This is a genomic window from Celeribacter naphthalenivorans (genome assembly GCF_020524585.1).
Taxonomy (GTDB): Bacteria; Pseudomonadota; Alphaproteobacteria; order Rhodobacterales; family Rhodobacteraceae; genus Celeribacter; species Celeribacter naphthalenivorans.
The window spans coordinates 335,865-393,535 of sequence record NZ_JAIVLK010000001.1; the positions used below are offsets into that span (position 1 = coordinate 335,865).

Consider the following 57,671-nt stretch of genomic DNA (forward strand, 5'->3'; position numbering starts at 1 on the left):
CATCATCGCCGCCCTCGCTGGAGCGGCTGTGCCTTTTCAAGGCGGTGCCAACGCGGCTCTAGGCCGCGCGCTTGGTCATCCGCTCTGGGCGACACTTGCGTCGCTTGCGGTCAGCGCGCTGAGCATCCTGCCCGTCCTGCTGGTTTTGCGCGTGCCACTGCCGACACTTGGCGGTCTCGCGGGGCAACCGAAATGGATTTGGGTCGGCGGTCTCGCCGGTGTGGTCTACGTGACTGCAGCGATCCTTCTGATGCCAAAACTGGGGGCGGCCAGCTTCATGATCGCCGTGATCGCGGGGCAGGTGGTCGGGGCGCTGCTGATCGACTGGACGGGCGGTGTCGGACTGGCCGCGCGACCGGTGGATGCGGCGCGGCTGGTGGGGACGGCGATGGTCCTCTTGGGCGCGATCGTCGTCCAGTGGCCGGCCTTGTCGCGGTGACGCCCCGTGCTTTACACGTGGTTTGCGATCTGGAATACAGAGTGGGCACCGGCTTCGGTGCCGCGGAGGACCAATTTTGAAGTCAGCAGACCGAACGTCCTGAATACGGTCCCGGACAGTGTCCCGGGGCTGTCGCGCATCGCCATAGGCGACTGCGCAGGGTTCGCGCGTCTGCGCATATGTCACATGGCTTCAGAGATCTTCACATGGAAAACCACTTCGAAAGCCCGTTTCGCGGGGTGACGCTCGATCAGCAGGTCACCAATCCCAATATCACAGTCGGTCGCTTCAGCTACTATTCGGGCTATTATCACGGCCACAGTTTCGATGACTGCGCCCGCTACCTCGTGACCGAAGAAGGGGCCGACCGCCTTGTCATCGGCAGCTTCTGCTCCATCGGATCGGGGGCGTCCTTTATCATGGCTGGCAACCAGGGCCACCGGGCCGATTGGATCAGCACCTTTCCCTTCTACTGGATGCCCGAGGTTCCGGCCTTTGAAGGCGCGGCAAACGGATACCGGCCCGCAGGCGACACGGTGATCGGCAATGATGTCTGGATCGGCTCCGAGGCGATCATCATGTCCGGCGTCACCATCGGCGACGGCGCGGTGATCGGTACGCGGGCCGTGGTGACGCGCGACGTTCCGCCCTACGCCATCGTGGGAGGCAACCCCGCGCGCGTCATCCGTAGGCGCTTCGAGGACGCGCAGATCGCGCTCTTGCTCGAGATGCGGTGGTGGGACTGGACCGAGCCGCAACTGCGCCTCGCGATGCCGCTGCTGACAAGCGGCGATATCGAGGCGCTCCACGAGCATTGGTTGCGGGAGATCCACGTCGACTGAAGATCATGGACGCACGTCGCGTCATGCCAGCGTCTTGGCGGCAAGGGGCTCAAAGAGTGATGGCGACGCTGTGGCGCGCCATGCAGTCGGGCGAACCGGTTATCTGGCGACGGACCAAGAACAAGAAAGACACGCCTCTTCAGCGGGAGGGGGCTATCGCGTAAGTCACCATAAAACTTCTTGCCTTAACTGTCGTTGGCTCTGGGCGCAGCAAAAGTCCGCTCCCCACCTATTTTGCTTAAATGTCGCTACCGGCCCTAAGCAAATCTTGAGCTTTATCTTCAGGTGCTGCGATTGCAGTCTGCATTGCCGACTTTCGCTGCGGGGGCGATGGCAAGTGCGCGCGACTGGCCGACGTGGAAAATGGACGACTGGACTCGATGCACTAAACACCCACGCAGATTGCTTGGGCAGCACAGTGATGATACTCGAAAGCCTTAAGTTGTTTTTGTTTGTGAAATTTAGGTCATCTCAAATGACATTTTTGAATTCAATCGTTGTGAAGACCAGCCTTTCGAAGATCGCCTTCCTTGTGTGCTGTCTGTGCCTGCCTTTCAAACCCGCTTTAGCTTGTGCGCCACTCAACGAGCGATTGGGCATTTCGATATGTATCGAAGGCACTCCATGGGAGACGCGTAAAGACGAGGGGGATATGCATCTCTTCTACAACCGCCCGGAAGACTTTGCGGCTCGTGTCATATTTTATGACGGGGGAACAAATGACGGCTTAGACAGCGTGCGCAGCGCACGGATCATGTCCAATTTCGACAGAGAAGAAACTGACGACTTTGCTCTTTTGAAGATGGGGCAGGTCACATCCGGAAATGTCGTATATGCAACGCGCGTGTCTCGGGATGACATCTCTTTTATTCATGTGAATACGGTCTCCGTGGGTCCAACGAAAACCATGCGTATATCCACTTGGCGTCGAGGCGATAAGATGACTGAGAGAGATCAAGAGATGCATATGTCTTTTGGAAAGCTCCTGACGTCCGCGCCGTGACAGCAAAGGGTCAACACTTGGCCTGAACCAAATGCATCACAGCAAGAGGTATATTTTCAATGGGATTTTTTGCTGGCTTGGACGCAAATGATCATGACGGGCATTTCAATGCGCTCAGCCGCATGCTTGAGGCGAAACACAGGATTACGATCCCTGCAAGTCATAAGCGCGAAGAGTTTTGGCATGAGGCCGAAACCATTTTCAAAGCTCCGCTCGGACAAGAAGTGAAAGCGTTTTTGGGTTTCATCGCAGATGTCGCCGCGAGCGACGTTTTCGAAATACTGGCCGGTGAAAACGGGCAAATGAGTCCAGCGGATCCTTGCGAGTATTGCTTGAGGTTAAGGGATTTGCACGATCTCGACCCATCGTATGAAGGCCTTTCCTTCATCGAAACGCGAAGTTTTCGATCCTACTTTTCGGTTCTGACGTCAGAGCAAACTCATTCACCCTGTTCAACGGCGAACTATTCGCTTGAGAAGTACAAGGGAAAGTCCGAGCTCGTGCGTGAGCCCTATGGTGACGTCAACCTCATTTCCTTCGCCTTGCGTTTCTTCGGTGAAAATCTAACGAACGATGGGCGCTCCCTGTTGTCCGACACTTCTGATTTAGAGGCGTTTTTGGCCGAAGCACGCCGGTGTTTGGGCGAACCGGCAGAGTTGGGCGGTGAGGTCTATTTTTTTGAGGCTGAAAATGCCGAGATATTGGTCCGGCCAGTTGTCCATATTGGCATCAATCTTCATGTTTTTGACATAAGCAAGCCGTGGCCCGTTTCAGACACGCTTTTACGGATGTTGGATGGCGGGATAGAGACCTTCAGACGTTGACCGACCCGGGGCCAGAACTGGCCTGCGGCAAAACGAGCACTAGAGGCTCAAAGCGCTAAGTAAGCTGACGACCTCGGCTCAGAGCAGCCCTTCGCCCCAAGCGCGGCGAAAGCGCGCCCGCCCAACATCATCCGAAGCATCGATGCGAAACTGCCTTGGCTATCTCAGGCATAGGTCTCCTAACAATGCCGATTTGCGAGGCGCTTCGGAAACTCATCTAAAAAATTAAACATTTGCAATTCAATTATCCAATGTTAAAAAATGATTCTGGATGATGTCAGGCATCGAGCCCGCCGTGAGGAGGCGCATCCGCATCGCAGACTGTGCTTGAATGCATGATCGTGCGGCGAAGGTTTTTGGGAGGAGAGAGCATGAATCTTACTGACAAAGTTGTCTTGATCAGTGGTGCGGCGCGCGGGATGGGGGCAACCGAAGCGCGGGACTTCGCGGCTGCGGGAGCAAGGCTTGTGCTGGGAGACGTCCTGGAAGAGGAGGTGCAAGCTCTGGCCTCCGAGCTAGGGGAGAATGTCGCGATTGCGGTGCGCCTCGACGTCACGAAAGCTGAAGACTGGCGGGCCGCCGTCGCCGCCGCGCAGGCGCGTTTCGGCCGCATCGATGTGCTTGTGAACAATGCTGGAATTTTGCGGTTTTCCGACATAACCAGCTGCTCGGACGAAGAGTGGGAGCAGGTCATCGGGATCAATCTTAGCGGTACTTTCAAGGGGATACGTGCTGTCGTTCCGATTATGGAGGCCGGAGGCGGCGGGTCGATCGTCAACATCTCTTCGACGTCCGGGCTCAAGGGGTTCTCCGGCGTTCCGGCCTATATCGCCTCGAAGTTCGGAATCCGTGGCCTGACAAAAGCGGCCGCCGTCGAGCTCGCATCAAAGGGCATCCGCGTGAATTCGGTCCATCCCGGAAACATCAACACAGACATGGTCGATGGGCTCTACGCCGATTACCGGCATGTGCCAATGAACCGCGTGGGGGAGCCGGGCGAGATCAGCAAGTTGGTGATGTTTCTGGCCAGCGATGACAGTTCGTTCTCGACGGGCGCAGAGTTTGTCGCGGATGGCGGAGAAACCAGCGGGATGCCGAATTTGTTCTGAGCACTCAGGCGCAGAAATCACCTCAAATAGGTTTATCAATTACAAATCGATTTGAGATTTACCAATGATCACGTGTCGAAAGAGGAGCGGCACGGCGATCTTCAGTAGGGTGATCTTCACCAAGGGAGGAAAGAGAAATGCAGAAGACGTATCGGTTGGTCGGTTTCGGACTTGCGGCGACCACAGCTGCGAGCGTTTGGGCGCAAGGCGCGCTGGCGGAGGATTTTGTCTATGTGAATGAACATAGCGACATTGCGCCATTGTGTGGGGAAGGGCCGATCCGCGTCGCGCTCGTCGACGGCTATGGCGGCAATTCGTGGCGCCGGACGGCCTTTGCAGAGATCGAAGACGAGGCCTCGAAATGCGAGAATATCGTCGAGGTTACCTATGCCGAAGCCGGAGGAGATTTGCAGGCCTATAGTTCCGCAATCAATGGCTTTGTGGCACAAGGTTATGAAATCATTGTGTCCTACACCGACTTCGGAGATGCGGCGATCCCGGTCTATCGGTCCGCTCAGATGGCGGGGACGACGATGGTGCCGTATTTCTCTGATTTGAACGGTCAGATCGGGGTCGATTACGCCGCAAACCCCTATGAAGATGCGTTCCGTGCAGGCTCGATTTTTGGTGAATGGGTCGGGGAGACGATCGGCGAAGGCAAAACCGTTTTCTTGGGCGGTCTGGCTGGATCGGCCTCGTCCGTGACCTTTCTTGAGGGCTATAAAGAGGGCTTGAAAGCCTATCCCGCGGTTGAGCTTTTGGATGACAATTTCATTGCAACGAACTGGAACCCTGCAGATGCGCAAAAAGCGGTGGCCGGTCTGATTGCGAAATACCCCCAAATTGACGCGATTGCGACGGATTACGGGGTGACCAGTCTGGCTGCGGTCAAAGCCTTTCAAGGGGCAGGTTTGCCGGTGCCGGCAATGGCCTTCATCGCGACCAACAATGAATATAGCTGTAAATGGATGGAGGCGAAGGAGGCCGGCGAGGCTTGGCCACAGCTGGCGCTGAGTGGCACCACCGCTGACGTACGATTTGCTCTGCGTGCGGGACTTGCGGCGCGCAATGGTGTGGAGGCTCCGGAACCGAGAGCGCTGGTGGCCTTCCCCTTTGCCGACAGTGAAGCTGGTGTGGACCCGCTGTGTGATCCGAGCTTGCCGCCGGATGCGGACCTGTCCTCGTCCTTGCCTATGGACAAAATGGTCTCGCTTTTTGAGCGGTAATGCTGCATGAGCCAATATTCTGGCATTGCCGGATCGCCTTGCCTGGCGGTCCGGCTTTCGCTTTCTGTAGAAACGTGTACTTCGAACGGATATCTCCGAGCAATGTTTCCAGTCCGGACAATGTTGTTATGATGAGAGGCCTTGCGCGGATAGGGGGCTGTCGGTGCCGGGTATAGTCATAGATATGACGGAGTTGATGAGCTGGAACATGGGTGACGTGAAGAGATGACGAAGGAAAGCGGTGCAGGTCGGCGCATCAAATCTGTCGAAGTGTTTGGAGATATCCTCGCAGGGATGGTTCACGCCGGGGAGCAGACCTCTCTGGATGGTGTGGCCGACGCGACCGGGCTGTCGACGGCGAAAGTGCGCCCCTATCTGAACAGCCTTCAGCGCACGGGCCTGGGGATCTATGATCCAATGAAACGGCAATATGCCTTTGGCCCGCTTGCTGCCTTGCTTGGGCAGCGGCGCATCGAGGCGCTGGCGCGGCGATACGGATTCCTAGACGCGGCACGCAACATCGCGCGCGAGCGCGATCTCTTTGTGGGCATCGTGTTCTGGGCCGGGATCGGGCCGACCGTGGCCAGCGTTACCCCGTCGCGCATGGCCGCCGACAACAATGTGTTGCCGGGGACAGTTTACAGCGTCACCGGCACAGCCTCGGGCAGGGTGTTCATGGCATTCTCCTCTGATCCGCGCGTTGCGGCGCGTGCCGAAGCGGAACTGGCGGGCAAAGCTTACCCGCGCGGGGTCGGGGAAATGCGTGAGGATGAAAATCTATCGGACGTGATTGCGGAGGTGCGCCGAGACGGCTTTTGCTTTATCCGCGATGCCTATTTCCCGGGGTACAATGGGATGGCCATGCCGGTCATGGATGAGGACGGAGAGCTGGTCTGCGTGATCGTCGTATCGGGGACTTCGAAAGCTCTCCCAAAGGATTTCGCGCAGGGTCTGACGGAACGCATTCGCACGGAGCTCGCTGAGCGGCTCGCGGCCAACCCATCTATGCTTTCAGCACCGGAAGTGAGCCGTATCGACCCGATCCGCAGCGAGCATTTTGAACCCTCCGACGCGGCATTGGATGAGCGGCGCGGCGTTGGGTCGGCGGAGACCGCGGTGCAAATCTTGCGTGCAATGACAGGCCGGGCTGGGCCAATGAGGCTTAAGGAAATCTGCGACCAGGCCGGGCTCGCCGCGGGCAAGGCGCATAGCTACATGGTCAGCCTGCGCAATGCGGGTTTGGTCGAAAAGGCGCCCGGATCGACACAATATCGCCTTGGGCCGCTGACGGCGGAGATGCTGCTTGTGCGACTGCACGGCTATGATGTCTTTGCTGCGGCGCGCGCCCTTGTGCGGCGACTGTCGCGGCAAACGGGTTTGATGTGCTTCCTCACGACATGGGGGAGCTATGGCCCGGTCGTCGTGCATATTGAGCGCGGGCAGTTGACGCGCCATTCCAATATTTCTCTGGGCCGCGGCATGCCGCTCAGCAGTTCTGGCACCGGGCGATTGTTTCAAGCCAACGTCAGTCAACAGATTCTGGCCCCTGCGGTGGCGGCCGAAACGGCTGCTTATCCTCAGTTGCGCGCGCTTGCTCCCAGTCCGGAGGATCTTTCGGTGATGTTGGAAGACATTCGAAAGGCCGGATATGCGATCTTTGAGACTGGCCCTGTTGTGGGGCTTCGGTCGCTGGCCGCACCTGTGCGCAACCATGTGGGGGACATGTGGTTTGCGGTGACTTTGACGGGTGACATGGAGCGGGTGCGCGCTGAGGAGCAAGCGTTGCTAAAGCAGCTTCTGTCCGGCGTTGCGGCGATCTCTGCCGATCTGGGATATGCGCCGCCGCAGTAAGGTCTGCCAGAAGCAGCTCCGCATTTTTCACTCATTTCTCACCTCGTTCTCATCTGGCGCTTGTCGAGCGCGGGTTTTGGCTGCCTGAAACAGGTTTCCGCACCTGAAAGCCAAATTCCTGCGGTGAAGAAATTTGATTTAGGCAAGTCGATTCGCAAATGGCGCAAATCCTACATGCGGCTTGACCGCGCCTCACTTGACCTTTGTGGCTGTCAGGGCCGGACGCTTGGAATGCGCGTTTCTTGCAAAAGGGTGAGAGGGCATGACGGTAAGAGTTTTGGTGAGGCGCCGCTCTTAAGCGTTCTGAGCTTATGAGGGGGAGTTCACATATGATGACGAGATTTGGCCTGCTGAAGAAAAAGAAGGGGGTGTCCGCGTAGGGTTTCAACCAGAATTGGGGGAAGATTCACGGACCGATGGCCTCCAGATTCCCAGGCCTGCGCGGGTGCTGGCAACATGCTGTGACCTGCAAGGAGCAATTCGGCATTCGTCATGCAGGAGGGCCAAATTGGGGGTCGGATGGGTTTTTGAGCTGTATTTTGACGACGCGGATGCGATGAATGGGGCCGTGAGAGATGGCGCCTTTGCGCCAGCGCTGGCTGACGAAACGGATTTTTTTGCAAGACGTTAAGATTGTCGCCCGTGAAAAGCACAAAGTTGTCGAAATGAGACTGGATGATGGTCCGGTCGATGGGGGAATCGAGTTTTGGTTTAGGGATAAAGAGGCTACGGCAGAGCTATATGCGCAGGTCATTGCGACGGAGACGCAGGAGCACGCGAAGGTGTTTCTCGATACGATCACGCCTTACTTCGTGAGCAGCTGTCCGCCTGTTTGATGGGCGGCGCCTTTAAAATCGGCACCAGAGATCCGAGAAAAATGATTCGATATTGGTGAATTGATATTTTTGACGACCGAAACTTCCAGCCGCCAACTTTCATTATTGGGTGGCGCGGACAGGAGCTGGGTAAAAAATTAGTCATTAAGGCTCATTTTCTCTGATCGTAAATTATATTTTTAAACTGCATCTGAGGAGAAAAATCTCATTCTGCCTTGGCTTCAGTCATGGGGCTGAGCGCCCAGTCGAGAGCGCAAATTCATGACGACGCCAGTCGAGCGCCTCTTGGCTTGAATGATTTCAAGGTGCTGATTTATATGAAATAATTTAAAATTTTGCGCTGAATTTTGACGGGCCTCGCGTCATTTTTTGCCCCCCTGTCTCTGACGGTGATGTCGCGCGCCTTCTGACTTCTAAGCCTTTGTTTGGGTCGTGTTCTAGAACTGGAAAAATCCCAAAAATCCAAAAAATATACGTTAACAGCAAATAGATTTGCGCATTACAAATTATGTGCTAACCATAACCAAGAGGGGGTCGCACCCCTCAAAGGGAGGAATTTCAGACCATGGCGACAGACCGCCTGGCGTGGTCCGCGAGAGCGGGCTGTGCCCAGAATTCTGCTGGCTTGCGGCTGGTGGGCGGGTCAGCGGTCTGTGCGTGTATCTGAGGAGGACGCGTGATGAATACAGCAAACAACGCAACTTATGGCACAATGCCGCCTGGCCTGTTTGGCCGCTGCCGGCCGTCGTTCGAGCTTGGGACAGTTGTGCTGTCAACGCTGGCTCTGATCGTGCTCTGCATGATCTTTGCGCCTTCGAGCATCACGTCTGGCGCGCTTGCGGGAAGTCTGCCCTTCGCGGCTGTGGCGGTGATCGTCGGCCTTGGTCAGATGCTTGTGGTTCAGCAGGGGGGCTTCGATCTGTCCGTCCCCGGCGCGATCAGCCTCTCGGTTGTGATCTCCACACATTACCCCGCCGGAAATGACGCGGAACTTTTGCCCGCGATCTTGCTGGCACTCGCCTTCGCGCTCGGCGCGGGCCTTTTCAACGGCATCTTGATCGGCATCGTGCGCCTCAACGCCATCGTGGCCACCATTGGCACGAATGCGCTGCTGTACGGCGGTGTCATCGCGATTTCCGGCGGTGTGCCGCGCACGACTACGCCGCTTTTGTCGCGCATTGCAGGGGGCGAGTTTCTGGGCCTCGGCCACACGGTCTGGTATGCGCTTGTCATCGTCTTGGTGGTGGCGGTCGTCCTGAAAAAGACCGTCGCCGGACGCCGGTTCGAAGGCATCGGCGCCAATCCGGCCATGGCGCGCACGGTCGGCCTGCGCGTGCGTTCCTACGAGATGTCCGCCTATGTCAGCGCACAGCTGCTCTACTGCCTCGCCGGCATCCTGCTCGCCGGTCTGACCAGCCAACCCACCGCGTTTCTGGGCAACAGCTACCTGCTGCCTTCCGTGGCCATCGTCGTCCTTGGCGGGACATCCTTGATGGGCGGACGGGGCTTTCCCGTACCGACGGCGCTGGCAGCCTTCTTCCTGACCCAACTGGGCCAGTTCTCGATCACCATCGGCGTGCCGTTCTCGGCCCAGACCATCATTCAAGCGCTCGCGCTGGGTCTTGGGATCGCGATCTATTCGTTCCGCCGCAGCTGATCCCCGATCTCACCGAGATTTCGCCAAGATTTCACTGACACGGACTTTAGAGGAGGAGACACCGTGAAACTTACATCCAGAAAGATCGCTTTCGCCGCCACAACGGCCCTGAGCCTTGCCGCCACTGCGGCCTTTGCAGAGGACGTCCCGTCCTGGTGTGGACCGGACAACGCAACGCTGGCCTTACTTGACGGCAGCGGCGGCAACAGTTGGCGCCAAATCACCAGCGCCTCGGCCCGCGAAGAGGCTGAGAAGTGCCCGAGCATCACCGATTTCTTCTACGCCGACGGCCAGGGCGACACGCAGAAATCCATTTCCGACATCAAGAGCTTTGCGGCCCGTGGGGTCGATGCCATGGTGGTCTTCGGCGATGCCGGTCCCGCCGTGCTTCCGGCGCTCACCGCGGCGCATCGCGCAGGTGTGACGGTCGTGCCCTATCGTCAACAGGTCGGCGGCGAAGAGGGGGTGAACTACGCCAAATTCGTATCGGCCTCCTTCGTGAGCGATGGCGTGAATTTCGGCAACTTCATCAAGCGCGAATTCCCGGATGGCGCCAAAATGCTGTTCCTCAGCGGACCGGCGGGCAACAGCGTCGGGCTTGAGATGCTCGAAGGGCTGAATTCCGTGCTCGATGAGCGCTACGAATACCTCAACCCGGCGCCTTTCCATGTGACCAACTGGGACCCGGCGCTGACGCAACAGGTGCTGACCGCCGAGATCGCGAAACACCCGCAGATCGATGTGATCATCTCCGACTACGGCGCGTCTCTGATCGGTGGTCTGCCCGCCTTTGAGCGCAACGGGCGGTCTATCCCCGCGATCACCACGGAATCCGTCAATCTTCTGGGCTGCTTCTGGCAGGACAAACAGGCCAACAACCCGGACTTCAAACTGCTGACCCGGGGTGGTGGCAATGAAAACGGGCGCTTGGCCGCGCAATGGGCGATTGCCCTGGCGACCGGCGGCACGCCGCCCGAGACCAGCGTCTACACCTCCGAGATTTTCGAGGACTCCGTCACGGGTGAGCCCAGCGAGGTGCAATGCCGTCGCGATTTGCCCGGCGAGATTTACCTCTCGGCAAAACTGAGCCCGGAGAAACAGCTCGAGGCGATCAACCAATAAAACACGCAGGCTCCCGGTCGTTACGGCGGCCGGGGTCCGCGGACACAAACGCATTGTCCAACTGCTCTGGAGGAGGGGGTAGGTCATGTCTATCGCAAGCAATATCGACGCGGCAAACACAGGGTCGCATATGGAGACCAACGTGCATTCTTTGGCCGAGGCGCCCATCACCATCGGGATGGCGGGCATTACAAAATCCTTTTCCGGCGTCTACGCCCTGACCGATGTGACCGTCGCGTTTCGTGCCGGCGAGGTCCATGCCGTTTTAGGGGAGAATGGCGCGGGAAAATCGACGCTCATGAGCATTATCTCCGGCGTGCTTCAGCCGGATCGCGGCGAGATCACCTTTGAGGGACACGTCGCATCTCCCTTAACGCCGGAGAAGGCGGCAGATCTGGGAATTTCCATTTCTTATCAGCATCCTGCTATTGTTGAAGACCTGTCGGTTCTGGAAAACCTACAGGTGTCCTTGCCGCCTGAACTGTTCGAGGGGCGCAAGGCTCAAGATGTCGCGCGCGAGGTCATGTCCGCCGTGGGGTTGGACGTGCCGCTCAAGATGCGGGCAGAGGGGCTGAGCATCGGGCAAAAACTCCTGCTTGAGATCGCCAAAGCCTTGGCCACCAATCCGAAAGTTCTGATCCTTGACGAGCCGACGGCCTCTCTCGACAAAGACGCCTCGGACATGCTGTTCGAACGCGTGCGTGCGGCGGCGGCCCGAGGCACGGCGGTCATCTATATCACCCACCGTTTGGCCGAAATCCGGCAGATCGGGCATCGTGTCACCGTTTTGCGCGATGGCCATGTGGCGGGCACGGGTCTGGTGCGCGATCTGTCCGACAGCGAACTTTTGGACATGATCGTCGGGCGCAAGCTCGACTCCACCTTCCCGCCGAAGGCCAAGCCGATGCTGGGTCAGGCCAATCTGACCGTCAAAGGTTTGGGCGGACACGGGTTTTCCGATGTCTCCTTTGAGGCGCGACCGGGTGAGATCGTGGGGGTCGCAGGCGTCGCGGGCAACGGTCAGACCGAGTTGATGCGCGCGCTTGCGGGGCTTGATGCGGCGCGTGGCGAGGTGAAACTGGCCGGGCAACGTCTCAGCCATAAAGACCTGATCCACGCTGCGGCCTTCATGCCCGCCGACCGTTTGGTCGAAGGCGTCGCCAAGTCCTTTTCCGTGCGGGAAAACGCGGCTTTGGGCGCCTTGGAGAAATTCGCCTCTTTCGGGTTCATGAGCCGTCGCAAGGAACATGCCTCTGTTGTCGACACATTCCGCGAGCTGTCGGTGAAAACGCCGGGGCTTGAGGCCAAGATCACGGCGCTTTCGGGCGGTAACCAGCAGAAGGTCGTTCTGGCGCGGGCGCTTTTGGAACAGCCGGGGTTGATCGTCGCCGATGAGCCGACGCAGGGCGTCGATGTCGGCGCGCGTTTCGAAATGTATCGCATCCTGCGCGAAATCAGCGGCGCAGGGACGCCGGTGGTCGTCAATTCGTCGGATGCCGCCGAGCTTGAGGGGCTGTGCGACCGCGTGATCGTGCTGTCGAAGGGCAGGGTGGTTGCCACGCTGACCGGCGAGGATGTGGTCGAGGCCAAGATCGTCGCGGCAGCCGTCGGCGCGGACCATCATGCCGAGACCGGCGCGGATCGCCGGGCGGACAGATCGCGAGGTGGTGCGCTTCGGCATTTCCTGCAATCGGACAACGCGCCTGTCGTTCCGCTTTTGGCGATCATGGTCGGCCTTGCGCTCTATGGCTATAGCCAGAACGCCAACTTCCTGTCGTCATTCAATGTCTACAACACCCTGATGTTGGCCACGACGCTGTGCTTTATCTCGATGGGGCAAACCATCGTCTTGATGCTGCGCGGCGTGGATCTCTCCGTTGGGCCACTGGCCGGGTTGTCGGTGGTGATTGCGTCTTTCTTTGTCAATGACGGCGCCTCTTTGCCGACGATGCTGACGGGGTTCGGGCTTATGCTGGTCGTCGCGGTTGTCGTCGGGCTCGCCAACGGCAGTCTCGTGCGCTACGCCAAATTCACCCCAATCGCCGCGACGCTGGCCATGTATATGGGGCTTCAGGGCATCAGCTTTCTGATGCGCGAGGGGCCGGGCGGCTACATCAGCTACGATGTCACCGCAATCCTCGGCGCACAGATCGGGCCGCTGCCCTGGGCCTTTGTCGCGCTGATCGTCTGTGTGATCGTCGGGGAATATGTGCTGCGCAAAACCCGCATCGGCTGGCAAATCCGTGCCGTTGGCTCTGATGAAGAGGCCGCGCGCCGGATCGGGTTGAACGTCAATCGTCTCAATATTCTGGGCTATGTCGCCACGGCTCTGTTCGTCTTCGTCGGTGCACTGATGCTCATGGCGCAGATCGGCGTCGGCGATCCGCAACAAGGCACCAATTACACACTCGCCAGCATCACCGCAGTTGTGCTGGGCGGCACGTCCCTAAGCGGCGGACGCGGCACCTTTATCGGCACGGCGCTGGGTGCGGTTCTGTTGACGGAAATTTTCACGGCCATCGCCTTTTTGGGGCTCTCGCAGACCTATCAATACGTTTTCCAAGGCGCGCTGATCGTGTTCGCGGCGGTGATCTACACCACCCTGCGCGGACGGCCTCAGGCGTGATCGCGTGGCAGATTTAAAGAGGAGGAAAAATTTTGGAAACGCTCGAAGGAAAGAACATCGTGATCACCGGCGGCACCGGCGGGCTTGGCTTTGCCATCGCTGAACGGCTGATAACGTCGGGCGCGAATGTCGTGCTTGCGGACCTGCCGGGGGCCGATGGGGCGGGTGCCCTTGCCGCTTTGCCCCAAGATCCGGCCCAAGACAAGGGGCGCGCCATTTTCGTCGCGATGGATGTCTCTGACGCGGACGACGTGGAACGCGCCGCCGCCGAAGCCGAGGCGCGTCTGGGTCCCATTGACGGTGTCGTTGCGAACGCCGGCATCGCGCCGCCGACCGATGCGTTCGACTACGATGCGCAGTCCTGGCGGCGCACCATGGGCGTCAATGTCGATGGCGTTTTCTTCACCGCGCAGAGCTTTGCCAAGCGGATGAAGGCGGCTGGTCGGCCCGGCAGCATCGTGATGATTTCATCGATTGCCGGCTTTCGCGTCGTCAAGCCGGAGCGTCACGCTGCCTATGGCACAAGCAAAGCTGCGGTGGCGCATCTCGCCTCGCTTTTGGGGGTGGAATGGGCGCCGCACGGCATCCGTGTGAATGCATTGGCGCCCGGCTATACCGCCACGCAAATTCTGAAAAAGGCGCAAGAAAGCGATCCGGAGATGATGGCCAATTGGCTGTCGCAGGTTCCGATCGCGCGCCTGTTGGAGCCGGCGGAGATCGCCAACGGCGTTGCGTTTCTGCTGTCCGATCTGGCCAGCGGCGTGACCGCCACAACGCTTTCCGTGGATGGGGGCTATCGACCGGCCTGAGCGCCGTGTCCCCTTTCGCAATTTTTGAAATCCACAGTCAAAACAGGAGGAAACCATGACTGTTGCAGAAGCAAATCAAGAGACCAAGACAAGCACGCTGTTCGAACCCGCCAAGCTCGGCGCTTGGGACCTGACCAATCGCGTTGCCATGGCACCGATGTCGCGCTTTCGGGCCGATGCAAAAACCTGGGTCCCTGCGGATTACACCGCCGAATACTACGGTCAGCGCAACACCTGCGGCATGCTGATCACCGAAGCGACCCAGATGTCGCCGGACGCCGTCGGCTATCCGCGCTCGCCGGGGCTCTACAATGCCGAACAGACCGAGGTCTGGAAAGGGATCGTCGACGCGATCCACGCGGGCGGCGCCAAGGCGGTCGTTCAGCTTTGGCACACGGGGCGCATTTCGCACGCTTACAACCGTCCGACCGACAACCCGCATCCGATGGGGCCGTCGCCGATCAAACCCGTCACGGAGATGATCACCGACGAGCACGGCATGGTTGAGATTCCGACGCCGCGTGAAATGACCAAGGACGACATCCAGTATGTCGTGGACATGTATGCCGAGACCGCGCGCAATGCCAAAGCGGCCGGGTTTGACGGGATCGAGATTCACGCCGCCAACGGCTATCTGATCGACCAGTTCTGTGCTTCGAACATCAACAAGCGCACGGATGAATATGGTGGCTCCTACGAGAACCGTTTGCGTTTCCTGCGTGAGATCATCGAGGCGGTGGCCACGGTCTATGACAAGGGCAACATCGGCGTGCGCTTCTCGCCCTATGGCACCTTCAACGATGTGCATGAAGAGGACCCGCTCGCTCTCTTCACGGCTCAGGTGAAACAAGCTGAGGCCTCCGGCGTGGGCTATGTCCATGTCATCCGCCCCGAAGTCACGGGCGACAATGATGTGCAGGAGGCTTTCGATCATGCCGACGTGATCGGTGTGGCGCGCGATCTCTATTCCGGCCTCATCATCGCGGCGGGTCAATACACACGCGAAACCGCCGAGCAGGAAATCGCATCGGGACGTGCGGACATCGTGGCCTTCGGGCGGCCCTTCGTGTCGAACCCCGACCTGATTTCGCGGATGAAAGCGGGCACGGAACTGGCGCCGCTCAACCGCGACACGCTCTATATTCCGGGCCGCGCGGGCTACATCGACTATCCCGAAGCCTAAGCACCCCGGGCCGGCGCGCGGTCCTCGCGCGTCCGCCACAGAATTCCATAGAAATCGGAGGAGAAAATCATGGATATCGAACACCGCATTCAGCGTCTTGAGGACATTCAGGACATCGAGAAGCTGACATATCAATACGCAGCCTATTGCGACGACAACTATAACCCCGACGGTATCGCGAGCTGTTTCACGGAGGATGGCGTTTGGGTCGTTGACGGGGAAGGCGGCTCCAACAATGGCCGCGAGGAAATCCGCGAGCATTTCCGTCAACTGTCAAAGCACATTTCCTGGGCCATCCACATCGTGACCAACATGCGTGTCGATGTGCATGAGGACGGCAAAAGCGCCACCTCGCATTCCTATCTTTTGTGCTTCTGCACCATCGGAGAGGATGCTGTGGTGCTGACATTGAACTACACCAACCAATTCGTGAAGCAGGATGGCAAGTGGTTCTTCAAAGAGCTGCGCGGGAGCACCCATCAGGTCTCCAACTGGGATCAGGGCTGGGTAAAACAAAAGTTCCGCTAAGGGCGGGTCTGTTAAGGCAGGCGTCCTAGCCGCGAAACTCCGGATGTCTGTCTTGGCCCGCCGTCAGTGTCCTCCACGACGGCGGGCATCTTCGTTGAAGCGCTTCATACGAGACGGATCAACGCCACCCGACTATCGCAAGCGCAGCGGGGCCTCATGTGCACTTTCTGAGCACGGCCAAACTTGGTGTGTGGCGCAACATTTTGGCGCCAGCCTATGAGGAGACGAATTGTCGATTTTGCCAGTGTAAATGAATATTTTCGGGAGTAGAGAGGGTCCGCTTTCCACCCGTTTTACATAAATGTCGCGACCGGCCCTTACCCGACGTGCAATCCATACTGAGCGAATGTGTGCTCCAGAGCAGGTCATCACCAATATGCGCTGTGCATCATTTGGCTTTGTAAACATGATGAAAAATGCTTTGTTGACCCCATCAGCACCGATCTCTTTACTATGGGTCCACGTCCTATCGGCGGCTATGGCTTTGGATGAGCAGGTTCAATTGGTTGGGAAATCTGGCTCAGGACAGGAGGTCAGTCATGACAGATCTTTCAGGCGACGAACCCTGCTCAACACAAGATGAAACGGCGAACCCCGAGCGCTGCGAGGTTGAACCTGAGGATAGGTCTGACTGGTCGAAAGATGCGGACAGGGCGGATCTTGTCCATCGGATTTATGATACCGCCCTGGACAACTCGCTGTGGCCTGACATGATCCTGCGTGTCTTCGAGGTGATCGAAAAGACTCAGGCAGACCCGGTATCAAAAGAAGATTTGCTGGATATTCAGCGCCACTTTGCCAGGGCATTGTCGCTTTCCGAAAAAATGTTAGCTCTTGAAAACAGTGTCGAACTGAAAGATCGGCTGCTGGATCACCTTGGTATCTCCATGATTTTTCTGGGTGAACAGGGCGAGTTGATCTCGCAAAAGGACCGATCCGACAAACAGGCATATGTTCCAAACCCAAAATTTCTGCCCGACCGGCCTGAGGTTCAGGACATGATCTCCGCATCTCAACAGGCCGAAGGCCCGGTCATCCGTGCCGAACCCGGGGGGACAATGCCCGCGCAGATCCTTTTCTCACGCAGGCAAATGGTAAGTCGGTCTTTGCCACAGGGCGTCGCGTGGGTCCTGGTCTGTGTTGACAAAACCGCCGAACAGCTTGCCGACCATGTTGGGCAAAACTTTGCGCTCACTCCCGCAAAGACCCGCCTTCTGGCCGGGTTTCTGCGTCATGGCAACCTTCGCCGGGCGGCTGAGGACTGCGGCACGAGCTATGAAACGGGGCGCACGTATCTCAAGGATATATGCCAGAGCATGGGTGTCCGTGGGCAATCGGAATTGCTGCAATATATCCTGTTCAGCTCGCCGGTCATACCGAACGACAGCCCAGCGAACGCCGAGACCCTGAAGACGCGGCAGGTCTTGCAACATGACGATGGCAAAACTCTGGAAATTTTCACCCTTGGCGCACAATCCGGCTATCCTCTCATCATGTTCGATGCTCTGACCGGTGGCGCGCTGGATATCCTTGGCTATCCCGAGCGGTATCAACCATTGCTGGATCGGCTGGGGGCGCGGCTGATCATTCCGTGTCGGCCCGGCACCTTTCGGTCATCGTTTCGCGTCCAACATTCGGCCTCTGACTATGCCGAAGACGTTGCAATGATCAGCGAGCGTCTGGGCCTGTCGCGCTTTTCTCTGCTGGGCTATTCCTATGGTTCAGTTGCGGTGCTGGGTGCCGCCCATCACCTGCGCGACCGTGTGGACCGGATTACGCTGGCGTCTGTGTTCTACCCCAACTACGTCGCGCCGAATTGGAAGGAGATGGATTTCTTCTATCAGATCGCGTCGATTATCGGCCGCCGCTGGCCGGGGCTCCTGCGCCGTGTCATTCCTTTTCTGGCCAATTCGATCCTGCACAATATGGACAATTTCTGTGATCGCGCCGCCGCTCGGGCTGATTGCGCCCATGAAGAGGCCATCCTGAACGCGCCCATGGTCCGGCAACGGTCCCGTGACATGCTCGAAGAACGCATTTCACAGGGGATGGACGGCCTTATTCAGGAATATCAACTCATCGCCCAGCCACTTGATGTTGATCTGGGCCAGATCACAGCGCCCGTTCAATTGTTTCACGGCATGTGCGATCGCATCAACCCGATGGGCGGAGCCGAGGCGCTTGCACAGGATCTGGGACAGGTGAGGCTGCACAAACTCCCCGATATGGGCCATGCTTTTATCTATGCGGAATGGGACTGGCTGTTGAAGGCGGCGATGGGGCAGCCCTTCGATATTCCCGCGGCGACACGGCGCGGTCTTTTGACATCGGGATAGGCGCCGCGCCCAAAAAACGCGCCCCCCTCCCCAAATGGGAATTGTTGGCGCAATTTGCGCTCTCTACGGTCTGCAAAAAGGGGCGGGTTTTCAGATATTTGGGCGGTCTGGTGAGGGCTGCCGATCTTCAGGTCTGACGTTTTTTCGGAAATCTGCCCCACCAACAAGACCACGGGGCAGGTTCCAACATGCTGAAGACTACGGTGCATTGGCTTCACACCGCATCGTTCTTTCCTGATCAAATCATGCCGCAGGCAGACGCTATTCCCGTTTTTTTTGGGGGGGGGCGGGCGCTGCTGCCTCGTGCATGCGTCCCCTCGGCGCGCCAACGCATGGCCGAGGGGGCGTCAGCAGGACAGGCCGACCCATCAAGTACACCACGCGCCTCGATCCGGCGCGGATTGATCTTCATTCACAGTCTGCTGTTACGTCGCATGAGGGGATCATGGGCAAGACAAAGGTTTTTTGCGCGGCGCAGGCCGTCGGGGGGCCTGAGGAGGGCTGACATCATGCGGAATTTCGTTTTTGAACACATCACTGGGCACACGGCATGTCTGCGGAGCGGCGCCATGCGGCCCGGAAATCGGCAAGCGATCGGCCGGATCACATGGATGTGGGTCGCGATGCTCCTGGTGCTACTCGTCGGAGGTGGCAAACCGGCGCGGGCCCTAGACACATGGTATGGAGGCAACTATAGCGGTGGATATTTAGGCTCCTGCTGGTTTGGTGTGAAGAGCAATGGCACAGGCGCACATGTCCGATTGGAAACGGGAGGCTACTTCTATGCTGGCGGTTATTTGTACTCCTTCGGGGCGTCGGGGGGGCAGCTCATCAGTAAAACCAGCATCACGATACCCTACTTGGAAAACACCTGCGGCTTTTCATCCGTCAGAAACCTAGTTCAGAGCACGCCTGCAGGGTCTTATGCCGATGAAGTATGGTATGGGTTCGAGTTTGAATACGTAAAGCTTGGGGATGGCTTGTACCGCCTCAAAGAAGGCCTGCAGGGCGCCACAGGCACCCAGAGGGTATCAGAAGACATGTTGATTGATCCCGCACCGACCGTCACCCTGTCCGGTCTTGCCAGCAGCTTCAGCGGCCCGCAAACCATCACCGCCACTTTCAGTGAGCCGGTTACCGGTTTTGAGGCTTCAGATATTCAGACCAGCAATGGCACCGTCTCGGGGTTCAGTGGCGCGAGCAACTCCTACAGCTTCACCCTCACGCCTGCCGGGGCAGGTGCGGTTTCGGTTTCGGTTCCGGCAGATGCAGCAATCGACAGTATTTCTTTGGGGAACGCGGCTTCTAACACGCTCTCCGGGGTAGCTGGCACTGTGCCAATTGCAGATGCCGGGGGAGATCAGGCGGTGCTTTCGGGCGCCCAAGTCACACTGGACGGCACGGGCAGCAGCGACGGAGACGGCACCATCGCCAGCTATCAATGGACCCGTACCGGGGGCAGCGGCAATGCGAGCAATGCGCAATTGTCGGATGCAACGGCGGTGCAGCCGACATTTACCGATTCCTCATTGGCATGGAACGCAGCGTCGGTCACACATATCTTTGAATTGGTGGTGACCGATAATGATGGGTACGCCTCGGTTGCCGACAGCGTGACCATCACGATCAATGCGCCTGTGGATATGACAGCCCCCGGGGTCAGTATCTCCACCGCCCCGATCACGGTTCAGCCCGGAACGACATTCGATGTCGACATCGCCTTTTCCGAACCGGTGACAGGCCTGCAAATAGCGGACATCTCTGTGACCAACGCAAGCGTTTCAGGATTAAGCGGCGGCGGGGACACCTATGTGGCAACGCTGACCGCCGCAGGTTCGGGTGAGGTCACCGTCACCGTCCCCGCGGGCGCCGCTCAGGATGTGGCCGGCAACGACAACACCGCGTCCAATACGCTTAGAATTGCCGATACCACTGTCCGGGAAACACAAAAGCTGATTGCGGAGTTCATGCAGACCCGCGCCAATCTGCTTTTGCGTCATCAGCCGGGCCTGACCCGTTTCCTTTCGGGAACAGGGGGGCGGACCTTCGGAGCGCAAGTGACCCGCACCCAAGGGAGCTTTGAATTCACCAGCAACCCCGAATATCCGGTCTGGGCCGAACTGGCCGGCGCGTGGAGTGAGGACGACACCAGTGAGAGCACGTATGTCTTCGGGGCCATTGGCGCCCATCAGAAGATCACGCCAAACTTTCTTTTGGGGGCAATGGTCGAGATCGATCACGTCACGCAAAACAATGATCAGGCCGAAATTGAAGGCACGGGCTGGATGGTCGGGCCGTATTTCGTCGCGAAAAGCGCCGAACACCCGCTCTATTTCGAAGGACGCCTGCTCTATGGCGAAAGCCAGAACAAGATCGCGCCGTTCGGCACCTACAAGGATGAATTCGACACACAGCGCCTTTTGGCTCAGCTCAAGGTCACGGGTGAGGTCGTGCAGGGCAGAACCACTTGGTTGCCTTTCTTTGACCTGTCCTACACCACCGACGATCAGGACGCATATACCGATAGTCAGGGCAACACGATCCCGTCTCAGGGGATCAAACTGGGCCAGATCGAGGCGGGTTTGGATTTCAGCATCATGATGCCGGCACGTCAGGGTGACATCGAACTTTGGGGCGGGATCTCGGGCATCTGGTCCAGCACCGGCGGCAGCGGTTTCGCCCGCAGCGTCACCCCGGATTACGAGGAGGGACGGGCCAGCGTGAAACTCGGTTTGAATCACACGTTGCCCGGCAATCAGCGCCTATCCATCTCAAGTTTCTATGACGGCATCGGCGCAAATGACTACGAAAGCTATGGGTTGAGTGTCGGCTATGAGAAGGCGTTCTAAATGTCTGTCAGGCACATGCTTTCAAAAAAGACCGGGGCGGTGTGTATCTGTCTTTAGGGCGGTTGCTGCTGATCAACTGTCATTAAACAGAATGAGGCCACGACACATTGAGTGGCCGCACCATCTCGCATTGCCGACTTTCGCTGCGGGGGCGATAGCAAGTGCGCCTGATTTGCCAACGTGTGGAATGGACGACGGAGCTCCTCCCCATCCGTTGAACAGTTTCCGGCGTAAATTTAGCTACTCTACGCTGCTGCTGATCGGGTTGGGTTTTGTCATGTCTCAGCCAATAGACCAGGGTTAGCGGTCTGCCGCCAAGGACGGAATGGGGGGGCAATTCAGCGATAGGCTGCCGCCCCTCTCGGCGTTGCTTGATGTGCGAGCCTGTCTATGGCAGCCTGCGTCATACTGGGGCAGGAAAGATCTTGTTTTAGGCCCTGAAACGCTGGTTTGTCGTGAACAGCATAGAATGCCGATCGTTGAGGATCATGTGGTCGAATTTGTCGCGTCTTAAGATGGCACTTGCTGCCGCTCTGCGGGGAGCGATCTTCAGGGCGTACCCGCCGCGCGACATAGGAAGTGCGCTTTGGTTCAATAAACTTGGCCAACGGCACTTCCCCTTGCAAAGGTGCGAAGTCGTATCGGTTAAAAACAGAACCTTGTCCCAGATTACAATAGGTTGGCAGGCTGACGCTTCGTTTACACCGAAGATGTCGGGCGTTCGAGCCTCTCACGACCCACCATTTCCCAGTATTTTACGTTTCTGCGTCGATGCACGTTGCATCTTAAATGTCTGTATGTGCCGTATGACGGAATAGGGAAATTCAATGCCCCGTTTTGAAGCGTCAGAGTCCTACGCAAATGCGTCGCCGAGCAACTTCTACAAGCTTGCCTCCAAGTTTGGCTTTACGAATTCCTGGAATGTCTATTGGTTTTACTCTGCGACAGAGGGCCTGAATTTCGGTGACTGGATCGGCCCCTATCTTTTCCACAAGATCACGGGGCGCAAAGCGCGGCGTGTCAAAGGCAAGGGGCCCTTGGGTGAGGTTTTTCTCAGCTGTGGCAGCGTCTTAGGGCATGTGAAGCAGGCACATAAGGCGATTGTCTGGGGGAGCGGCGCTCTGACGGAGAAGACCCGCTTTCCTGAGCCCAAGGAAATCCATGCGGTCAGAGGGCCGCTCTCGCGCGAGATTTGCATCCGTCAGGGCTATGATTGCCCCGCGATTTATGGCGACCCCGGCAGTCTGATGCCACTCTTTTTCGACCCGGAACGACCTGGGGAGACAGCCGATCTTGGCATTATTCCGCATCACTCAGAGGTCGAGGATGTCTGCGCGCAGTTTGCGCAGATGGATGGGGTGAAGATCATTGATGTGCGGCGGCCCTTGGAGACGGTGATCTCCGACATCGTGGCCTGTCATGCCATCGTGTCGACCTCCCTGCATGGGGTGATCATCGCGGATGCCTATAAGGTGCCAGTCGCCTGGGCGACGTTTCATGGTCAGCTGCGTGGCGGTGATTTCAAGTTCAAGGATTACTTTCTCGGGATCGGGCTCACAGAGATGCCAGTCCCGGTTGATTTGAAAGTGGTTCAGGACAAGGACGCTTTGATGAAATTGGCGCGTGAGCGAGCAAGTCCCGATCTGACCGAGGTGCAGAAGCGTTTGCTGACACAGTATCCGACGCGCTATGGCCGCGTCGATGAGGTGCTCAATGCGCTTCCTGAAGCAGCAAAAACAGGCGACCTGTGAGGGGGGCTGTTGTGTCATCCGGGGTCTGACAAAACTCCGTCCAAAGTTTTTTCTCCCACCTGACACTTTTTCGCGATTCCGTGCTTGACGAGGGCGCGCCCCGGCCATAGAACGCCCCTCACGTTCAGGACACGGTCTTGATCGGGCAGCGGGCGGTTGTAGCTCAGTTGGTTAGAGTACCGGCCTGTCACGCCGGGGGTCGCGGGTTCGAGCCCCGTCAACCGCGCCATCGCTGCCAGACTATCGCCCTTCGGGGCACGCCTGAAAAAGGCACCGCCTGAAAAGGTAATGCGCGGTTGTAGCTCAGTTGGTTAGAGTACCGGCCTGTCACGCCGGGGGTCGCGGGTTCGAGCCCCGTCAACCGCGCCACTTTTCCTCAAAATATCAGTCTTACACGTCAAAGATCACCATTCCCTCACCGGAATGTTGTCTTTGCCGTCTTGTGCCTTTGCTCCAAAGCGACAGTATGGTCTGAACGGACATGCGGGGGGAGCCGGGGGAGACATGGGGACATCAGACATGGGGACATCATATGACAGCACGCAGGCCCTGCGCGTCATTGGCCTTTTGGCGCTGACACTCGTGGCCTTCGCCGCCAATTCGCTTTTGACCCGCGCGGCGCTCACCGATCCGGCCAATGGGGCGCTGTCTTTCGCGGGTGTGCGCCTTGCCTCCGGGGCGCTGGTGCTTTTGCTCATTGGAACGTTCCGAGGCGATACGCTGTTGCCAAGACGTCAGGACGCCCCTGCCATTGCAGCGCTCTTTGTCTACGCCGCCGCCTTTTCGCTCTCTTACCGTGCCATGTCCGCCGCAAGCGGCGCGCTGATCCTTTTCGCCGTAGTGCAGGTCACCATGCTGGCCGTCGCCCGTGCGCGCGGGATGCGGATCGGGGCCTTGGGCGGGGCAGGGGTCATCTTGGCCATGGCTGGCTTGGTCTGGCTGTTGCTCCCGGGTCTGCAAGCACCGCCTTTGAAGGCCGCACTGCTCATGGCGCTCTCCGGTGTGGCCTGGGGCGTCTACAGCCTTCTGGGTCAAGGCGCCGGAGAGCCCACCGGGCGCACCATCCGCAACTTCATCGGTACGCTGCCTCTTGTGCCGGCGGTCTTCCTCATCGCCCCGCCGAGCCTCACAGGCTTCGGTTGGCTCATGGCGCTGCTCTCGGGCGGCGTGGCCTCCGCACTTGGTTACATGCTCTGGTATCGCGTCCTGCCCATGATCGCGGCGCCGCTGGCCGCCAGCGCACAGCTTTCCGTGCCGCTGATCACCGCCTTGGGCGGGGTGCTCTTCCTCGGTGAGACATTGGGGCTGCGGTTCGTCCTCGCCTCCGTCCTGATCCTCGGCGGCATTTACCTGACCAGCAAACGTCGCGCCTAGTCGATCCGATAGGGCAGGGTGCCGCGGTCGTTCGGGTCGATGTTCAGGCGTCGCTCCAGAGGCGGGATCGAGCGTTGGTGGCAGTCGCGGCGTTCGCAAATCCGACAGGAAATTCCGATGGGCTCAAAGGCTGCCGGTTTCGACACGTCGAGATCGTCGGCATAGACCAGCTCCGAGGCGTGGGTGACCTCGCAGCCCAGCCCAATCGCGTAGCGACGCACCGGCGCATGAAAGGCACCGCCGGGTTTCGAGACGTCGCGGGCAATTGACAGATAGCGCACCCCGTCCGGCGTCTCCGCCAGTTGACGCAGGAAATGTCCAGGCCGTTCAAAGGCTTGGTGCACATTCCACAGCGGGCAGGCGCCGCCATAGCGGGCAAATTGCAACCGTGTCGCAGAGTGGCGTTTGGTGATCGTGCCCGCTTGATCGACGCGGACGAAATAAAACGGAATCCCCTTGGCGCCGGGGCGTTGCAGGGTCGACAGACGGTGCGCGACCTGCTCGACTGAGGCGCCAAACCGTTCGGCCAGCATTTCTAGGTCATGCCGGGTTTCCTGCGCCGCTTCCAGGAACGCGCCATAGGGCAAAAGGGCGGCGCCTGCGAAGTAATTGGCAAGACCGATGCGTGCAATCTGGCGGGATTCCTCGCTTTGGAGGCGCGCCAAATCAAGCGTCGCGTCGAGCAATTTGCCCTGCGTGACCAGGGCCAGTTGGTGCAGGATCTGGAACCGTCGCGTGGCGGTCGAGACGCGCGATGAAATCGTCAACTCGCCGGCGCGCTCGTCATAGCGGCGCAGTTCCTTCGTGCCGCTGCGCAGCGTGATGCCCTTTTGCTCGAGCGTCTCGATCGCGGCGCGGACCACGTCGCGGGCCTCTCCATGCGGGCGGGCAAAATTCTCGGCGGCGCGGTCGATGGCATCGAGGTAGTTGTCGCAATAGTGAAAAAAATCGCGGACCTCTTCCCAGGGGCTCGCGCGCGCCGGGCTGTCTTCGCGGTCCAGCGCCTCGTCCATCGAGGCGAGGCGCTCGGTGGTCTGACGATAGGCGCGGTGCAGTTCAAGAAAGGCGCGGGCCAGCGCAGGCGCGTTCGAGGCCGCAAGCCGCAGATCGGCCAGAGGCGGCGCGCCATCGGCAAAGACCGGATCGGCCAGCGCCTCGCGCATGTCCGTGACCATGCGTTCGGCATCGCCCGAGGACAGCTCGGTGACGTCAAAGCCAAACTCCTGTGCGAGCGCCAGAACCACGCCGGTCGAGACCGGGCGGTTGTTGTTCTCCATCTGATTGAGATAGGGCAGGGAGACGCCAAGCTTTTCGGCAAAGGCACGTTGCGTGAGGCCGAGCCGCGTGCGGGTCTCGCGCAATTTTGCTCCGGCATAGAGTTTCTGCTGGGCCATTTTTCCTCACTTTTGCCCCATGGGAGGGGGCGTGACGCCTTTTGCAAAACAAGATTTGCCACTGCAAACCCCGTCTGGCAAGAGGAGAAACGTCGCAGCACAGGTGTGCAGTGTGTGGCGATGAGGTCAGTTGTCCACGAAGCTGCGTTCGCGGCGAATGACCCAGAGTGCCGCCAGAATGGACGAGAAAGACGCACAGAGCATGATGACCAAAAGCGGCATCGCGCCGCCATCTTCGGTCAAAACCGTGCCTGCAAAGGCCGACAGGATCGCACCGCCACCGATGAACATCGAGCCGCCCAGTCCCGCCGCGGTGCCTGCCAAGTGGGGTCGGACGGAGAGCGATCCGGCGATGGAATTCGGCAGCTGCATGCCGTTGCCCAGACCCAAAAGCGTGATGAGCGCAAAGAAGCTTTCTGCGGTGGCGCGGTCGATCAGAAAAAGCAGGAGAGAGGCGAGGACGCCCAGCGAACAAATGCCCGCGCCGATCAAGATCATGGTGTTCATGCCGAGGCGGGCGGAGAATTTTCCGGCTAGGAAATTGCCGAAGAAATAGCCCACGGCGGGAGCCGCCATGTAAAGGCCGAGGCGGTCCTCGGTCAGGTGGAAAATATTGGAGCCCAGAAAGGGCGCGCCGCCCAAAAAGGCGAAATAGGCGCCGGAGGCGGTGGCGGCGGAGATGGCGTAGCCGAGGAAGCGTTGCGAGCGCAGCAACTCGGGGAAGCCACGCAGGGTGTCGCGTACGGATTTCCCGGATTTGGGGGCGGTTTCGCCCGAGTCGAAGATGACAATCACCAGTAAAACAAGGCCAACGGCGAACAAAAGCCAAAAGCTGCTCTGCCAGCCGAAGAGCTTGGTCAGATAGCCGCCCACGGTCGGCGCGACCATCGGCACAAGCGACATGCCCATGGTGACATAGGCGATCATCTGCGCGGCTTCTTCGCCGGGCACGATGTCGCGCACGATGGCGCGGGACAAGACCATGCCGGTGACGATCCCGGCCTGAACCGCCCGCATCAATAGAAAGATTTGCGCTGATGGGGCATAGATCGCACCGAGGGTGGCGGCGAGAAAAATCACGATCCCGCCGATCAAAACAGGGCGGCGTCCAAGGCGGTCGGAGAGCGGCCCGACGACCAGCTGTAGCGCAGCATTCACGGCGAGAAAGATCGCGATGGAGAGCTGCATCACGCTATACTCTGTGCCGAAATATTCGGTCATTTCCGGCAGCGCAGGCAGGAAGACGTTCATGGTCATGGCGGGGATACCGGCCATGAGGACGAGCGTGAAAATATGCGGCGGCGTGCGCCTGTCGAGAAAGCGTGTGATCGGTTTTTGAGCCATTGCGCCACCATAGGTGGGTCAGGTTTTCTGTCTACGGAGATTCTGGCGCAGCGCGGATTGGTTTTTGCACAGGTTGCAGGAGATGCTGCGCACAGGGCCGCAGCTGTGCTGCGCGACACGGCCATTTCGATGGGGTAAAGTTTGCATTTTTGCGATTTCCAGCCGCCATGCTTTGCATCTTTTGCAAATCTGCCAGACTCCGCTATGAAATATTATTGCTTCCGCCTATGGTGCGGATGAAATGACGAGGAGGCCTACCCGTGAAAGACATCATCAAAGAACTTCACGATCGCCGCGATGACGCCCGCCTGGGAGGGGGGCAGCGTCGCATCGACAGTCAGCACGCCAAGGGCAAGCTGACCGCGCGCGAACGCATCGAATTGCTTCTGGACGAAGACAGCTTCGAAGAGTTCGACATGTTCAAAACCCACCGCTGCACCGATTTCGGCATGGAAGCCAGCAAGCCCTATGGCGACGGTGTGATCACCGGCTGGGGCACGATCAACGGGCGGATGGTCTATGTCTTTTCGCAGGATTTCACGGTCTTCGGCGGGTCTTTGTCGGAAACCCACGCCGAGAAAATCGTCAAGATCATGGATATGGCGGTGCAAAACGGCGCGCCTGTCATCGGTCTGAACGACTCAGGCGGTGCGCGGATTCAGGAAGGCGTCGCCTCTCTCGCGGGCTATGCCGAAGTGTTCCAGCGCAACATCATGGCCTCCGGCGTCGTGCCGCAGATCTCCGTCATCATGGGGCCCTGCGCCGGTGGGGCTGTCTATTCGCCCGCGATGACCGACTTCATCTTCATGGTGAAAGACACGTCTTACATGTTCGTGACCGGCCCCGACGTGGTGAAAACCGTGACGAATGAGGTGGTGACCGCTGAGGAACTGGGTGGGGCCTCCACCCACACCAAGAAATCCTCCGTCGCCGATGGTGCGTTCGAGAATGACGTCGAAGCGTTGTCCGAAGTGCGCCGCCTCGTCGATTTCCTGCCGCTGAACAACCGCGAAAAAGCGCCGGTGCGCCCGTTCTTTGATGAGCCTGGCCGGATCGAAGCCTCGCTCGACACGATCATCCCGGACAACGCGAACACGCCCTACGACATGAAGGAAGTGATCCACAAGATCGCGGATGAGGGCGATTTCTACGAGATTCAGGAAGACCACGCCAAGAACATCATCACCGGTTTCATCCGCCTCGAAGGCCAGACGGTCGGCGTGGTGGCGAACCAGCCGATGGTGCTCGCGGGCTGTCTCGACATCGACAGCTCGAAAAAGGCGGCGCGGTTCGTGCGCTTCTGCGATGCGTTCGAAATTCCGGTGCTGACGCTGGTCGATGTGCCGGGCTTCTTGCCGGGGACCTCTCAAGAATATGGCGGCGTGATCAAACACGGTGCGAAACTTCTGTTTGCTTACGGCGAAGCCACCGTGCCGAAGGTGACCGTGATCACCCGTAAGGCCTACGGCGGCGCCTATGACGTGATGGCGTCGAAACACCTGCGCGGGGACTTCAACTACGCCTGGCCGACCGCCGAGATCGCAGTGATGGGCGCCAAAGGGGCGACCGAGATCATCCACCGTGCCGATCTGGGCGACGCGGAGAAAATCGCGGCGCACACGCAAAACTACGAAGACCGGTTCGCGAACCCCTTCGTGGCGGCGGAACGCGGGTTCATCGACGAGGTGATCCAGCCGCGCTCGACCCGCAAACGTGTGGCCCGGGCCTTCGCGAGCTTGCGCAATAAAAAGCTCGAGAACCCGTGGAAAAAGCACGACAACATTCCGCTCTGAGGCGGATGTTGTGAGCCGTTCTCGCTGGCATATGTCCGAGGTGGACGGCGCGCTCATCGTGGCGCGCCGGAGCCCCGCGCATTTCGATGTCGCGGCCAAGACCCTGATCGAAGGTGGGGCGGACCTGCGCAAATCCCGCGTGGCGCATCAGGTGCGTCAGGACATGTGGCGGGCGCTGCAATCCTTGCGGGGACTGGCGCCCGTGGTGCGGGTGGTGGCGCAGGGCGAGGACCTTGAAATCACCGCTGGCGGCATGATTGCGGGGCGGTTCCCGAAACACGACAGCGAAGCCCGCATTCAGGCGGTGCTGGATAATCCCGACAATCGCGCCCGTTGGGTCCGGTTCGCGAAAAGGAGGTCATGACATGATTGCAAGACGGATCGCATCTGCGGCTTTGGCCTCTGTCATAGGGATGGCCGCCTTGGCGGAATTGACGCCTGTCGAGGCCGAAGACTTGACCGTGCCCTCCGGCCAGCCGGTAACATTCTATGACACGGTGATGGACCAATCCGCCATGGGGCTGACCGCGCGGTTCCGGTTTCTCGCGCCTGAGCTGCCGCGCTATTTGAAAGATCTGTCTTATGAAGAGCTTGAGGCCGATCTTTCGGCGCTGTGCGTGAGCTACGCCTTGCCGCGCCTCAGCGCACCGGAACCTGCGATGATCGTGATTTCGCTCTCCGAGGCGCCCACCGAATTCGGCTCCACCGACCCGGAGGTGGCGCAGGTCTTTGAGGCCTACCGCCCGGTGGATGGCCTCTGTGAATGGGAGGCGTTTTGAGATGGCGCCGAAGTTTCACATGTTCTCCAATGGCCCGCGCCCCGTCGCGCCGTTTTCGCATGCGGTCGAGGACGATGGCTGGGTCATTCTGACCGGCCAGATGCCGACCGACCCAAACGCCCCCGACGCGGCGCTGCCCGAGGGGATTGAGGCGCAGACCCGGCGCGTGATGGACAATCTTTTGCTCATTCTGGGCGAATTGGGGCTTGGGCCTGAGCATATTATGCAGTGCCGCTGTTTTCTCACAGAGTTCGAACGCGACTACGCCCTGTTCAACGAGACCTACAAAAGCTACTTCCCTCTCGATCGGCTTCCGGCGCGCACCACAGTGGGCGTGACCGCGTTGGCCGTGGGCGCACTGGTCGAGATCGACCTGATTGCGCGCAGACCTGATGAGGGAGACAGCTGATGGCACGCGACTACATGCTCAAACATAAGGGGTTTCCGGGGCGTTTGCCCGGCTCCGATTATCAATTCGTCATTCGACGCGCGAACCCGAAAGGGGTGACGCCCCTGAAGGCGTTGGAGCGCTACAAGGACCGCAAACCGGCCGACAAACGCGCCGATGCCGCCTTTATGAAAGCGCTCTGGGAGCATTTCGGCGAAGAGCAATTCGAACGCGGCAATCTCGATGCCGGGCGTCTGTCCTGGCTTTTCGGGCGCGAAGTGGTGCCTGCGGACCCCGAGGATTTCGATCCGGCGTCCTATGAGGCGCTGTTGCAGATCGACCTGCGCCGGGCCATGGCCTCTTTCCCTGAAATCTTCGCCGAAGGTGAGGACGAAGAGATGCCCGATTGGGACGACATGTGGAACGGGGACAATGATGAGGACATGAGGGACTGATGCGCGGGTTTTCGCTTGGCATACCGGCATTTGCGCGAACTGCTGCCCATATCGGCGGGCAGGGCGGGCATGGCCTTGTGAGCGAGCGGATTACATCCCATCCTTTCCTCATGGCAACGACGACCAGCAACGTCGGAGCCTGTTCTGAAAACCGTTACCCTTCCCCTCTGGCGAGGTCCGTGCCCCCCCCGCGCGGCCCTCGCCACTCTTTCTTTTCAGGCCGCGTTCTGAACGGGGATGTGATTGGCGATGAGGCTGGGCATGGACTTGGGCGTGGTTTCGCCCATCCCTGCCGTGCTGGCGAAATTCTCTTTTCGATGGGGTTGACCTGCGCTAGCATTGGCTCAGTCATAACCACACCAAGAGCAGAAAAATGCGCAAATCCATTCTTATTCTTTCCCTCGTTTCCGCAACGGTCCTCGCGGGCTGCATGCAAACGGACGGCGAACGTGCCCTCGCAGGTGCAGCCGCTGGTGCCATCGTCGCTGATGCAACCGACAACAACGCGCTCACCGGCGCGGCCCTCGGTGCGCTCGCAGGCACCTACTGCGACGACGCAGGTATCTGTAACTGATCATAACCGTCTGAACGGCCGTCGTGCGCGGCCTTTGGATCGGAGTGTTGAGAGCTTCTCGGACGTAACTGTCCGGGGAGCTTTTTCGTGTTTGAAACTGACGATCCGACAGCGGGCAGCCGCCCGGTCGGGACTGATTTAAGAAAGGGAGAGGGCAGGACATGTTCGACAAGATCCTGATTGCGAACCGCGGCGAGATCGCTTGCCGGGTGATGAAAACCGCCAAGAAGATGGGGATCAAGACGGTCGCCATTTATTCGGATGCGGACAAACACGCGTTGCATGTGCAGATGGCGGACGAAGCGGTGCACATCGGTCCGCCGCCGGCGAACCAGTCCTATATCGTCATCGACAAGGTGATGGACGCGATCAAACAGACCGGCGCGCAGGCGGTGCATCCGGGCTATGGGTTCCTCTCCGAGAACTCGAAATTCGCCGAGGCGCTGGCCGACGCGGGCGTCGCTTTTGTCGGCCCGCCGAAAGGCGCGATCGAAGCCATGGGCGACAAGATCACTTCGAAAAAACTCGCCCAAGAGGCGGGTGTCTCGACGGTTCCGGGCTACATGGGCCTCATTGAGGATGCCGACGAGGCGGTGAAAATCTCCAATGAAATCGGCTATCCGGTGATGATCAAAGCCTCCGCCGGGGGCGGTGGTAAAGGCATGCGGATCGCCTGGAACGACGAAGAAGCCCGCGAAGGGTTCCAGTCGTCCAAGAACGAGGCCGCAAGCTCCTTTGGCGACGACCGGATTTTCATCGAGAAATTCGTGACCCAGCCGCGCCACATCGAGATTCAGGTGCTCTGCGACGCGCATGGCAACGGCATTTACCTCAACGAACGCGAATGTTCGATCCAGCGCCGCAACCAGAAAGTCATTGAAGAGGCGCCGTCGCCCTTCCTCGATGAAGCGACCCGCAAAGCCATGGGCGAACAGGCTGTCGCTCTGGCCAAAGCCGTGGATTACACCTCGGCGGGCACCGTGGAATTCATCGTCGATGGCGACCGCAATTTCTACTTCCTCGAAATGAACACCCGCCTTCAGGTGGAACACCCGGTGACCGAGTTGATCACGGGCGTCGATCTCGTCGAACAGATGATCCGCATCGCCAATGGCGAGCCGCTGTCGATCACCCAGGACGATGTGAAAATCAACGGCTGGGCGATGGAAAGCCGCCTCTACGCCGAGGACCCCTATCGCAACTTCCTGCCTTCCATCGGGCGGCTGACGAAATACCGTCCGCCGGAAGAAATCGTCACGAAAACCAATGTCGTGCGCAATGACACCGGCGTCTATGAGGGCGGCGAGATTTCGATGTATTACGACCCGATGATCGCCAAGCTCTGCACCTGGGGCCCGGATCGCGCGGCGGCCATCGAGAACATGCGCAACGCGCTGGACGCGTTTGAGGTCGAGGGCATCGGCCACAACCTGCCGTTCCTCTCCGCCGTCTACGATCACCCGAAATTCGTCTCCGGCGACATGACCACGGCCTTCATCGCCGAGGAATATCCCGAAGGGTTCGAGGGCGCGGAGCTGCCCTATGAGGACCTCGAGCGCATCGCCGCCGCCGCCGCCGCCATGTATCGTGTCGCGGAAATCCGTCGCACGCGCATCTCGGGCCGGATGGACAACCACGAGCGCACCGTTGGCACCGATTGGGTGGTTCAGATCGGCGAGTACGATTTTCCGCTGACCATTGAGGCTGACAAAAACGGCTCCACCGTGTTGATCAACGACAAGAAACATCGTTGCGAAAGCACTTGGGTGCCGGGCGACACTTTGGCGCTGATCGACATGGATCACGGCACTTTGACGCTGAAAGTCGGCAAGATCCCCGGCGGGTTCCGCATCCGCAACCGAGGCGCCGATCTCAAGGTCTACGTCCGCAGCCCGCGGGCCGCCGAACTGTCGAAATTCATGATCGAGAAACTGCCGCCGGACACCTCGAAACTGCTCCTCTGCCCGATGCCGGGCCTGATCGTGAAGGTGAACGTCGAGGTCGGCGACGAGATTCAGGAAGGTCAGGCGCTCTGCACCGTCGAAGCGATGAAAATGGAAAACATCCTGCGCGCCGAGCGCAAAGGCGTGGTCTCCAAAATCAACGCAGGCCCCGGTGACAGCCTTGCGGTCGACGAAGTGATCATGGAGTTCGAATAACCCATGACGGCCGGGCGGGCATATGCGGTCGGGAAGGATGCGGAGGCTGGAGAAATGTTCTCATTTTGCGCGAGCCAGACCGCAGCTTTTCGCACCAGCCTGCCCGGGCATGTCTATGAAATGCTCTGCGCGCAAGACCTGCGCGCAGAAGCGAGCGGTGAGACTCACCGCCCGCTTTCCAGCTCCTGCTGTCTGAGCGGTGTTTTGTCGATGGCGCGGGTGATCTCGCGGACGTTCCAAGGTGCGGGTTTGCGGAGCATGACACGGCCGTCCTTGTCCACAATCACCAGCGCAAAGCCACGCGGGCGCAGTGCCGTGCGGATCGGTGAACGGGTGTCCGGGTCGGTGTCGGTCAGAACCACCACGTCGCGTTCCAAAAGTGCGTCAGGGCGGTTTTCCAGCAAAGCGATCTGGTCGCTGAACGAAGGGTCCAGCGGGCTGTCGGCAAAGACCACCAGTACGCGCGCGGCCCATTTGAAGTCGGAAAGCTCGGTGTCGCCCGCCTCTTGGATCAGAGGGGCTGGCGTTTCGGCGACGGTCTCCGGTTCGGGCGGGGTGTCCTGTGCAAAACCGGCAGTCGGCGCCAACGGTGGCGTGAGAAAAAGCGCAATAAGTGCTGTGACATAGAGATGTTTCATCGGTCCTCCCGCGGGTCTCCTTTATATAGGACGATGAGAGGGCCAAACCAAGGTTGAACGTGACACTTCAAGGTGTTGCGCAAAGAATATGGAGAGGAGCCGGATATGACGGACAGGAAAAAGTGGGAAGAACTTGCCACGAAGGAGTTGCGGGGCAAGCCGCTTGAGAGCCTTGAGTGGGACACGCTGGAAGGCATCAAGGTCAAGCCGCTCTATGCTGAGGACGATCTTGCGGGCATGGATCATCTCGGCAACACGCCGGGGATGGAGCCGTTCACGCGCGGTGTGAAGGCGACGATGTATGCCGGACGTCCTTGGACCATCCGCCAATATGCGGGCTTCTCGACCGCCGAGGAATCGAATGCCTTTTACCGCAAGGCGCTTGCTGCTGGTCAGCAGGGTGTCTCGGTCGCTTTCGATCTGGCGACGCACCGGGGCTACGATTCCGATCACCCGCGCGTGGTCGGCGATGTCGGTAAGGCCGGTGTGGCGATTGACAGCGTCGAGGACATGAAAATCCTCTTCGACGGCATTCCTTTGGACAAGGTCTCCGTCTCGATGACGATGAACGGGGCTGTTATTCCGATCCTCGCCAATTTCATCGTGACGGGGGAGGAACAGGGGCATGATCGCGCGCTTCTGGCCGGGACCATTCAGAACGACATTCTGAAAGAGTTCATGGTGCGCAACACCTATATCTACCCGCCCGAGCCCTCGATGAAGATCATCGCGGACATCATCGAGTTCACCGCCAACGAGATGCCGAAATTCAACTCGATCTCGATCTCCGGCTACCACATGCAGGAAGCGGGCGCGAACCTCGTGCAGGAGCTGGCCTTCACGCTGGCCGACGGGCGCGAATATGTGCGCACCGCGATCAATGCGGGCATGGATGTCGATAAATTCGCGGGCCGCCTGTCGTTCTTCTTCGCGATTGGTATGAACTTCTTTATGGAGGCCGCGAAACTGCGCGCCGCGCGCTACCTCTGGACCCGCGTGATGGACGAGTTCGAGCCGAAGCTCTCCAAGTCCAAGATGCTCCGCACCCACTGCCAGACTTCGGGCGTGTCGTTGCAAGAGCAAGACCCCTATAACAACGTGATCCGCACCGCCTATGAGGCAATGTCGGCGGCTCTGGGCGGCACGCAGTCCTTGCACACCAACGCGCTGGACGAGGCCATCGCGCTTCCGACCGAGTTCTCCGCGCGCATTGCCCGGAACACGCAGCTGATCCTTCAGGAAGAAACCGGGATCACCAATGTGGTCGATCCGCTCGCGGGCTCCTACTACGTCGAAAGCCTCACCAAGGAACTGGCCGACAAGGCCTGGGCCCTTATGGAGGAAATCGAAGAGATGGGCGGCATGACCAAGGCCGTCAACTCCGGCATGCCGAAGCTGCGGATCGAAGAGACCGCCGCGAAACGTCAGGCCAATATTGACCGTGGCGAGGAAGTCATCGTCGGCGTCAACAAATACCGCAAGGACAAGGAAGACCCGATCGACATTCTCGACGTGGACAACGTGGCCGTGCGCAACAGCCAGATCGCCCGCCTCGACAAGATCAAGGCGACCCGCGATGCCGCCAAAGTTGAGGAAACCCTCGGCGCTTTGGAAACGGCGGCGAAATCCGGCGAGGGCAACCTCCTGTCGCTGGCGGTCGAGGCCGCCCGTGCGCGTGCAACCGTTGGGGAGATTTCGATGGCCATGGAAAAAGCATTTGGACGTCACCGCGCCGAGGTGAAAACGCTGGCGGGGGTCTACGGCGCCGCCTACGAGGGCGACGAGGGCTTTGCCCAGATCCAGAAAGATGTGGAAACCTTTGCCGACAAAGCCGGGCGTCGTCCGCGCATGCTCGTCGTCAAAATGGGTCAGGACGGTCACGACCGCGGCGCGAAAGTCATCGCCACCGCCTTTGCCGACATCGGCTTTGACGTCGACGTTGGCCCTCTGTTCCAGACGCCGGAAGAGGCCGCTCAGGATGCCATCGACAATGACGTGCATATCGTGGGGATTTCCTCGCAGGCGGCCGGTCACAAGACGCTGGCACCGAAGCTGATCGAAGCTCTGAAAGAGCAGGGCGCCGAGGACATCATCGTGATCTGTGGCGGTGTGATCCCGCAGCAGGATTACGAATTCCTCTATAACGCGGGCGTCAAAGCGATCTTCGGGCCGGGCACCAACATCCCGGCGGCTGCGCGTCAGATCCTCGATCTGATCTCGACCGAATGATCTGAGTATTTGATCCGAAATGAAAAAGGGCCGGGGGATCGCTCCTCCGGCCCTTTTGTTTTGTCTGTGAGGCGTTTACTGCGCCGGTTCCTGAACTTCGGGCGCGGTCACGTCGGCCTCTTTCAGCGCGGCTTTGTCGTCTTCGACGGGGGCGAATTTCAGCACCACAAAGCCGATGATCGCGGAGATCACGGAGCCGGACAACACGCCGATACGGACCTCATTCATGTGGAAAGCATCGTCAAAGGACAACCCGCCGATGAAGAGCGACATGGTGAACCCGATGCCCGCGAGGGCTGCGACGCCGTAGATATGGAGCCAGGTTGCGCCAAAGGGTTTCTTAGCGACGCCCATCTTGACCAAAAGCCAGGTCATGCCGAAGACGCCGACCTGTTTGCCGAGGATGAGACCCAGGGCGATCCCCAAGGGCAGCGGCGAGAACACGTCGTCCATGGTAATCCCGGAAAGCACCACGCCGGCGTTGGCGAAGGCAAAGATCGGCACGATCAGGAAGAACACATAGGGCGAGAGCGCATGTTCGAGCGCATGCAGCGGCGATTTGCCCCATTTGTCTTTGATCGGGATGAAGAAGGCGGTGATCACGCCCGCGAGCGTCGCGTGGACACCGGATTTCAACACCAGAACCCAAAGCACCGTACCCAAGAGGATGATCGGTGCGATGCGGTGAATGCCCGCACGGTTGAGGTAGAACATGATCGCGAGCGGAATGACCGACAGGAACAGGTAGTCCAGATGCAGATCAGCGGTGTAGAAAAATGCGATGATCAGGATTGCGCCCAAGTCATCAAGGATCGCCAGCGTCAGCAAGAAAACTTTGAGCGAAGAGGGCACGCGGTCGCCCACAAGCGCCAGAATACCCAAAGCAAAGGCGATGTCGGTCGCCGCCGGAATGGCCCAGCCGCCGTGCGTTTCAGGCGAAGAAATATTGAGCGCGAAATAGACCAGAGCCGGGACAAACATGCCGCCGACGGCCGCCATGCCCGGCAGAACCACGTCACGCGGGTTCTTGAGCTTGCCTTCCATCAGCTCATGTTTGAGCTCTAGCCCCACGAGGAGGAAGAACACCGCCATCAATCCATCATTGATCCACAAGATCAAAGGCTTGGAGAGGCCGTTTTCGCCGAGCTGAACGGTGAAATACGATGACAGGGCGCCATCGTAATAGGGATAAAGCGAGGAATTGGCCACGAACATGGCAGCGACGGCGGCCACCATGAGCACGATTCCGCCTGAGATCTCACTGTCGAAGAACTGTTCCAATTTGCGCAGGAGCATTGTCTTTTTCTGGTCTTTCCTGAAAGTTGATTTAAAGGTGCGTTATATGGAAATGGGGCCTTTTTTAAAGGTTTCAATAAGGACAAGGGCAATGAACTATCAGATTGATCATTTGGTGATTTCCGCAGGCGATCTGGAACAGGGGCGCGATTGGGCCGAGGCTCTTTTGGGGGTTCCCTTCGGACCGCGTGGAGAACACAAGGATATGGCGACGGAAAACCGTCTGGTGGCGATGACTCGCCCGGATGGGGAAAAGGCCTATCTCGAAGTGATCGCGCCCGATCCTAAGGCGCAAAGACCGGATTTCCCGCGTTGGTTCGATTTGGACAACTTTGGCGGGACGCCGAAACTCACGAACTGGGTCGTGGCCTGTGCTGATCTGGAGGAGGCTTGGGAACGCGCCCCGGCTGATGTCGGTCGGATCATGTCGTTTCAACGCGGTGACTATGCCTGGCGGATGATCGTGCCGGAAACTGGCGTATTGCCCTATGACAATTGCTTTCCGGCGCTGATCGAATGGCACTCACCCCATCCGGCGCCGAAGCTGCTCGACCCGGGGTTGGCCTTTCGCAGGCTGAAAATTTCGCACCCCGATGCAGAGGGGCTGCGTGCCGCTCTTGCGCCTTTTGTCGAGGCGATGGAAAATGTTCGAATTGTACAAGCCCAAACCCCCGGTCTGACGGCCGAGATTGGCACACCCTCTGGGGAGATCTGGATCGCATGACTGAGAAACCCTACCTGCGCGACGCGACGCCTGCCGATGCTGCCGCGCTCAAAGCCATCATGGCGCCGGTCATAGCCGGCTCGACGGCGTCGTTTTCCTCGGAAGAGCGCGACGAGACTGCCTGGGCCGAGATGGTCACCGATCGCCTGAGCCGGGGCCGCGCTTTTTATGTCGCCGAACATCAGGGCGAGGTGGTGGGCTACGCGACCTACGACCAATTCCGTCCCGGCAACAACGGTTACCGCTTTACCATGGAGCACTCGGTTTACCTCAACGATGCGGCGCAGGGCTTTGGCCTTGGGCGGACGCTCATGTTGGTGGTCGAACAACATGCGCGTGAGGCGGGGCATCATTCGATGATTGCAGCGATTGATGCCGACAACGCGGGGTCCATCGCCTTTCACAAGGCCTTGGGCTACGCCGAGGCCGGGCGCATCCCGCAGGCCGGGTTCAAATTCGACCGCTGGCTGGATGTGTTGTTTTTGCAAAAATTCCTTTGAGAACACAGATTTGTCGCGGGACTTGTGACGCCAAAATAGGTAAGCTCGCGACATGTCGATCTGGTCCAAAATCCTTGAGGCGCTCAAGGCGCTGCGTGCGGGCGAAAGCCTGGCTTCTGTGTTTGAGCAATTTCGCTCTGACCCGGATCGGCGCGTGGGCTTTGCCATCGCGGTGATTGCCCTGGGCGCGAAAATGGCCAAGGCGGACGGTCAGGTGACCCGCGACGAGGTCACGGCCTTTCGCGAAGTGTTCCTGATCGCGCCAGAGGACGAAGCCGCCGCCGCCCGCGTGTTCAACCTTGCCCGCCAAGACGTGGCGGGGTTCGAGGACTACGCCAAGAGCGTGAAAAAGATGTATGGCGCGGAATGCCGCCCGCTGATGGACATCATGGATGGGCTGTTTCACATCGCCATGGCCGACGGGGAATATCACCCCGGCGAGGATGCGTTTCTGATCCGTGTGGCGGAGATTTTCGACATCGAAGACCGCGCCTTTCGGGTGCTGCGCGCGCGATATGTGCCCGATGCACTGCGCGATCCTTACGATGTGCTCGGCGTCGAGCCCTCTGCCTCGCTTGCGGAGATTAAATCGGCCTATCGGGCGCTGGTGCGCGAGACCCATCCCGACCGGATGATTGCCCGCGGCGTGCCCGAAGAGGCGGTGCAATTGGCCTCTGACCGGCTGGTTGAGATCAACGCGGCCTGGGAGGAAATCTCCGCGGAGCGCGCGGCGTGATCCGCATCGCGACCTATAATGTCGAATGGTTCGACAACCTTTTCGACCGGATGGGCCGCCCGCAGGCCGACGACAAATGGTCCGCCCGGCACAATGTGACCCGCGAGATGCAGCTCGAATCCCTCGGTATCGTGTTCAACGCGCTGGATGCCGACGCGATCATGGTGATCGAGGCGCCGGACACCAATCGCAAACGCGACACACGCCGCGCGCTGGAGCAATTCGCCGATTGGGCGGGGCTGCGGGCCATGGCGGTCGAGATCGGCTATATCAACGAGACGCAGCAAGAGATTGCCCTGATGTACGACCCGCTGGTGCTGCGTGCGCGGCATGATCCGGTCGGGGCACCTGCGGACTTGGGCGATGACTTCGAGCCGCCTGCCTTCAATTCGATCTATCGGCTGGATCTCGACACGGATCGGGACCGCGAAGAGGTGCGGTTCTCAAAGCCGCCGCTGGAGCTTGCAATGGAAGTGCGCGAGACCGGCTTTGCCTTTCGCATGATCGGCGTGCATGTGAAATCCAAGGCCCCGCATGGCGCGCGCAGCCGCGATGACGTGATCCGCATTTCCATCGAGAACCGGCGCAAACAGTTGGCGCAATGCATCTGGTTGCGGGAACGGGTGGAGGGGCATCTGCGCGCGGGCGAGCCTTTGATCGTGCTAGGTGATTTCAACGACGGGCCGGGGCTTGATGAATATGAAAAGCTGTTCGGGCGCTCTGGCGTGGAGATCGTCATGGGCCGCGAAGACCCGGATGTGTCGCCCGAAATGCGCCTGTCGGACCCGCATGCGACCGAGGCGCTCACGCGGCGCGGCAATCAGGGGCGGACCTCTGCGCGGTTCTATATCGACGAGGAAAAGCGCTATCTTTCGGCGCTTTTGGACTATGTGATGGTGTCACAGGATTTGAAACAGGGCGCGCGCTGGCGCATCTGGCATCCGTTCGACGATCCGGTCTGTTTCAACACGCCGGAATTGAAAGAGGCGTTGCTCAAGGCGTCGGATCATTTCCCGGTGACGGTCGATCTCGACCTGTGAGACGCGGCAGGGGTGAAATCGGGCGGGCGAGACCTTATATGTTCCGTATGAGACAGATGATCCTGATCCCGATGCTCTTTCTTGCGGCACCTGTGCTGGCCGAGGACACGCCCTCTGATCCTGAGGAGGGCTGGAACCTGTTGCGCGAAGGCTCGAAATTGTTGCTCGAACATCTGTTTGAGGACATGGGGCCGGCGCTCAAGGAGCTTGAGGGCTATGTCGACGATCTCAATGCCTATGAGGCGCCGGTGATCCTGCCCAATGGCGACATCCTGATCCGGCGCAAACCCGAAGGCGCGCCGGAGGAGCCGAGCATCCCCGATGAGGGCATTGATCTCTAAGGCTCAAGACCGAAGGTGACGCACTTCGGTCTTGGCGCCGAGGCTATTGGCGAGCGACTGGAACCGCGCGTTGGTGACTTCGCCGAACAGATCTTCGGCCTCGGGGCGCAACGACAGGACCAGCTCTTTTTTCTTCGGGAAGTAGGCGATTTTGGCCATATCCGTCGGCACGTCCACGGCAAACATCGCGCCGAACCGCATCGCTTTGCCAAGCACCTCGGCATCGCGGATTTCCTTTTCCGAGAGCATCTCGATCAGATTGGCAAAGGGCGTGTTGTCGCGCGAGTTTTTGTAGCGGTGCAGCAGAGCAAGACCTAAGAAAATCCGTTCCTTATGGGTCAGGCCGCCCAGGTTGGCCCGCGTCGCATTGTCGAAACACACCTCGGCGCGGTAATCGGGATGCGCGCGCCAGGTGACGTCATGCAGCAGGCAGGCAGCGCGGATCAGCCGCATCTTTTCATATTGCCGGGCCTTGAAGATCGGCTCAATGAAGGCGTGAAGCTGCTTGCCAAAGCCGGGCAGGCGGGCGTCTTTCATCTCAGAGAACCGACACGCTTCGATCAGCGGATCACGGGCGCGCACGCTCTGCGGCATTTGCTCGTAAAGCATGCCTTCGCGGATGCCGTAGGACGAGACGCAAATCTCTTTCGGATGAAAGGTCCGCACCAACTGCCGCAGCACTTCGGAGGCAATCGGCACCAAAGACATCCGGCTCGACGAGGTGCCGGTTTTGGAGCGCAGCTCATCCATATCGCTTTTGCGGATGAATTTGATCGTTTCGGTGACCGACCGGCTCGACATCCGATATTCGTGCAGCACGTGCAGCGGGTAATTGCGCCGCTCCATATCGATCCGGGCAATCGCGCGCCAGGAGCCCCCCACAAGGTAAATGCGCGGATGCGCGGTGCCCATGGTCTCGGCCAGCTCTTTCATGATCGGCGCGATGTGATCCTTGAGACCCTGACGCCCGCCTTGGAGGCCCTGAAGTTTCAGCGGCCCCAAGGGCGAGGTCACGCGCTTGCCGACTTCGCCGTTGCGGACCTCGGCCAGTTCCATAGAGGAGCCGCCAATATCGCAGACCAGGCCATCCGCCTCGGGCCAGCCCAAAAGCACGCCCTGCGCCGAGAGCCGCGCCTCTTCCTCGCCGTCGATGACCCATAGGCTGAGGCCGGTCTCCCGCTCGATGTCCTCCCGAAAAGCGGGACCGTCCTCAGCCTCCCGCACCGCAGCGGTCGCAACCGCCGTCAGTGGGGGAATGCCCATGCCTTTCGCCAGTTTCTGAAACCGCCGGATGGCGGACATGGCGCGGACCTTGCCCTCCGGGTTGAGCCGCCCGGTTTCGCGCAGGCCAGCACCCAGCCCACACATGATTTTCTCGTTGTAGAAATAGGCCGGGCTGCGCGCCGCGCCGTCAAACACCACCAAACGCACGGAGTTCGACCCCACATCGACCACGCCGACCCGCGACAAAGCACGGGCCTCCGCGTCGAGAAACAGAGGGCGGCCAAAGACGCCCCAGTCTTGTGTCTCGGCTTCTGCGATTGCGCCTTGGTGTTCCGTCGCATCTTGCGAAAGATCGGTCATGACGGTGCCTATCTCGTTGGTCTTAAACGACAGTGCCAAATGGCTTCGACTTCGTAAATCGCATGGATTTTGGGCAAAATCCAGCGCCTTTTGGGGCGCTTACGCGTCGGCGGGAAAGAGGCTCTGGGCCAGACCGCGCGAAATAGGCTTGCCGGCCCTTAGCGCTTCGCGATCGAGTGTCTCGACCATCTGGCGCACCGCACCGGCCGAGCGTTCCATGCGTTTCACGAGCCAGGGGATCAGCGCCACAGGGACGGTGATCTGCCGGTCCTCGAATTGTTTCACCAGCATGGCCATGAGCAACATGTCATCGGGCGGATCGATCCGGGTCACCGTGGTGCCCTGCATCCGAGACGCCAGATCGGGCAGGGTGAGCGCCCAATGATTGGGAGCGGTGCGCGCCGTGACCAAAAGCCGACCGCCTTCGGCCAAGGTCAGGTTGTGCAGGTGAAACAGTGCGTTTTCCGCCGCTTGCGGATCGGCCAGCTCCGGCATGCGGTCGGCGTCCTCGACCACCACGGAGCGCTGGGTTGCCAGAGCAGGAATATCGGCCTCGCTCAACTCGGCGACAGGGACGATCACGCCCTCATGCTCGGCGGCAAAGACATGCGCCATATGGGTTTTGCCCGAGCCGGGAGACCCAATGAGGACCAGTTTGCCCGAGGGCCAAGTGGCCACGGAATCGAGGGTCGCGATGGCCATGGCATTGGAGGGCGCGACGAAAAACGTATCGCGCCCAAGCACCTCGCGGGTGGGAAGATCGAGAATAAGCTGTTGGGCCATGGTCAGACGTCTTCTGCCTCTGGGTCTTCATCGGCGCTGAGGCCCCGATAGAGCCGACTGTCGTGATATTGGTGGATGCCAAAGCGCGCTACGACACCGAGGGCGGCGGCCACCGGCACGGCGATCAACATGCCGACAAAGCCAAACAAAGTGCCAAAGGCGGAGAGCGCAAAGATCAGCCAGACGGGATGCAGCCCGATGGAGGAGCCGACGAGGTTCGGGGTCAGGATATTGCCCTCGACGAATTGGCCGATGGCGAAGATCGCGACCACGGCGGCGATCCATTGCCATTCGCCCCAGAACTGGAACAGCGCAAGGCCGATGGACAAAAGTCCACCAACGATGGCGCCGACGTAAGGAATAAAGGTCAAGGCGCCTGCCACAGCCCCCGCGACGAGGCCGAATTTGAGACCCACGAGCATGAGGCCTGCGGCGTAAAACGTGCCGAGGATCAGGCAGACGGTGCCTTGGCCGCGGATGAAAGAGGCCAAGGTGCTGTCGATGTCGGAGGCGAGGCGACGGATGACCGGCGCGTGATCGCGCGGCAAAAGCCCGTCGATCTTGGCGACCATCCGGTCCCAATCCATCAAGAGATAAAAGGTGATCACCGGCACCAGAACCAACAGCATCACGACGTTGAAAAGGCTCATCGCAGAGGCCAGCGCGGTCGAGAGCAATTCTCCGCCCTTCGACTGGATCGTCTCGCCAATCTTGACGAGGGTCTGACGCAGCTGGCTGCCTTCATCGAGGAGGGTGGGGAATTTCTCGGTCAGGAAATTCTGGAGATTGTTGATCAATTCGGGCGCGATATTGACCAGATCCGTCGTCTGATTGATCAGCGTCGGAATGACCAGAAGCGCGATGAGCACAAAAAGCACCGCCGCGACCAAGGTGATCACCACCGTGGCGGCAATGCGGCTAAAGCCCCAGCTCTCCAACTTGTCGGCGACCGGGTCGAGCATATAGGCTACGGCCATGCTGAGCACAAAAGGCAGAATGACATTGCCCAAAAGCCACAACAACGCGAGGAACACCGCCGCAGCGACCCCCCAATATTTCATCTGATCGCGGACAGGTAATGCCATGACGCCCCTTTGCCTTTTCTTCCATATCGCGCGTGCTGACATGGGTTTCAAGGGGAAGAGGGCGCAACCGCAGCGCTGATTTGCCAGAGGCCGAAAACTTGCGCAGTCTTGTTTGTGCTCTGGCGATCGCTTAGACCGTTGCAAACACTGATCACTTGAGGGCTCCGCCTATGCGTTTGTCGCGCTATTTCCTTCCGGTTTTGAAAGAAACCCCGTCCGAGGCACAAATCGTGTCGCACCGTCTGATGCTGCGCGCCGGCATGATCCGCCAGCAATCTGCTGGCATCTATTCCTGGCTGCCGCTGGGCTATAAGGTGCTCAAGAATATCGAGCGGATCGTGCATGAAGAACAACAACGCGCGGGCCACATCCCGGTCTTGATGCCGACGATGCAGTCGGCGGACCTGTGGCGTGAATCCGGGCGCTATGATGCCTATGGCGATGAGATGCTGCGGATCACCGACCGGCATGGTCGCGATATGCTGTTTGGGCCGACCAACGAAGAGATGATCACCGACATCTTCCGTGGCTATGTGAAGTCCTACAAAGACCTGCCGCTGACGCTCTATCAAATCCAGTGGAAATTCCGCGACGAAATCCGTCCGCGTTTCGGCGTGATGCGGGGCCGCGAGTTCTTTATGAAAGACGGCTATACCTTTGATTTGACGATGGATGACGCGCTCCACGCCTATAACCGTCACCTCGTGAGCTACCTGCGCACCTATGAGCGCATGGGGCTTCAGGCGATCCCGATGCGTGCGGACGGTGGCCCGATTGGCGGCGATTACACCCATGAATTCCTCGTGCTGGCCGAAACCGGCGAATCCGAGGTGTTCTACGACAGCCAGATCACCGATCTGAAATTCGGCGACCGTGAGATCGACTTTGACAGCGTCGAACAGTGTCAGGCCGTGCTCGAAGAGTTTACCTCGCGCTACGCCCGCACCGATGAGACCCACGACGAAGCGATCTTTGCCGAGGTGCCAGAAGAGCGCCGCCGCAGCGCGCGCGGCATCGAAGTCGGTCAGATTTTCTACTTCGGCACGAAGTATTCCGAATCCATGGGCGCGACTGTCCAAGGCCCGGATGGCAAACCTGTGCCTGTGCACATGGGGTCGCATGGCATCGGCGTGTCGCGTCTCTTGGGCGCGATCATCGAGGCCAGCCACGACGACAAAGGCATCATCTGGCCGGAGGGCGTGACGCCCTTCCACGTTGGCATCGTCAATCTGAAACAGGGCGACGAAGAGGCCGATGTCGCCTGTGAGGCGCTCTATAAGTCCTTCGAAACCTTGGGCCTCGAGGCGCTTTATGATGACCGCAACGAACGTGCGGGCGGCAAATTCGCCACCATGGATCTGATCGGTCTGCCGTGGCGCATCACCGTCGGGCCGCGCGGTCTCAAGAACGGCGTGGTCGAAGTGACCTGCCGCAAGACCGGCGAGAGCGAAGAGATGACGCCGGAGCTGGCGGTCGAGAAAATCGTGAAAATCTACGCGGGTCTCTAACGACAGATCGGCGAGTTTTCGCGAGACTTTGAAAAAACGGGGGCGGGGCATTTGTGTCTCGCCCCCGAATCCTTTTAGCCTACTTGCCATAGAATTTCCGCGTCAGACGGAAACCGCAGCAGACGGATGAGAGGCAAATATGTTGAGAGCACTCGCCCTTTCGGGCGGCCTGTTGGGGGCCGCCGTTGTGTCCCAGTTTCCTGAGTTCACCCAGCAATACACACAGCGCTTAGGCGGTCAGGTCGAGGCCCTGCAAACGGTCATCGCCGATTTCGACGCCTCCGCCACCCGCGCCGAGATGACCCGCGAAGAGGCTCTGGCCTCGATGGGCGGCTCGGTGTTTCTCGAAAACCGCCGCCGCGACATGCGCAACACCATCGACCGCCATGCGCGCTTGTCGGAGGATTTGACAGTGCTGAAAGAGGCCTCGCCTCTGGAGCGTCTGACCATGCCGCAACGCGTCGCCGACACGGTTCTGGCGCGCGCCACCTATGACGACTTCCGCCCTGCTTTGCCCCTGACGCTTGAGGGCGGTATTTCCGCGCTTGTCGGTTATCTGGGCGGCTGGCTGGCGGTCAGTGGCGTGTTGGCGCTTTTGGCCTGGCCGTTCCGTCGGCGCAAATCGCAGGCCGGTCTCACGTTTTAATCCGCGTCCCTCACGCGGCTTTCATCGCGTTTCATCGCAAGAGGCCGCGTATCGGGCCGGGCAGCGCTTGACCTTTCTGCGGCCAAAGGGTTTGGTCTGGCAAAGTTTTCAGGAGCCTTTTCGTGAACGCGGCCAGAACGACCAAGCCCTTTTCCCGCTTCGAGTGGAAAATCGCCTTTGCCTACCTGCGCGCGCGGCGCGACGAGGGAGGCGTGTCCGTGATGACATGGATTTCGCTGATCGGCATCACCTTGGCCGTGGCGGCCCTGATCATCACGCTTGCCGTGCGCACCGGATTTCGCGCCGAATTCGTCGATACGATTCTGGGCTCCAACGCCCATGTGACCGTCTATTCCTCGATCTACGTGACTGAAGAGGGCACCACCTCGCGCGCGCTCACCGATTACGACGGCTGGGCCGAAAAACTCCGCGCCGTGCCGGGTGTGACCCGCGCAGCACCTCTGGTGCGTGGTCAGGTCATGGTCTCGTCGCGTGGCACCAATGCGGGCGTCGAGGTCTATGGCATTTCGCCTGAGGATCTGATGACCATCCCGCGTGTTGCGATTGAGCCTGATCAACATTGGGGCGACGTGACGCGGTTCTCCGAAGGCATCGCCATCGGCTCCGGCGTGGCGCGCGATCTGGGTGTCACGGTGGGCGATAAGATCAAGCTGATCTCGCCTGATGGGGCCAAAACCGCCTTTGGCACTAGCCCGCGTGTGTCGTCTTTCGAGGTCGTTTATGTCTTCTCTGCCGGGCGCTATGATATTGATAAGACACGCGCTTATCTCCCGTTCGCCGAGGCGCAGAAGTTCTTTAACCGCGAGGGGGCAGCCGACGAAATCGAAGTCATGATCGAGCATCCCGAGGCGGTCGATGACATGGCGATCCCTCTGCTGCAAGCGGTCGGAGAGCACGGCATGGTCTGGACTTGGCGCGATGCTTCGGGGTCCTTCCTGCGCGCCTTGGACATCGAGGACAACGTGATGTTCGTGATCCTCTCGGTGCTGGTGCTGATCGCCGCGATGAACATCGTGTCGGGCCTCATCATGTTGGTGAAAAACAAGGGCCGCGACATCGGCATCCTGCGCACCATTGGCCTGACTGAGGGCTCCATTCTGCGTGTTTTCTTCATCTGCGGCGCCATTACCGGCGTCTTGGGCACGCTCTTCGGCGTCATTCTCGGGTCGCTGTTTGCGATCTACATCGACCAAGTGCTGAGCTTTGTGAACTGGCTCAATGGCGGTGGGGCATGGGATCCGTCGATCCGGGGCATCTATGAATTGCCCGCCGAGTTGCGTGCCGTCGATATTCTCAAAGCGGTGTCTTTGTCCTTGGGGCTCTCTTTCATCGTGACCATTTTCCCGGCCCGCCGCGCGGCCCGCATGAATCCTGTGGAGGCGCTGCGCTATGAATGATCAAAACGCGCGTGAAATGTTGTCCCTGACGGGCGTCGCCAAGACCTATAACGCCGGCAAACCCAACGAAGTCGACGTGCTGCGTGGCATCGACCTAACGGTGTCTCGTGGCGAGATCGTCGGCCTTATCGCGCCGTCTGGTGCGGGCAAATCGACGCTTTTGCACATTGCGGGGCTGTTGGACTTGCCGGACAGCGGATCGGTCAAAATCGCAGGCGAGGAGATGACGGGCTTGGGCGACAAGCCCCGCACCGCCATGCGCCGCGCGGGCGTGGGGTTCATCTATCAGTTCCACCACTTGCTGCCGGAATTCACCGCGCTCGACAACGTTATCCTGCCGCAACTTGCCAATGCCGTGCCGGAGGCCGAGGCCTCGGAGCGTGCGATGGGATTGCTGGAGAAAGTCGGCGTCGGCAAACGCGCCCAGCACCGGCCCTCGGCACTCTCGGGCGGCGAACAGCAGCGCGTTGCATTCTGTCGCGCTTTGGCGAACAAGCCGGGGCTGTTGCTGGCGGATGAACCCACCGGCAACCTCGACCCGGAAACCTCGGATTTGGTGTTCGACGTGTTGATGGGCTTGGTGCGCGACGAGGGCTTGTCCGCGCTGATTGCCACGCACAACCTTGAATTGGCGGCGAAAATGGACCGTGTGGTGCGGCTTTCGAACGGTCAACTCATCGATGCAACATAGCGTTCGGCCATCTTATTGCGCCGGTAGACCGCTCGCTCAGACCAATGTTCGCAACGCTTAAAGCTGTTGAGCAGTTCGACACCTAAGAAGAATGGCAAGAGGCGATCTAGTTCTCCTTCTGGGAGGATGGTGCGAAATGGTGCGATTAGTCGATCATTTAGACCCAATGTGCTGCCTTGCGTGTCCGAAAAGGCGTTGGTTCGGATCAAGAAATAGGCAATTTCTTGGGCGACCGGGCGTCTGTTTTGAGCATGAAAATCAATCGCATACACAGTGTTCTCGTCATAGATCAAATTGCCGAGCTGAAAGTCTCCGTGCCCGGGGGATTGTGTGACTGGCCCTGAGGCAGCAGGTAAAGCCATGTATGCGACCTCCCGCACTTTATCATGCAGCTTTTCGAACTTGGATGCAGCGCGCTCCTCGGAGGCAGATAAAGGGGCATCTTGGTTCAATACCTTTCGCCAATAGTTTCCGGCCAGACCGTTGATCGAGTGGTTTCTTCTGATGATTTCTGCGAGCCACATCGCAGCCCCCTGGATCAAATAGTCGGGCGGTGCTGCGTCAAGTTTCAATGATAGCGTTCCGGTATGCCCAGGACAGAGACGCGTTGCATAGAGGCTGAGGTTTGGTCGGCAGAACAGAAATTCGGCTGCGCGCGCAGGCCCTGACACACCGAGCAAGCCGGCTCGCACACACAGGGCTTGAACCTCGCCTTCCAATCGCTCTACGGCCCGCTCCCCAAGAAACAGTTTTACGATCGCGTTTGGTGAATTTGTTTCGGCAGTTTCATGGAGAGAGGGCCCGCTCTTGTCGTGCCAGTGCGCATAGAAAACAGCACGTTCCGGCATGTGTTTGATTGCCGAGACAAGCCGTAACTTGTTTCGCAAAGAGTGCTCGGCATCAATATTAGATTGGAGTTGGGCCATGAGATCAAACATGGCGCAGACTATGTCTCGCCTGAGCGGGAGCGTCAAAGTGCTTTTCGCTCCAGCTCTGTTGTGAAGGTGAGCCGCTCTCAGTTGTTAACGATGTTGTTGTAAATCCCCATCGCGGTGATGACGATGGCCGCGTCGCGGGCGATTTTATAGATCGTATCGCCGGAAATGGCATAGCGGTCGCGGCCCGGATCGGGCAGGCCATAGCGCCCGTAATCGCGCAGGATGGTGTAGCCGTCGGGCAGGCGGTCGCCCTTGGCAAAGCCTTTGCGCTCGGCGCAGTTCTTGGCGATGCCGGGGGGCAGGGAGGTGCGCTTGCCCTCACGGATTTGCTTTTCAATGCCGGGCGGAAGATCGCAGCCCGCCGGGATATGCACCCGCACGTGACCTGCGTTGCCATTGCCATGCCCGTTGCCATGCTTGAGCTTGTTCGGATTGGCAAAAGCCGGGCTCGCCGCCAAAAGCGTGAGGGTGATGAGAGTTGTGGTTTTCAAGCGGGTCATGTGCGCCTCTGATTTGTTTTCAGAGAGTATAACGCGGGGGCCGAGGGAAGGGTTCCCCTCAGTTCGGGGATGGGCGGAAGGGTGCCGAGGGGGTGGCCCTTCGGTCAAAGCAGTTTGGAACTGGGTGCACTTGCGATTGCTTTGGCAATCGCCAAGCATCCTGCCCGCCACACATGCGGGATGCTTGGTATGTTTGCTATTTGGGCCGAAGAATGTGTTCAATCTGATGCGTTTTGATCGCTTGCTCGCGCAAGTAAGTTTATATTTGCCGCTGTCACATTGATGCAGAAATCAACCATAGCATTCGGAATATTCTTCTTGATGGCTCCTTGGCCATGGCCTGAAGTCTTATTGCGAACAGTTGGCAAACCGGATTCCAAAATTGATCTTAGAGAATTGAATTCATTCGTAAGATATTTCGGAATAAGTTCAGCTCGGAAAACGCGTTCGATCAATTTACTAGCAGGTAGGTTTTCGATCTCTTGCTCTCTGTGTTCCGTGAGTACGATTTTCATGACGCTCTCAAAACACTTTAGACAATCAGCAATTGCCTCTTGGTTTTTCTGATTTTTTTGGTGTTCGATCGCCGACCTGAATTCTTCGTTTGCGTTGGAAAATCTTTTCTCGTTAAGGATTTTTAGGGCGGGAAGAATGTTCTGTTGATGAAGATGAAGGGAGTCGATCCTCATTATTTGTTCATTCTCAAATTGATACCCGGTGCTATCTTCCCTAAATCGAACGTTTAATTCTTTTATGGCTGTGTGACCAATATCAGCCCAATCGTATCTACCGCTTTCGGCACGAATGGCGATGAGTTTAAAAGACAATTCTATGACATCTAAAACTCTTTCAATTTTCTCTTCTTGGAGAAAAAAGTTTATTAGTTCATGAAACTCATCTTTTGCATTGTGGCGGTCTTCAACAAGGCAAAATACGCCATATTCTCTTCTTAGAGCTCGTACTAACGATGTGTACGATTCGTGAGCATCTGCGTGTCCGTAGCCTCTAAAATCGTCATATGAGCCGAGAGCATCATTCCATATATGGACAATTTGTGTTCGAAGCTTTTGACTGATTTTTTCGTACTGAAAAACATCGTCGACTGAACTTTGAGCTCGCTTTTTACGTTTGGAGAAAAGGTCAAAAACAACCATTAATCGCTCCTACACATCCAATTCCTCAACAAACCGCGCATTCTCCTGGATGTACTGGAACCGCAACTCCGGCTTTTTCCCCATCAAACGCTCCACCAGATCGGCGGTTTCGCCCGGTTCGTCTTCGTCAATCGTCACCCGAATGAGCTTGCGCGTCGCCGGGTCCATCGTGGTTTCTTTCAAATCCTTGGCGTCCATTTCGCCAAGACCCTTAAACCGTGACACGTCGATTTTGCCTTTGCCGCCAAGGCCTTTCTCCAACCACATATCGCGCTCCGCCTCATCCAGACAGTAGACGCGTTTTGCGCCCTGCGTCAGGCGGTAGAGCGGCGGGCAGGCGAGGTAGAGGTGGCCTTGGTCGATGAGGGGGCGCATCTGGGTGTAGAAGAATGTCATCAGAAGCGAGGCGATGTGGGCGCCGTCGACGTCCGCGTCGGTCATGATGATCACGCGTTCGTAGCGCAGGTCATCGACGTTGAACCGCGTGCCCATGCCGACGCCGAGCGCTTCGCACAGATCCGAGATTTCCTGGTTCGACGTGAGTTTGTTGGAGGCGGCGCCGAGCACGTTCAGGATTTTACCCTTCAAGGGCAGCAAGGCCTGCGTCTCGCGTTTGCGCGCGCCCTTGGCGGAACCACCGGCCGAGTCGCCCTCGACGATAAACAGCTCGGTGTTCGAGCGGTCTTTCGAGGTACAGTCGGTGAGCTTGCCCGGCAGACGGAGTTTCTTGGTCGCGGATTTGCGCTGGGTCTCTTTTTCCTGACGGCGGCGCATGCGTTCTTCGGCGCGGAGCACCAGAAAATCGAGGATGGCACCGGCGGATTTCGTATCGGCGGCGAGCCAATTGTCGAAGTGATCGCGCACGGAGTTTTCCACCAGACGCGCGGCCTCGGTGGTGGCGAGGCGGTCCTTGGTCTGGCCGACAAACTCAGGATCGGAGATGAAACAGGAGACCAAAGCACAGCCGCCGGTGATCAGGTCATCGCGGGTGATGTCCTTGGCCTTGCGGTTGCCGACCAGCTCGCCATAGGCCTTCACGCCCTTGAGGATCGCGGCCCAGAACCCGGTTTCATGCGTGCCGCCCTCGGGCGTCGGCACGGTGTTACAATAGGACTGGATGAAGCCATCGCGCGACGGCGTCCAGTTGATCGCCCATTCGACCTTGCCCGGCACACCAAAGCGCGCACCGAATTCGACCGTACCCGCGAAGGGGCGTTCGGAATAGGTGGAGGCGGTGCCCAGCGTCTCGGACAGATAATCCGCCAGACCGCCGGGGAAGTGAAAGGTGGCCTCGGTGGGCGTCTCGCCATCGTCGATCTCGCTTTTCCAGCGGATTTCGACGCCGGAAAAGAGATAGGCCTTGGAGCGCGCCAGAGTGAAGAGGCGTTTGGGTTTGAAACGATGCGAGCCGAAGATTTGCGCATCGGCGTGGAATTTCACCGAGGTGCCGCGCCGGTTGGGGGCGGCGCCGATTTTCTCGACCGGACCTTCGGGGATACCGCGGGAGAACCGCTGCTCAAAAAGTTCCTTGTTCTTGGCGACCTGCACGACCATCAGGTCAGACAGAGCGTTCACCACAGAGGAACCAACGCCGTGCAAACCGCCCGAGGTCTGATAGGCCTTGCCGGAGAATTTACCGCCCGCGTGGAGCGTACAGAGAATGACTTCGAGCGCGGATTTGCCGGGAAATTTCGGGTGCGGGTCGATCGGAATGCCGCGCCCGTTGTCGGTGACGGTGACGGAATAATCGGCATGAAGGATCAGCTCGATCCGGTTGGCATGGCCCGCGACGGCCTCGTCCATCGAGTTGTCGAGAATCTCGGCCACAAGGTGATGCAGCGCGCGCTCGTCCGTGCCGCCGATATACATGCCGGGGCGTTTGCGCACGGGCTCAAGCCCCTCCAACACCTCGATGGAAGATGCATCATACTCGTCAGGGCCGTTGGCCAGCAGGTCGTCGGACATATAAAGAGGCTCGATTTTTTGTGTTTCTCTGATCGTCCATTAGACCATTGCATGAAGTCGGGGGCAATATCTTGTAGGGGTATGGGGAAAAATTACAGATTTTTCCAGTTTTCGGGCCGCGCTTCTATGATAAAATCTTCCGAATAAATCTTGGCTATACCCGGGGGGGAACATGTCATATCGGAACGTGGCGATTATCGTCGAATGGGAAAATGCGCTTTTGGCGGAGCTTGAGCGCCCCAAGGAAATGTTGCGCCGTTTGCAAGGCCAAGCCATTGCGTTCGCACAGCGCGAGGGCTGTCGATTTCATCTCGTGATTGCGTATAACCCGCATGATGTGGACATCGCGGTGCCCCAAGGGGCCGTGGACGATTGTATCGATGAAGAAAGCTGGCCGGGAACGGTGACCTTCATGGATGCGGGAGATCGGCATTATTACGCGTTGAAAACCCATGCGGTCGCTCAGCGCGATGAGGATTTGATTGTTTTCGTCGACAGCGATGTGGTGCCGGAAGAGGGCTGGCTCGAGGCGTTGCTGACCCCGTTTCAGGATCCCGAGGTACAGATCGTCGGCGGAAATACCTATCTCGACACACCGGACACGACGGGAAAGGCGTTTGCGCTCTTCTGGTTTTTCAAACCCAAGCGCAGTTTGCCGCAGTTGAGCACCCGGCGCAGCTTTTTCGCCAATAATCTGGCCATCCGAAAAGCGACCTTCGAAGCGCATCCTTTCCCCGAAGCACAGGCCTATCGCGGTCAATGCAACGAAATGGCACGGGCGCTGATCAAGGATGGGATTGCGATTCATTCGGCGGGAGCTGCGTGGATGTCCCATCCGGCGCCGAACGGGGTGAGTCACATCCTGAACCGTGCGGCGGCGAAGGGGTTCGACAATGTGTATTGGAACCGCCAGCGCAAGGCGGGGTGGCTCAAGGCCAGTCCGATCGGCGCCGTGTTTCGCCTGTTGCGTACCGTCCTACAGTTGCCGTCGCGGGTTGTGTCGCGCAATCGGGACTTGCATTTCGGCCTGATCGGCGGCGCGCTCGGCGCTTTGGGGGGCATCGGCTATGCCTTGATCGTGTTCCTCTCCGAACTTGTCTCTTGGATCGCTCCGCGTTTTGTCAAACGCCATGTGTCGGTCTGAGACCCTAAAAGGCGCCGGATAAAACGGCACATTGGGGCAGGGCGTCGAAAACCTTGCCCCAGATCAAGGAAAGGCAAAGCGGTTTCCTGTAACAGGGGGGTGACAAGCGCAGAGTTTGCCTCGCGTTGCCCACCGATGGAGATATGCCCGCATGACGACGCCTTTGAAACCCGCCGCCAATACCCCCGCTGTTGTCGAACCCGTGGCGGACACTGCGCCGGTTGCGGCCTCTGAGGCGGCGGTGCATGGCGGGCCGAAAAGCTTTCCGACCGTGACGCCGGACAAAATCCGCGCCGCTTTCGAGAGTGGCAAATACCCCTATCGCAAAAAGATGACTCGCATGGAATATGAGCGCACCAAAGTGGCGCTTCAGGCGGAGTTGTTGAAGGCACAGCTTTGGGCACAGAAGACCGGCGACAAATTCGTTTTGCTCTTCGAAGGCCGTGATGCAGCGGGCAAGGGCGGCACGATCAAACGCTTCATGGAGCATTTGAATCCGCGTCATGCCCGTGTCGTGGCGCTCAATAAACCGACCGACGAGGAGCGCGGGCAGTGGTTTTTCCAACGCTATGTCGAACATCTGCCGACCAGCGGCGAATTCGTGCTCTATGACCGCTCGTGGTACAACCGCGCGGGCGTCGAGCGGGTGATGGGGTTTTGTAGCCCGAACGATTATCTCGAATTCATGCGCCAAACGCCCGAATTCGAACGGATGCTGACGCGGTCAGGGATCAAGCTTTATAAATACTGGTTCTCAGTGACCCAAGCCGAACAGCAACGCCGGTTCAAGGCGCGGGAAACCGATCCTCTGAAACAATGGAAACTCTCGCCCATCGACAAGGCCTCGCTGGACAAATGGGACGATTACACCGAGGCGAAAGAGGCGATGTTTTTTTACACGGACACGGCAGATGCGCCTTGGACCATCGTCAAGTCGAATGACAAGAAACGCGCCCGGATCGAATGTATGAAGCATTTCCTGATGACACTCGACTATCCCGACAAGGACGAGGAGCTGATCGGGGAACCCGATCCGCTGATCGTTGGCCACGCGGGCCATGTGGTGCATAGGGCCGAGCATATTCTGGGCACGGCGCTCCACCCGGAGGCGCGGCGGGGCCGGAACGGCAAGGTTTAATCGCATATCGCAAGGGTCGCGTCTCTGAGGCGGGGCTTTTGCTTTGGGTATCTCAGGCGTTTGCGATCGCCGCTTTCCAGAACTCCGGATCATCGTACTCTGTCGGGTCCTCAATGCCCGCAAGATAAAACGCTTCACGCCGTTCGACACAGGTGCCACAGCGCCCGCAATGCCGCGCGCCGCCTTTGTAGCAGGACCAAGTGTCGGCAAAGGGCGTGCTTGCGGCAGCCCCTGCGGTGACAATATCGGCTTTGCTCTGATGCACGAAAGGCGTCGAGAGCCGGATGTCGGCATAGCCGTCGAGCGCGGCTTTTTGCATCGCCTCGAAGGCCTCGGTGAAGGCCGGGCGACAGTCCGGGTAGATGAAATGATCGCCGCCATGCACGGCGGTGGCGACCGCCTCATCCCCTGCGGCGGCGGCGATCCCGAAGGCGATGGTCAACATGATGGCATTGCGATTGGGCACGACGGTGATTTTCATCGTCTCCTCGGCGTAATGCCCGTCCGGCACGTCGATGTCATCGGTGAGCGCCGAGCCGGTCAGCGCCGCACCGATGGGGCGCATGTCGATGATCTGATGCGGGACTTTGAGGCGTTCGGCGGCAAGCGCCGCGAACTCCACTTCCTTGGCGTGGCGCTGGCCGTAATCGAAGGAGACCAGACGCGACAGATCGCCTGTGGCGGCCAGTACATAGGCGAGCGACACGGAATCCAATCCGCCGGAGCAGATGACGAGAGTTTTCATGGGTTTAGTCCTTGTTTTGTAACCGGGTAGGCTGCGACCGGTGGTGCTGTTGTGCGTGTTTGGGCGCCAGCGCGCAAGACGCTTAGCCGTTTGCGGCGGCGAATTTGCTCATCAAGTAGGGGCCTGAGGTCACAGTCTCGGAGGCCGGTCCGGAGAGCGGCTTCACTTCGGCATGCCAGTTCGGCTGATGGAAATAGGCAATCGACATGCGCCGACGGGTGGCCCAATTGGGCGGGGTCACAACCCGGTGCAAGGTCGAGGTCCAGCGCCCACCGGTCCAGAGCGTCATGAGATCGCCGATGTTGATCACAAAGGCGCCGTCGATCGGTGGCACGCCTTTCCAAACGCCTTCGGGTGTCAAAATCTCCAACCCCTCAGAGCCGGGTTCGGGCAAAAGGATCGTCAGCGAACCATAGTCGGTATGGGCACCGGCGCGGAGCTGTTTCTCCTTGGGCGCCTTGTCTTGCGCCGGGTAATTCAGCGCCCGCATGCCGGAGATCGGCGTGGTGATATAGGGCGTGAAATGATCGTCAGGCAGGGTCAAGGCAACCGCGAAAACCTCCATGATCCGCGCGGCCAAGGCCTCCATCTCGGCGTAATAGCCGCGCCATGCCTCTTTGAAGCCGGGCAGAGCCGGGAAGGGGGTCGGTGCATAGCAAAAGGCCAAAGCGTCCGGGTCGGTCTCGCCCGGCGGGATGGCGGCGGGGCCACCGTTGAAGCTTTCCTTGAGATCGGGCGGCGTGTCTTCGCCGCGCGATTTGGCCAAGGCTTCGGTGCCCGGGCCGAGATAGCCGTAGGGGCCGCCGGGAGGCGGGGCGACGGCGTGTTTTTCCTCCGGCGATTGCTCGAAAAAGGTGCGGGCCTGCGACCAAAGCGCGTCGATCACCTCTTGCGGCACGCCATGGCCGGTGACCGCGAGAAAGCCGGTTTCTCGACAAATGCGATCCACCTCGGCGCCGATGGCCGCGCGCCCCTCGGCATCGGCGGATTGGAAGGCGGAGAGATCGAGAAGCGGAAAATCGGTCATGTGGCAGGTCTTTCTATTCAGGTCGGGCCGATCTGAAAGGCGCTGGCAGGACATGTCAATCACTTGCTTTGAAAGCCTTTTGCACAGGGCTGTTGCGCGCGGGCCCAGGCCCTATAATTGTGCAGCTCTGGCCCCATGCTGCGGCCTTGTCACAGACGTCGGGGCGTGGATGAGTGCGCGTATGACGGAACATGTGGACATCCTCTTGCGCCGGGCCGAGGGCGCGGACGCCGCCGCGATCACCGGTTTGGTGAGGGCGGCCTTTGCGCCATACACGCCCTTGATCGGCAAGCCGCCCGCGCCTGCGCTCTATGACTATGCGCCGCTGATCGAGACGGGGCGGGTGCGTGTGGCGATCTCAGCCGCGCAGATCCTTGGCGTGATCTACACTTATGCGGAGGACGACGGTGGCGTGATGCTCGATGTGCTGGCGGTCTCTGAGGCGGCGCGGGGGCGGGGGATCGCCATGCGGCTCATTCTGGAGGCCGAAGCCCGTGCTCGCAGAGACGGCGCGGCGGTGATGCGGGTCTATACCAATGCGGTGATGTCGGGGCCTCAGCGGCTCTATCCCAAACTTGGCTACACCGAGA

Annotated in this window: 51 protein-coding genes and 2 tRNA genes (2 of these 53 cut by a window edge); 40 read left to right on the top strand and 13 right to left on the bottom strand. The window is 59.2% G+C overall.

The annotated features are described in order from the left end of the window. The 20 genes from LC094_RS01665 to LC094_RS01760 form a co-directional block, all read left to right on the top strand. On the top strand, positions 1-439 hold the 3' portion of the coding sequence (locus LC094_RS01665) for a DMT family transporter (protein ID WP_226549580.1). Its footprint begins 20 nt before the window's first position; the window shows 439 of its 459 coding nt (coding positions 21-459); the start codon falls outside the window, past its left edge; it ends in the stop codon at positions 437-439. A 206-nt stretch (positions 440-645) separates the two neighbouring features. Beyond that, positions 646-1,281, top strand: a complete 636-nt coding sequence (catB, locus tag LC094_RS01670; RefSeq protein WP_226549583.1) for a type B chloramphenicol O-acetyltransferase — start codon at positions 646-648, stop codon at positions 1,279-1,281. Positions 1,282-1,756: 475 nt separating this feature from the next. Next, positions 1,757-2,284 carry a hypothetical protein gene (locus LC094_RS01675; RefSeq protein ID WP_226549585.1) on the top strand — a complete coding sequence of 176 codons (528 nt, stop codon included), beginning with the start codon at positions 1,757-1,759 and terminating at the stop codon, positions 2,282-2,284. A 59-nt stretch (positions 2,285-2,343) separates the two neighbouring features. Then, positions 2,344-3,108 carry a hypothetical protein gene (locus LC094_RS01680; RefSeq protein WP_226549587.1) on the top strand — a complete coding sequence of 255 codons (765 nt, stop codon included), beginning with the start codon at positions 2,344-2,346 and terminating at the stop codon, positions 3,106-3,108. A gap of 371 nt (positions 3,109-3,479) precedes the next feature. Continuing rightward, a complete protein-coding gene (locus tag LC094_RS01685; protein ID WP_226549589.1) occupies positions 3,480-4,217 on the top strand; it encodes an SDR family oxidoreductase in 738 nt (245 codons plus the stop codon). Between the two features lie 137 nt (positions 4,218-4,354). Then, entirely contained in the window at positions 4,355-5,443 is a 1,089-nt protein-coding gene (locus tag LC094_RS01690) for a substrate-binding domain-containing protein (protein ID WP_226549591.1), read from the top strand. 225 nt (positions 5,444-5,668) lie between these two features. Continuing rightward, on the top strand, positions 5,669-7,294 hold the full coding sequence (locus LC094_RS01695) for an IclR family transcriptional regulator (RefSeq protein WP_226549593.1): 1,626 nt from the start codon (positions 5,669-5,671) through the stop codon (positions 7,292-7,294). A 575-nt stretch (positions 7,295-7,869) separates the two neighbouring features. Then, positions 7,870-8,130, top strand: a complete 261-nt coding sequence (locus LC094_RS01700) for a hypothetical protein (RefSeq protein ID WP_226549595.1) — start codon at positions 7,870-7,872, stop codon at positions 8,128-8,130. A 679-nt stretch (positions 8,131-8,809) separates the two neighbouring features. After that, positions 8,810-9,787 (top strand): ABC transporter permease, encoded by a 978-nt coding sequence (locus tag LC094_RS01705; protein ID WP_226549597.1) that lies wholly within the window; start codon positions 8,810-8,812, stop codon positions 9,785-9,787. A gap of 63 nt (positions 9,788-9,850) precedes the next feature. Beyond that, positions 9,851-10,909, top strand: a complete 1,059-nt coding sequence (locus LC094_RS01710) for a substrate-binding domain-containing protein (RefSeq protein WP_226549600.1) — start codon at positions 9,851-9,853, stop codon at positions 10,907-10,909. 85 nt (positions 10,910-10,994) lie between these two features. Next, positions 10,995-13,535: an ATP-binding cassette domain-containing protein gene (locus LC094_RS01715; RefSeq protein ID WP_226549603.1), complete on the top strand. Its 2,541-nt coding sequence runs from the start codon at positions 10,995-10,997 to the stop codon at positions 13,533-13,535. A 32-nt stretch (positions 13,536-13,567) separates the two neighbouring features. Continuing rightward, positions 13,568-14,344 carry an SDR family NAD(P)-dependent oxidoreductase gene (locus tag LC094_RS01720; RefSeq protein WP_226549605.1) on the top strand — a complete coding sequence of 259 codons (777 nt, stop codon included), beginning with the start codon at positions 13,568-13,570 and terminating at the stop codon, positions 14,342-14,344. A 55-nt stretch (positions 14,345-14,399) separates the two neighbouring features. Continuing rightward, positions 14,400-15,527, top strand: coding sequence for an alkene reductase (locus LC094_RS01725; protein ID WP_226549607.1), 1,128 nt, complete (start codon positions 14,400-14,402; stop codon positions 15,525-15,527). A gap of 69 nt (positions 15,528-15,596) precedes the next feature. After that, positions 15,597-16,055 (top strand): nuclear transport factor 2 family protein, encoded by a 459-nt coding sequence (locus LC094_RS01730; protein ID WP_226549609.1) that lies wholly within the window; start codon positions 15,597-15,599, stop codon positions 16,053-16,055. Between the two features lie 488 nt (positions 16,056-16,543). Beyond that, a complete protein-coding gene (locus LC094_RS01735; RefSeq protein WP_226549611.1) occupies positions 16,544-18,391 on the top strand; it encodes an alpha/beta fold hydrolase in 1,848 nt (615 codons plus the stop codon). Between the two features lie 509 nt (positions 18,392-18,900). Further along, positions 18,901-21,240 carry an Ig-like domain-containing protein gene (locus LC094_RS01740; protein ID WP_226549612.1) on the top strand — a complete coding sequence of 780 codons (2,340 nt, stop codon included), beginning with the start codon at positions 18,901-18,903 and terminating at the stop codon, positions 21,238-21,240. A gap of 827 nt (positions 21,241-22,067) precedes the next feature. Then, entirely contained in the window at positions 22,068-22,991 is a 924-nt protein-coding gene (locus tag LC094_RS01745; RefSeq protein WP_226549614.1) for a polysaccharide pyruvyl transferase family protein, read from the top strand. Positions 22,992-23,143: 152 nt separating this feature from the next. After that, positions 23,144-23,220: transfer RNA gene (locus tag LC094_RS01750), tRNA-Asp, on the top strand. A 63-nt stretch (positions 23,221-23,283) separates the two neighbouring features. Next, positions 23,284-23,360 (top strand) — tRNA-Asp (locus LC094_RS01755). A gap of 150 nt (positions 23,361-23,510) precedes the next feature. Further along, positions 23,511-24,365 (top strand): DMT family transporter, encoded by an 855-nt coding sequence (locus tag LC094_RS01760; protein ID WP_226549616.1) that lies wholly within the window; start codon positions 23,511-23,513, stop codon positions 24,363-24,365. Here the strand turns inward: LC094_RS01760 and LC094_RS01765 are convergent. Both LC094_RS01765 and LC094_RS01770 read right to left on the bottom strand, forming a co-directional pair. Continuing rightward, complete coding sequence (locus LC094_RS01765; RefSeq protein ID WP_226549619.1) at positions 24,362-25,759, bottom strand: helix-turn-helix domain-containing protein; 1,398 nt, start codon at positions 25,757-25,759, stop codon at positions 24,362-24,364. The two genes, LC094_RS01760 and LC094_RS01765, sit on opposite strands and share 4 nt — an antisense overlap. Before the next feature lie 126 nt (positions 25,760-25,885). After that, entirely contained in the window at positions 25,886-27,103 is a 1,218-nt protein-coding gene (locus LC094_RS01770; protein ID WP_226549622.1) for a multidrug effflux MFS transporter, read from the bottom strand. Between the two features lie 260 nt (positions 27,104-27,363). Between LC094_RS01770 and LC094_RS01775 the strand changes: the two genes are divergently transcribed. The 7 genes from LC094_RS01775 (at position 27,364) to LC094_RS01805 (ending at position 33,251) form a co-directional block, all read left to right on the top strand. Beyond that, the gene (locus LC094_RS01775) at positions 27,364-28,896 is read left to right on the top strand and encodes an acyl-CoA carboxylase subunit beta (RefSeq protein WP_226549625.1); all 1,533 of its coding nucleotides are present in this window, start codon (positions 27,364-27,366) and stop codon (positions 28,894-28,896) included. A 10-nt stretch (positions 28,897-28,906) separates the two neighbouring features. Beyond that, complete coding sequence (locus LC094_RS01780) at positions 28,907-29,260, top strand: hypothetical protein (protein ID WP_226549628.1); 354 nt, start codon at positions 28,907-28,909, stop codon at positions 29,258-29,260. 1 nt (position 29,261) lies between these two features. After that, complete coding sequence (locus tag LC094_RS01785) at positions 29,262-29,675, top strand: DUF6497 family protein (protein ID WP_226549630.1); 414 nt, start codon at positions 29,262-29,264, stop codon at positions 29,673-29,675. A 1-nt stretch (position 29,676) separates the two neighbouring features. Beyond that, positions 29,677-30,084 carry a RidA family protein gene (locus LC094_RS01790; protein ID WP_226549632.1) on the top strand — a complete coding sequence of 136 codons (408 nt, stop codon included), beginning with the start codon at positions 29,677-29,679 and terminating at the stop codon, positions 30,082-30,084. Between the two features lie 14 nt (positions 30,085-30,098). After that, positions 30,099-30,518, top strand: a complete 420-nt coding sequence (locus LC094_RS01795; protein WP_226550342.1) for a hypothetical protein — start codon at positions 30,099-30,101, stop codon at positions 30,516-30,518. A gap of 373 nt (positions 30,519-30,891) precedes the next feature. Further along, complete coding sequence (locus tag LC094_RS01800; RefSeq protein ID WP_219783747.1) at positions 30,892-31,092, top strand: glycine zipper 2TM domain-containing protein; 201 nt, start codon at positions 30,892-30,894, stop codon at positions 31,090-31,092. Positions 31,093-31,253: 161 nt separating this feature from the next. Next, complete coding sequence (locus LC094_RS01805) at positions 31,254-33,251, top strand: acetyl-CoA carboxylase biotin carboxylase subunit (RefSeq protein WP_226549633.1); 1,998 nt, start codon at positions 31,254-31,256, stop codon at positions 33,249-33,251. Positions 33,252-33,415: 164 nt separating this feature from the next. Here the strand turns inward: LC094_RS01805 and LC094_RS01810 are convergent, their stop codons facing one another. Then, entirely contained in the window at positions 33,416-33,889 is a 474-nt protein-coding gene (locus LC094_RS01810; RefSeq protein ID WP_226549635.1) for a DUF4174 domain-containing protein, read from the bottom strand. 105 nt (positions 33,890-33,994) lie between these two features. Here LC094_RS01810 and scpA point away from each other — a divergent pair, with 105 nt between their 5' ends. Then, positions 33,995-36,118: a methylmalonyl-CoA mutase gene (gene scpA, locus LC094_RS01815; protein ID WP_226549637.1), complete on the top strand. Its 2,124-nt coding sequence runs from the start codon at positions 33,995-33,997 to the stop codon at positions 36,116-36,118. Between the two features lie 75 nt (positions 36,119-36,193). On the opposite strand, the gene nhaA is transcribed toward scpA, so the two are convergent. Next, positions 36,194-37,414 carry a Na+/H+ antiporter NhaA gene (gene nhaA, locus LC094_RS01820; protein WP_226549639.1) on the bottom strand — a complete coding sequence of 407 codons (1,221 nt, stop codon included), beginning with the start codon at positions 37,412-37,414 and terminating at the stop codon, positions 36,194-36,196. Positions 37,415-37,505: 91 nt separating this feature from the next. On the opposite strand from nhaA, the gene LC094_RS01825 reads away from it, so the two are divergent. Genes LC094_RS01825 through LC094_RS01845 form a run of 5 tightly spaced genes read left to right on the top strand, consistent with a single transcriptional unit; the run spans position 37,506 to position 40,755 of the window. Further along, positions 37,506-38,138, top strand: coding sequence for a VOC family protein (locus LC094_RS01825; protein ID WP_226549642.1), 633 nt, complete (start codon positions 37,506-37,508; stop codon positions 38,136-38,138). After that, complete coding sequence (locus LC094_RS01830) at positions 38,135-38,638, top strand: GNAT family N-acetyltransferase (protein ID WP_226549645.1); 504 nt, start codon at positions 38,135-38,137, stop codon at positions 38,636-38,638. The genes LC094_RS01825 and LC094_RS01830 overlap by 4 nt, the downstream gene beginning before the upstream one ends. 52 nt (positions 38,639-38,690) lie before the next feature. Continuing rightward, positions 38,691-39,374 (top strand): molecular chaperone DjiA, encoded by a 684-nt coding sequence (locus tag LC094_RS01835; RefSeq protein WP_226549648.1) that lies wholly within the window; start codon positions 38,691-38,693, stop codon positions 39,372-39,374. Then, positions 39,374-40,414: an endonuclease/exonuclease/phosphatase family protein gene (locus tag LC094_RS01840; protein ID WP_226550343.1), complete on the top strand. Its 1,041-nt coding sequence runs from the start codon at positions 39,374-39,376 to the stop codon at positions 40,412-40,414. Before LC094_RS01835 ends, LC094_RS01840 begins: the two co-directional genes overlap by 1 nt. A gap of 38 nt (positions 40,415-40,452) precedes the next feature. Next, positions 40,453-40,755 carry an AAA+ family ATPase gene (locus LC094_RS01845; protein WP_226549651.1) on the top strand — a complete coding sequence of 101 codons (303 nt, stop codon included), beginning with the start codon at positions 40,453-40,455 and terminating at the stop codon, positions 40,753-40,755. Positions 40,756-40,758: 3 nt separating this feature from the next. Here the strand turns inward: LC094_RS01845 and LC094_RS01850 are convergent, their stop codons facing one another. The 3 genes from LC094_RS01850 to LC094_RS01860 all read right to left on the bottom strand — a co-directional run bounded on the left by LC094_RS01850 (position 40,759) and on the right by LC094_RS01860 (position 44,207). Beyond that, positions 40,759-42,339: a Ppx/GppA family phosphatase gene (locus tag LC094_RS01850; RefSeq protein WP_226549655.1), complete on the bottom strand. Its 1,581-nt coding sequence runs from the start codon at positions 42,337-42,339 to the stop codon at positions 40,759-40,761. Positions 42,340-42,438: 99 nt separating this feature from the next. Next, positions 42,439-43,122 carry a P-loop NTPase family protein gene (locus LC094_RS01855; protein WP_226549658.1) on the bottom strand — a complete coding sequence of 228 codons (684 nt, stop codon included), beginning with the start codon at positions 43,120-43,122 and terminating at the stop codon, positions 42,439-42,441. Positions 43,123-43,124: 2 nt separating this feature from the next. Further along, positions 43,125-44,207 (bottom strand): AI-2E family transporter, encoded by a 1,083-nt coding sequence (locus LC094_RS01860; protein WP_226549661.1) that lies wholly within the window; start codon positions 44,205-44,207, stop codon positions 43,125-43,127. A gap of 170 nt (positions 44,208-44,377) precedes the next feature. Here LC094_RS01860 and proS point away from each other — a divergent pair, with 170 nt between their 5' ends. The 4 genes from proS (at position 44,378) to LC094_RS01880 (ending at position 48,470) form a co-directional block, all read left to right on the top strand. Then, entirely contained in the window at positions 44,378-45,715 is a 1,338-nt protein-coding gene (gene proS / locus LC094_RS01865) for a proline--tRNA ligase (protein WP_226549665.1), read from the top strand. A 139-nt stretch (positions 45,716-45,854) separates the two neighbouring features. After that, a complete protein-coding gene (locus tag LC094_RS01870; RefSeq protein WP_226549668.1) occupies positions 45,855-46,361 on the top strand; it encodes a DUF2937 family protein in 507 nt (168 codons plus the stop codon). A 122-nt stretch (positions 46,362-46,483) separates the two neighbouring features. Further along, on the top strand, positions 46,484-47,779 hold the full coding sequence (locus LC094_RS01875; protein WP_226549672.1) for a lipoprotein-releasing ABC transporter permease subunit: 1,296 nt from the start codon (positions 46,484-46,486) through the stop codon (positions 47,777-47,779). Next, on the top strand, positions 47,772-48,470 hold the full coding sequence (locus tag LC094_RS01880) for an ABC transporter ATP-binding protein (RefSeq protein ID WP_226549675.1): 699 nt from the start codon (positions 47,772-47,774) through the stop codon (positions 48,468-48,470). The genes LC094_RS01875 and LC094_RS01880 overlap by 8 nt, the downstream gene beginning before the upstream one ends. Here LC094_RS01880 and LC094_RS01885 read toward each other — a convergent pair. The 4 genes from LC094_RS01885 to parE all read right to left on the bottom strand — a co-directional run bounded on the left by LC094_RS01885 (position 48,449) and on the right by parE (position 53,027). Beyond that, positions 48,449-49,408 (bottom strand): phosphotransferase, encoded by a 960-nt coding sequence (locus LC094_RS01885; protein WP_226549678.1) that lies wholly within the window; start codon positions 49,406-49,408, stop codon positions 48,449-48,451. The genes LC094_RS01880 and LC094_RS01885 overlap by 22 nt on opposite strands. A 77-nt stretch (positions 49,409-49,485) precedes the next feature. Next, the gene (locus LC094_RS01890) at positions 49,486-49,908 is read right to left on the bottom strand and encodes a hypothetical protein (protein WP_226549681.1); all 423 of its coding nucleotides are present in this window, start codon (positions 49,906-49,908) and stop codon (positions 49,486-49,488) included. 218 nt (positions 49,909-50,126) lie between these two features. Continuing rightward, positions 50,127-51,062, bottom strand: coding sequence for an STM4504/CBY_0614 family protein (locus LC094_RS01895; protein ID WP_226549685.1), 936 nt, complete (start codon positions 51,060-51,062; stop codon positions 50,127-50,129). Between the two features lie 9 nt (positions 51,063-51,071). Further along, positions 51,072-53,027: a DNA topoisomerase IV subunit B gene (gene parE / locus LC094_RS01900; RefSeq protein WP_226549689.1), complete on the bottom strand. Its 1,956-nt coding sequence runs from the start codon at positions 53,025-53,027 to the stop codon at positions 51,072-51,074. 172 nt (positions 53,028-53,199) lie between these two features. On the opposite strand from parE, the gene LC094_RS01905 reads away from it, so the two are divergent. Together LC094_RS01905 and ppk2 are read left to right on the top strand one after the other, a co-directional pair. After that, positions 53,200-54,171, top strand: a complete 972-nt coding sequence (locus LC094_RS01905; protein WP_226549692.1) for a glycosyltransferase — start codon at positions 53,200-53,202, stop codon at positions 54,169-54,171. Between the two features lie 151 nt (positions 54,172-54,322). Further along, positions 54,323-55,309, top strand: coding sequence for a polyphosphate kinase 2 (ppk2, locus tag LC094_RS01910; RefSeq protein WP_226549696.1), 987 nt, complete (start codon positions 54,323-54,325; stop codon positions 55,307-55,309). 52 nt (positions 55,310-55,361) lie between these two features. Here ppk2 and queC read toward each other — a convergent pair whose 3' ends face one another. Together queC and LC094_RS01920 are read right to left on the bottom strand one after the other, a co-directional pair. Next, positions 55,362-56,054, bottom strand: a complete 693-nt coding sequence (gene queC / locus LC094_RS01915; RefSeq protein WP_226549699.1) for a 7-cyano-7-deazaguanine synthase QueC — start codon at positions 56,052-56,054, stop codon at positions 55,362-55,364. A gap of 82 nt (positions 56,055-56,136) precedes the next feature. Next, positions 56,137-57,081, bottom strand: a complete 945-nt coding sequence (locus LC094_RS01920; protein WP_226549703.1) for an isopenicillin N synthase family dioxygenase — start codon at positions 57,079-57,081, stop codon at positions 56,137-56,139. 169 nt (positions 57,082-57,250) lie between these two features. Here LC094_RS01920 and LC094_RS01925 point away from each other — a divergent pair, with 169 nt between their 5' ends. Next, on the top strand, positions 57,251-57,671 hold the 5' portion of the coding sequence (locus LC094_RS01925; RefSeq protein WP_226549705.1) for a GNAT family N-acetyltransferase. It continues 56 nt past the right edge of the window; the window shows 421 of its 477 coding nt (coding positions 1-421); its start codon is at positions 57,251-57,253; the stop codon falls past the right edge of the window.

Bases quoted from the DNA above. Each gene is read 5' to 3' on its own strand.
- catB (WP_226549583.1), top strand. From the start codon at position 646: ATGGAAAACCACTTCGAAAGCCCGTTTCGCGGGGTGACGCTCGATCAG.
- LC094_RS01675 (WP_226549585.1), top strand. From the start codon at position 1,757: ATGACATTTTTGAATTCAATCGTTGTGAAGACCAGCCTTTCGAAGATC.
- LC094_RS01680 (WP_226549587.1), top strand. From the start codon at position 2,344: ATGGGATTTTTTGCTGGCTTGGACGCAAATGATCATGACGGGCATTTC.
- LC094_RS01685 (WP_226549589.1), top strand. From the start codon at position 3,480: ATGAATCTTACTGACAAAGTTGTCTTGATCAGTGGTGCGGCGCGCGGG.
- LC094_RS01690 (WP_226549591.1), top strand. From the start codon at position 4,355: ATGCAGAAGACGTATCGGTTGGTCGGTTTCGGACTTGCGGCGACCACA.
- LC094_RS01695 (WP_226549593.1), top strand. From the start codon at position 5,669: ATGACGAAGGAAAGCGGTGCAGGTCGGCGCATCAAATCTGTCGAAGTG.
- LC094_RS01700 (WP_226549595.1), top strand. From the start codon at position 7,870: ATGGCGCCTTTGCGCCAGCGCTGGCTGACGAAACGGATTTTTTTGCAA.
- LC094_RS01705 (WP_226549597.1), top strand. From the start codon at position 8,810: ATGAATACAGCAAACAACGCAACTTATGGCACAATGCCGCCTGGCCTG.
- LC094_RS01715 (WP_226549603.1), top strand. From the start codon at position 10,995: ATGTCTATCGCAAGCAATATCGACGCGGCAAACACAGGGTCGCATATG.
- LC094_RS01725 (WP_226549607.1), top strand. From the start codon at position 14,400: ATGACTGTTGCAGAAGCAAATCAAGAGACCAAGACAAGCACGCTGTTC.
- LC094_RS01730 (WP_226549609.1), top strand. From the start codon at position 15,597: ATGGATATCGAACACCGCATTCAGCGTCTTGAGGACATTCAGGACATC.
- LC094_RS01735 (WP_226549611.1), top strand. From the start codon at position 16,544: ATGAGCAGGTTCAATTGGTTGGGAAATCTGGCTCAGGACAGGAGGTCA.
- LC094_RS01740 (WP_226549612.1), top strand. From the start codon at position 18,901: ATGCGGAATTTCGTTTTTGAACACATCACTGGGCACACGGCATGTCTG.
- LC094_RS01745 (WP_226549614.1), top strand. From the start codon at position 22,068: ATGCCCCGTTTTGAAGCGTCAGAGTCCTACGCAAATGCGTCGCCGAGC.
- LC094_RS01760 (WP_226549616.1), top strand. From the start codon at position 23,511: ATGGGGACATCATATGACAGCACGCAGGCCCTGCGCGTCATTGGCCTT.
- LC094_RS01765 (WP_226549619.1), bottom strand. From the start codon at position 25,759: ATGGCCCAGCAGAAACTCTATGCCGGAGCAAAATTGCGCGAGACCCGC.
- LC094_RS01770 (WP_226549622.1), bottom strand. From the start codon at position 27,103: ATGGCTCAAAAACCGATCACACGCTTTCTCGACAGGCGCACGCCGCCG.
- LC094_RS01785 (WP_226549630.1), top strand. From the start codon at position 29,262: ATGATTGCAAGACGGATCGCATCTGCGGCTTTGGCCTCTGTCATAGGG.
- LC094_RS01790 (WP_226549632.1), top strand. From the start codon at position 29,677: ATGGCGCCGAAGTTTCACATGTTCTCCAATGGCCCGCGCCCCGTCGCG.
- LC094_RS01795 (WP_226550342.1), top strand. From the start codon at position 30,099: ATGCTCAAACATAAGGGGTTTCCGGGGCGTTTGCCCGGCTCCGATTAT.
- LC094_RS01800 (WP_219783747.1), top strand. From the start codon at position 30,892: ATGCGCAAATCCATTCTTATTCTTTCCCTCGTTTCCGCAACGGTCCTC.
- LC094_RS01805 (WP_226549633.1), top strand. From the start codon at position 31,254: ATGTTCGACAAGATCCTGATTGCGAACCGCGGCGAGATCGCTTGCCGG.
- LC094_RS01810 (WP_226549635.1), bottom strand. From the start codon at position 33,889: ATGAAACATCTCTATGTCACAGCACTTATTGCGCTTTTTCTCACGCCA.
- scpA (WP_226549637.1), top strand. From the start codon at position 33,995: ATGACGGACAGGAAAAAGTGGGAAGAACTTGCCACGAAGGAGTTGCGG.
- nhaA (WP_226549639.1), bottom strand. From the start codon at position 37,414: ATGCTCCTGCGCAAATTGGAACAGTTCTTCGACAGTGAGATCTCAGGC.
- LC094_RS01825 (WP_226549642.1), top strand. From the start codon at position 37,506: ATGAACTATCAGATTGATCATTTGGTGATTTCCGCAGGCGATCTGGAA.
- LC094_RS01830 (WP_226549645.1), top strand. From the start codon at position 38,135: ATGACTGAGAAACCCTACCTGCGCGACGCGACGCCTGCCGATGCTGCC.
- LC094_RS01835 (WP_226549648.1), top strand. From the start codon at position 38,691: ATGTCGATCTGGTCCAAAATCCTTGAGGCGCTCAAGGCGCTGCGTGCG.
- LC094_RS01845 (WP_226549651.1), top strand. From the start codon at position 40,453: ATGTTCCGTATGAGACAGATGATCCTGATCCCGATGCTCTTTCTTGCG.
- LC094_RS01850 (WP_226549655.1), bottom strand. From the start codon at position 42,339: ATGACCGATCTTTCGCAAGATGCGACGGAACACCAAGGCGCAATCGCA.
- LC094_RS01855 (WP_226549658.1), bottom strand. From the start codon at position 43,122: ATGGCCCAACAGCTTATTCTCGATCTTCCCACCCGCGAGGTGCTTGGG.
- LC094_RS01860 (WP_226549661.1), bottom strand. From the start codon at position 44,207: ATGGCATTACCTGTCCGCGATCAGATGAAATATTGGGGGGTCGCTGCG.
- proS (WP_226549665.1), top strand. From the start codon at position 44,378: ATGCGTTTGTCGCGCTATTTCCTTCCGGTTTTGAAAGAAACCCCGTCC.
- LC094_RS01870 (WP_226549668.1), top strand. From the start codon at position 45,855: ATGTTGAGAGCACTCGCCCTTTCGGGCGGCCTGTTGGGGGCCGCCGTT.
- LC094_RS01880 (WP_226549675.1), top strand. From the start codon at position 47,772: ATGAATGATCAAAACGCGCGTGAAATGTTGTCCCTGACGGGCGTCGCC.
- LC094_RS01885 (WP_226549678.1), bottom strand. From the start codon at position 49,408: ATGTTTGATCTCATGGCCCAACTCCAATCTAATATTGATGCCGAGCAC.
- LC094_RS01890 (WP_226549681.1), bottom strand. From the start codon at position 49,908: ATGACCCGCTTGAAAACCACAACTCTCATCACCCTCACGCTTTTGGCG.
- LC094_RS01895 (WP_226549685.1), bottom strand. From the start codon at position 51,062: ATGGTTGTTTTTGACCTTTTCTCCAAACGTAAAAAGCGAGCTCAAAGT.
- parE (WP_226549689.1), bottom strand. From the start codon at position 53,027: ATGTCCGACGACCTGCTGGCCAACGGCCCTGACGAGTATGATGCATCT.
- LC094_RS01905 (WP_226549692.1), top strand. From the start codon at position 53,200: ATGTCATATCGGAACGTGGCGATTATCGTCGAATGGGAAAATGCGCTT.
- ppk2 (WP_226549696.1), top strand. From the start codon at position 54,323: ATGACGACGCCTTTGAAACCCGCCGCCAATACCCCCGCTGTTGTCGAA.
- queC (WP_226549699.1), bottom strand. From the start codon at position 56,054: ATGAAAACTCTCGTCATCTGCTCCGGCGGATTGGATTCCGTGTCGCTC.
- LC094_RS01920 (WP_226549703.1), bottom strand. From the start codon at position 57,081: ATGACCGATTTTCCGCTTCTCGATCTCTCCGCCTTCCAATCCGCCGAT.